Origin of the sequence: Variovorax sp. CCNWLW186, assembly GCF_037203865.1 — a bacterium.
Lineage (GTDB): Bacteria > Pseudomonadota > Gammaproteobacteria > Burkholderiales > Burkholderiaceae_C > Variovorax.
Genome location: NZ_JBBCBO010000005.1, coordinates 57,672 through 114,637, shown reverse-complemented (window position 1 = coordinate 114,637; position 56,966 = coordinate 57,672). Strand labels below are relative to the sequence as shown.

Genomic DNA, 56,966 nt, shown 5'->3' with positions numbered 1-56,966 from the left:
ATCATCGCGCTGCCCTGCGCGAAGTTGACGGTGCCCGAGACGGCATAGGTCACGTGGAAGCCGAGCGCGATCAGCCCGTACATGCTGCCGAGCCCCAGCCCGCTGATCCATGCGGACAGCAGCATCATTTCGCCGCGGCCATGCCCACCGGCAGGATGCGGTTGTCGATGAACTGCGCCCATACGTAGTCGCTCGCGGTCACCGCGTCGTGCACGCCAGGCGAAAAGGGCTTGTCGTAGGTCTTGATGAGCCCTTCGTACTTGCCGATCTTGTAGAAGCCCTGGCGCACCGCGTCGCCGTCGGTCGAGCCGGCGGCCGCAATGGCCAGCGCGGCGAGCTGCATGCCGTCGTAGGCATTGGCCACGCCCACGGCGGGCGTGATGTCGTCCGGGCCCTTGATGGCCGGGTACTTTGCCTTGAGCGCCGCAATCACCCTCTCGCCGACCGGCGACTGCTTGCCGAAGAAGCTGTAGGTCTGCACGAAGTGCACGTTCTTGCCGTTCGGTCCGGCCAGCTCGGTGAAGCGCCCGCCCGCCGGACCCCAGTGCGAGACGATCGGCACCTGCCAGCCCATGCGGTCGAGCGACTTCACCACCTGCGCCGAGGGACCGACGTTGCCCACCATGAAGAGCGTGTCGGCGCCCGCGGCCTTCAGGCGCGTGAGCTGCGGCACCACGTCGACGTCGTTGCCGTCGAACTTCTCCACGCCCACGGCCTTCAGGCCCTTGGCCGCCAGCGCGGCGTGCAGGCCCTTCTCGTTCGATTCGCCCCAGGGGTTGTTCACCAGGATCATCCCGAACTTGCTCGACTTGAAGGTCTTCTGTGCGTAATCGAGCATGCCCACGTTGACGATTTCGTCGACCGCCGAAACGCGGAAGGCGAAGTTGGGGTTGGCGCCGTTCTTGGTGATGGGAGTGCCCGCGGCCCAGGGGCCCATGAACGGCGTCTTCTCCTGATTGGCAATCGGCACGATGGCCATCGACACGGGCGTGTCGAGCCCGCCGAAGAGCACCGCCACTTTCTCCTTGAAGATCAGCTCGCGCGCGGAGACCACGCCCTTGGCGGGATTGGCTTCATCGTCGCGGCGCACCAGTTCGAGCTTGCGCCCGCCAAGCAGGCCGCCCTTGGCGTTGATCTCGTCGATGGCGACGGTGAGGCCGCGCGTGATGGCTTCGCCGGCCAGCGCCGACTGGCCCGAGAGCGCGGTGACGAGGCCGATCTTGATCGGGTCGGCAGCGAAGGCCGTGCCCGCCGTGAGACAGGTTGCGGCCGCGGCGGCGGCCAGGCAAAGCGAGCGGCGGCTCAGGCGGGGAAGGCGGATGGTGCGGGTCATGGCGAGCTCCTGGATCGAAGGGGGACAACAACGGGCGGCACCCAACAAGGTGCATCGGCATCCGCCTAAGCGGTTGGCTCGTCCCGGATGCAAGCGCCATGCCAAGTCAACAATCCATCACTCATATTGTCGACAATTTATGCTTTTGCAAGTCGACAATTCGGCACGAGAATTGCTGCAAAGACCTTCAAGCCTTTCGCCATGCACCGCCATGGCCCATCAATGGAGAACCCCATGGACACATCCGCTGCGCCCACGCTCACCGACCCTGCCGCCGTGATCGACGAATTCCTTCGGCTGGTGATGATTCCCGACCCGGAGTCGGCCTCGCGCTACACCGCGCCCGGCATTCGCATCCGCTTCACGGGCAACCGCCCGATGCAGGCACCCGGCGACACCTCGGCCTTCAATGCCAAGCGCTATGCGTGGGTCAAGAAGAAGATCGAACGCACCGAGGTGGTGGCCGGCGGCACGCCTGAAGAAACCGTGGTCTACAGCCTGGGCACGCTCTATGGCGCATGGCCGGACGGCACGGCCTTCGAGGGCAACCGCTACGTCGACCGCTACGTGGTGAGCCACGGGCTCATCGTGCAGATGGACGTGTGGAACGACAGCGCCGAGTGGTTGCTGGTGCGCGCCGGGCTTGCAGTGCTGTGAGGCAAGGCGCATGACGACGCGCTGGCCCGAGCTGCTGCCCTCGCACGGGCGCTTCGACTACCGGCCGATCACGCGCCGGCCCGACTACGCGTGGCCCAACGGCGCGCGGCTTGCGGTGTACCTGGGTTTCAACATTGAACACTTCGCGTTCGGCGACGGGCTCGGCGCCTGCATCGGCCCGGCCTCGCCGCAGCCCGACGTGCTGAACCACGGCTGGCGTGAGTACGGCAACCGCGTGGGCGCCTGGCGCTGCCTCGAGCTCTTCGATGCGCTCGGGCTGCCCACGGGCGCCCTGGTGAACACCGCGCTGTACGACCATTGCCCGGAACTGGTGCGGGCCCTGGTGGCGCGCGGCGACGAGCTTATCGGCCATGGCCACAGCAACGCCGAGCGCCAGGGCGCGCTGGACGAAGCCCATGAACGCGCATTGCTCGTGCGCTGCCGCGAGCGCATGCTGCGCGAGAGCGGGCAGGCGCCCGCGGGATGGCTGTCGCCGTGGATCTCCGAAAGCGCGCGCACGCCCGACCTGCTGGCGGAGACCGGCTACGGCTACACCCTCAACTGGTGCCACGACGACCAGCCCGTGCGCATGCGCACGCGCGGAGGCGGCGCCATCTGGTCGGTGCCTTATCCGCAGGAGCTCAACGACATTCCGATGATCGTCGGCCGGCTGATGGACGCGAAGGACTTCAGCGCGATGGTGGTCGACAACTTCGACGAGATGCGCGAGCAGGCGCGCGCGCAGCCGCTGGTGATGGGCCTCGCGCTGCATCCGTACATCGTGGGCCAGCCTTACCGGCTGCGGCACCTGCGCACGGCGCTCGCGCACCTTGCACGCGCGCGCGACCGAGGCGAGATCTGGTTCACCACACCGGGTGCGATTGCGGCGCACGTCGCGCAGCTCGCCGTCGAGCGGCCTGGGGAGTTCGACTGAGGCGGGCTCGATAATCGCGCGTCGTCCTGCTCATCCTGCCCATGGCCCGCTCTCCTTCTTCGCTGAAAACCACCGCTGCAAGGCAGCCCGTCGCGGACGCCCCGCCTGACGACGGCGACATCGAGGAGCGCATCTACCGCTCGGTGTTCGAAGGCGTGACCCACCAGCGCCTGGCGCCCGGCACCAAGCTGCCCGAGGCGTCGCTGTGCGAGCTGTTCGGCGTGAGCCGCGCGATGGTGCGCAAGGTGCTGCAGCGGCTTGCGCACGACCACATCGTCGAGCTGCGGCCGAACCGCGGCGCCATCGTGGCCATGCCCTCGCCCGAGGAAACGCGGCAGATCTTCGAGGCCCGCCGTGCGCTCGAAGCCGCGCTGGTGCGCATGGCGGTGCGCAACGCCACCCGCGCCGAGATTGCCGAGCTGCGCCGGCACCTGAAGGAAGAGCATGCGGCCATGCACCGCTACACGCAGCCCGAATGGGCGCGGCTCGCGAGCTCGTTCCACCTGCGCGTTGCGCGGCTCGCACGCAACCCGATCCTCGAACGCTACCTGACGGAGCTGATGTCGCGCTGCTCGCTGATCGTGGCGCTTTACGAGCCGCCCGGCAATGCCGCTTGCGAGCACGACGAGCATGCGGAAGTGGTCGACGCGATTGCGCGAGGCGATGCCGACACCGCGGTGCGCCTCATGGAAGAGCACCTGCTGGTGCTCGAGCGCAACATCGCACTCGACCGCCCGGCCTCGCAGCGCAGCCTGGGGCAGATGCTGGGTTTGGGCTAAGGCGCAATCGGGCAGCCGCACGCAGGCGGCCTGCGCCTCAGATCTCGATTTTCGAGCCCAGCTCCACCACCGCGTTGTTCGGAAGCCCCAGGAAGGCCGCGGCGCCGCTAGCGTTGTGGTGCATCTGCGCAAACAGCTTCTCGCGCCACGGCGCCATGCCGCTGCCGAGCGTGGGAATGACGACGTCGCGCGAGAGGAAGTAGCTCGTCGCCATGGGCTCGAGCTGGCAGCCGCGCAGACGCGCATGCTCCAGCGCGCGCGGCAGGTCGATATCGTTCTTGAACCCGTAGTGCACGATGATCTGCCAGCAATGGTGGCCGAGCGCCTCGATCTCGATGCGCTTGTCCATCGGGATCCAGGGCACCTCGTGGTTGCGCACGGTCACGAACATGTTCTGCTCGTGCAGCACCTTGTTGTGCTTCAGGTTGTGCAGCAGCGCGTTGGGCACCACACCGGGCTCCGCGGTAAGGAACACCGCCGTGCCTTCCACGCGCGCGGGCGGGCTTTCGAACACGGAGTCGAGAAAGGCTTTCAGCTCGATCGCATCGGCGCGCTGCACCTCGCCCATCAGGCGGCGGCCTTCCTTCCAGGTGATCATCAAGGTGAACACGAAGCCGCCGATCACCAGCGGGAACCAGCCGCCTTCGAACAGCTTGAGCAGGTTGGACGCGAAGAACAGGAAGTCGACCACGAAGAAGACGGCCGTGGACGCAATGCACAGCGCCAGCGGCAGCTTCCACGCATAGCGGATCACGAAGAAGGTCAGCACCGTGGTGATGAGCATGTCGGTGGTCACCGCAATGCCGTAGGCCGCGGCCAGACTGCTCGAGGTGCGGAACATCACCACCGCCAGCACGATGGCCACGAACAGCCCCCAGTTGACCAGCGGAATATAGATCTGCCCGGCCGTGCGCACGCTCGTGTGCTCGATGTTCAGGCGCGGCAGGTAGCCCAGCTGAATGACCTGGCGCGTGACGCTGAACGCACCGGTGATGAGAGCCTGCGATGCGATCACCGTCGACATCGTGGCCAGCAGCACCAGCGGAATGAGGGCCCATTCGGGCGCCATCATGAAGAAGGGGTTCTTCACGGCATCCGGGTTCTCGAGCAGCAGCGCGCCCTGGCCGAAGTAGTTGAGCGTCAGCGCCGGCATCACGACCGAGAACCAGGCCACGCGGATCGGCCGCTTGCCGAAGTGGCCCAGGTCGGCATACAGCGCTTCGGCGCCGGTCACGCACAGCACCAAGGCCCCGAGCAGAATGAAGCTGGTGCCCGGGTTGTCCCACATGAACTTCAGCGCGAACCAGGGGTTCAGCGCCTTGAGGATTTCAGGATGGTGAATGATCTGCGACACGCCAAGCACCGCAATGGCCGCGAACCACGCCAGCGTGATCGGCCCAAAGAACTTGCCGATGCCCGCCGTGCCGCGCTTCTGCACCGCGAACAGGCAGAACAGCACCACCAGGGTGATCGGGATCACGTAATGCTTGAAGTGCGGCGACACCACTTCGAGGCCTTCGACAGCGGAAAGCACCGAAATGGCCGGCGTGATGACGCCGTCGCCATAGAACAACGAGGTGCCGAAAATGCCCACCAGCAGCAGCACATGGCGCAGCTTGGGCTTGTCGGCTACCGCTCGAGAGGCCAGCGCCAGCATGGCGACCAGCCCGCCCTCGCCTTCGTTGTCGGCCCGCAGCACCAGCACCACGTACTTGATCGACACGATGACGGTGAGCGTCCAGAAGAACATCGACAGGATGCCGTAGACGTTCTCGACGGTGAAAGGCACGTGGCCGTGGCCGAACACTTCCTTGACTGCATACAGCACGCTGGTGCCGATGTCGCCATAGACGACGCCGACGGCGCCGATGATCAAGGCGACGGAGGAAGAGGATTTGGGAGATGACACGAAGTCGATGGGAAAAAGAGCGAATTGCAAGCGCGTAACCAGGCGTTACGCGCACCGGAGTGCTGCCGCGATGGAATTTCCAGCCGCTGCGCGCACCCTTCGCCCTTTTCTTTCCTTTGCTGTGGGGCCGCTATTTTGCCGCCGACCGCACGCGCCGCAAGCCGCCCCGCGAAATCATTCGTAGATTTCGGCGTCCGGATCGGTGGCTTCCATCTCGTAACTGGCCGCCACCATGGCCAGGCGGCCCACCACGCCATACATGTAGAAGCGGTTCGGCGCGCTCGCGCCGGGCTTGGCGCCGGGCTGCGGCAGATGCGCGCTTTCCGAAAAAGCCAGCGGCACAAAGCTCGCGCCCGGGGACTTGAGGTTTTCGTCCGGGGCGCGCTCGGCATGCACGCGGTAGAAACCGCCCACCACGTAGCGGTCCATCATGTAGACCACCGGCTCGGCCACGCCGTTGTGCACCCGCTCGTTGGTCAGCACGCCTTCCTGCACGATCACCTCGCCGGGCCCGCGCAGTTCCCTGGCCGCGGCGGCCTTGGTGCTCGACGATGCGGCGCGCGGCTTTCCGACCAGCCCTTCGACCTCTTTCGCGTCATGCACCGTGATCACGCCCGGGCCGTCGCTGCCGGTATGGCCCTTGACGATCACGAAGGGCTTCTCGTTGATGCCGTATTCCTTGTATTTGCGGCGCACCTTGGTCAGCACCGCGTCCACATGGCTGGTCAGCACGTCGATGCCGCGGCCTTCGGCAAAGTCGACGCCCTCGGCGCGCGCATAGATGGGATTGATGAGCCACGGGTCGATGCCCAGCAGCTTGCCGAAGCGCTTGGAGAGCTCTTCGTAGCTGTGCAGGTGGTTGCTCTTGCGCCGCACCGACCAGCCGGCGTGCAGCGGCGGCAGCAGGTACTGCTCGTGCAGGTCTTCCAGGATGCCCGGCGTACCGGCCGAAAGCTCGTTGTTGAGCAGGATGGTGCAGGGGTCGAAATTCTTGAGCCCCAGGCGCCGCTTGCTGCGCACCACGGGCTCCAGGCACACCGTTTCGCCGTTGGGCAGCTCGATCTTCTTGGGCGACTTGATCGCCGGATCGATCGACCCCACCCGCACGTTGAGCCCCGCCATGTGGAAGATGCGCACCAGCTGCGCAATGTTGGCGAGGTAGAAGGTGTTCTTCGAGTGGTTCTCGGGAATGACGAGCAGGTTGCGCGCCTCCGGACAGATCTTCTCGATGGCGGCCTGTGCGGCCTGCACTGCCAGCGGCAGCATTTCCTTGGTGAGATTGTTCCAGCCGCCCGGAAACAGATTGGTGTCGACCGGTGCGAGCTTGAAGCCGGCATTGCGGATGTCGACGGCGCTGTAGAACGGCGGCGTGTGCTCCATCCATTCGAGCCGGAACCAGCGCTCGATGGCGGGCGTCGAGTCGAGTACCCGCTGCTCCAGTTCGTTGATCGGGCCGGTCAGGGCGGTGACGAGATGCGGAACCATGCGGCGGCCTTGTTGGTTTTGTACTTGAAGGTAGAGCGGAATTGTAGGATTTGGGGGTGGCCGCCCCAATGACAAGACTACGTACGGCAGTCTTGGTTCAATCCGCCCGCCTTCGGTGCATCAACTCCGGACTTCGCCCTGCCCAAGCACCACATACTTGAGCGAGGTCAGCCCTTCGATGCCGACCGGCCCGCGTGCATGGAACTTGTCGGTGCTGATGCCGATTTCGGCCCCCAGGCCAAACTCGAAACCGTCTGCGAAGCGTGTACTCGCATTGACCATGACGCTCGCCGAATCGACCTCTCGCAAAAAGCGCTGTGCATGCACATGGTCGCGCGTGACGATGGCGTCGGTGTGGTGGCTCGAGTAGCGGTTGATGTGCGCAATGGCCTCGTCCACGCCCTCGACCACCTTGATGCTGATCACCGCGGCAAGGTATTCCTCGGACCAGTCGGACTCGACCGCATCGACGATTTTTCCGCTTGAGTTGACGGCATCGTCCGCGCGCAGGATGCGGGCCGCAACCGGGTCGCAGCGCATTTCCACGCCCTTGGCCGCAAAGATGGCACCGATGCGGGGCAGGAAATCTTCGGCCACCGCCGCCGACACCAGCAGGCCCTCGGCCGCGTTGCAGGGGCTGTATTTCTGGGTCTTGGCGTTGTCGACGATGCGCAGCGCCATTTCAAACTCTGCCGTGTCGTCCACGTAGACATGGCAGTTGCCGTCCAGGTGCTTGATGACCGGCACCTTGGCGTCGCGGCTGATGCGCTCGATCAGGCCCTTGCCGCCGCGCGGAATGATCACGTCCACGAACTCGGGCATGGCGATGAGCTGGCCCACGGCCTCGCGGTCGGTGGTCTGCACCAGTTGCACCGCTTCGACCGGCAGCCCGGCCTCGGCCAGCGCCTCGGACACCAGCAACGCCAGCGCCTTGTTCGATTCGATGGCCTCCGAGCCGCCGCGCAGGATGGCCGCGTTGCCGCTCTTGATGGCGAGGCTCGCGGCCTCGATGGTCACGTTGGGGCGGCTCTCGTAGATCATGCCGAACACGCCGATCGGCACGCGCATCTGGCCCACGCGGATGCCGCTGGGCTGCTGCTTCATGCCGATGATCTCGCCGATCACGTCCGCCATGCCCGCGAGCTGCTCGCAGCCCTGTGCCACGGTCTCGATGACCTTGGGCGTGAGCTTGAGGCGGTCGACCATCGGCGCCGACAGGCCCGCGGCCGTGGCGCGCTCCAGGTCCTTCTGGTTGGCCTCGGAAAGGCCGGGGCCGGCTTCGCGCAGGCGCTTGGCCAGGGCTTTCAATGCTCTGTTTTTGGTAGCTGCATCCGCACGGGCCATGAGGAATGCGGCGGATTTGGCTTGCAGGCCGAGGGCCTGCATGTGCTCGCTGACGTTGAACGCGTTCATGTCGGCATTTTCCTGCATTTGGATCAACCTCGGGCTTTGCACCCCTTGAGTGTTGTCCTTTCTCCCTCAGCGAGAGGGAGCCGGGCCGCTGCTGCAGGCGCGGCACAGCATCAGTGCCAGACGCTGCAGCGCCTGCCAGCCGCTGGCGGGCCAATCGGGCTGCTTGAGCCCCTTGCAGATGCCGTCCACCACATGCGCGGCGCGCAGCAGCCGGGCCAGCATGCGGTCGTCGAGCCTTGGCAGCACGCGCTCGAAAGCGCGCTCGCGCGGGCCCCAGATGCGGTTTTCGCGCAGCGCCATGGGCAGCGGCCGGCCCGAGGCCATGGCGTCCTTCACGCGTTTCAACGCGCGGATGTCCTCGGCAATCGTGTAGTGCACCAGCACCTCGGCCTCGCCTTCGGCCTGCAGCCCGTCGAGCATGCGTGCCACGCGCTGCGGATTGCCGGCCAGCACGGCTTCCGACAGCTTGAACACGTCGTAGCGCGCCACGTTGTTGACCGCGGCCTCGACCTGCTCCCAGCTCAGTTCGCCCGCCGAATGCAGCAAGGCGAGCTTCTGGATTTCCTGATGTGCCGCGAGCAGGTTGCCCTCGACGCGGTCGGCAAAGAACTGCAGCGTGCGCTGGCCTTCGTCGCCCGGCATCACGCGCTGGCCCTGCACCCCCAGGCGCTGCGCGATCCACTGCGGCAGCGCGGCGCGCTCGATGGGGTCGACCTGGATGCTGACACCGTTGTTCTCGAGCGCCGAAAACCAGGCGCCGGTGCGCGTGGCCTTGTCGAGCCGCGGCAGCATCACCAGCGTGAGCGTGCTGTCGTTGCCCTGCGCCGCTTCGGCCAGCTGCTGCAGCGCCGTGCTGCCGTCCTTGCCTGGCTTGCCCGAGGGAATGCGGATCTCGACGATCTGCTTGTCCGCGAACAGCGAGAGCGAACCGCCCGCCGCAAGCACCGCGCTCCAGTCGAAGTGCGCGCCGGCCACGGTGTACGAGCTGCGCTCGGTGTAGCCCTGCGTGCGCGCCGCGGCGCGAATGGCATCCGCGGCCTCTTGCGCGAGCAACGGCTCGTCGCCGTGGATCGTGTAGAGGGACTTCAGCCCCTTTTGCAGGTGGGGCCCGAGCTGGGCGCTGGCAAGTTGCATCGGATCGCGGCAGGCGCAGGCTTGCGCCTAGAGTTCCTTGACCGCAGCCAGGCGGCGCATCAGCTGCTGCGCGATGTCGGCCTGCATGTCGCGGTACAGTAGCTCGGCTTCGCCGTCTTTGGCGAGCGCATTGGTTTCGTTGAAGCTCAGGTCGCGCGTCTGCGACACCTCGGTGGGCGGCAGCAGCGTCTTGCCGCCGGGCGTGCGCAGCGAGAAGCGCACGCGCAGCTGCAGTTGCAGCTCGCGAAGCGCGCCGGCCGAGTTGGTCGAGATCACGATGCGGTCCCGGTTCTCGCCAAGAATCTCGAGGATTGCGTCGGCGGTCTGCGCCTCGGTGGGCGGCACCAGCGTCACGGTGCCGGCGGCGCGCATTTCTCGGCGCAGCCGGTTGATGAGCTCCGAATTGCCCGACACGGCCAGCGTCTTGAACGCGAACACGGGCGCCTTGCGCAGCTCGAACCCGCAGCCGGCCAGCGCAAGGCTTGCGCCCGCGGCGGACAGGCCCAGTAGAAAGCTGCGGCGCGGCAGCGAGGCAATTCGATTGTTCATGCTTGTGTCGTTACTCAAATGACCACGTTGACCAGGCGGCCGGGCACCACGATGACGCGCTTGGCCGGTGCGCCTTCCGCGAACTTGACGAAGTCGTCGCACGAGAGCGCGAGCTGCTCGATCTCGGCCTTGGAAGCGCCGGCCGGCACGCGCAGCGCGCCGCGCAGCTTGCCGTTGACCTGGAGCATGAGCTCGATCTCGTCCTGCTCGAGCGCACTCACGTCCACCACGGGCCAGGGTGCGTCGAGCAGGCCGCCCAGTTCCTTGTCGTAGCCGAGCTGCTGCCAGAGCTGGAACGCGATGTGCGGCGTGGCGGGATACAAGCAACGCAGCAGGATGCCGAAGCCTTCGCGCAGCGCGGCTGCATCGGCGGGGCTGCCGTCGGGCTTGAAGCCTTCGAGCGCGTTGAGCAGCTTCATCGCGCCCGACACCACCGTGTTGTATTGCATGCGCTGGTAGTCGTAGTCGACCTGGCGCAGCACGGTGTGCACCTCGCGGCGCAGCGCCTGGGCGTTCTTGCCGAAAGACTGGCCGCCAACGGCTACCGGTTGCACGCCGGCCTGCGCCACGCCGAAGTTCCACACCCGGCGCAGGAACCGGTAGCTGCCTTCGACGGCTGCATCGTTCCACTCGAGCGTGGCTTCCGGCGGCGCGGTGAACATGGTGTACAGGCGCGCGGTGTCGGCACCGTACTTCTCGATGAGGTCCTGCGGGTCGACGCCGTTGCGCTCGGTTTTGCCCATCTTGCCGACACCGCCGTATTCCAGCTTCGTGCCGTCAGCCAGAGTGCCGCCAATGATGCGACCCTGCGCATCGACAACTGGAGTGACCTCAGCCGGAGGGAAGTAATTCTTCTCGCCCCTCTCGCCCCGGTTGTAGAAGATGTGATTCAGCACCATGCCCTGCGTGAGCAGCTTGCTGAAGGGCTCGTCGACTTTCACCAGGCCCAGGTCGCGCATCACCTTGGTCCAGAAGCGCGCATACAGCAGGTGAAGAATCGCGTGCTCGATGCCACCGATGTACTGGTCCATCGGCATCCAGTAGTCGGCACCCCCGGCCACCATCGCCTCGTCGTTCTTCGGGTCGCAGTAGCGCATGAAGTACCACGAGCTGTCGACGAAGGTGTCCATCGTGTCGGTCTCGCGCCGCGCGGCCTTGCCGCACACGGGGCAGACCACGCCGGCGTGAAAGCCTTCGTGCTTGGCCAGCGGGTTGCCCGAGCCGTCGGGCACGCAGTCGGTCGGCAGCACCACGGGCAGGTCCTTCTCGGGGACCGGCACCGCGCCGTGCTCTTCGCAATGGATGATCGGGATCGGCGTGCCCCAGTAGCGCTGGCGGCTCACGCCCCAGTCGCGCAGGCGCCAGGTGGTCTGCATTTCGCCCAGGCCCTTCTGGGCGAGCGCGTGCGCCACGGCGGCCACGGCCTCCTTGTGGGTCATGCCGCTGAAGTTGTCGGAGTTGATGGTCACGCCGCGCTGCTTGTCGCCGTACCAATCCTGCCACTTGTGATAGTCGAAGTGCGGCTCGTCGTCGACCAGCACCACCTGGATGATCTCGATGCCGTACTTGTTGGCAAAGGCGAAGTCGCGCTCGTCGTGCGCGGGCACGCCCATCACGGCGCCGTCGCCGTAGTTGATGAGCACGTAGTTGCCCACCCACACCGGCACCTGCTCGTCGGTGATCGGGTGCGTCACGGTCAGGCCCGTGGGCACGCCCTTCTTCTCCTGCGTGGCGAGCTCGGCCTCGGTGGTGCCGCCGGCCTTGCATTCCTCGATGAAGGCCGCGACCTTGGGGTCGAGCGTGGCGGCGTGTGCGGCCAGCGGATGCTCCGGCGCCACGGCGCAGAAGGTCACGCCCATGATGGTGTCGGCGCGCGTGGTGAACACGTACATGCGGCCGTCCTGGATCAACTGGCCGCTCGCGTCCTTGATGTCGTGCGTGAAGGCGAAGCGCACGCCCTCGCTCTTGCCGATCCAGTTCTCCTGCATCAGCTTGACCCGTTCGGGCCAGCCCGGCAGCTTGTGCTGGGTGTGCTCGAGCAGCTCTTCGGCGTAGTCGCTGATCTTCAGGTAGTAGCCCGGGATCTCGCGGCGCTCGACCGTGGCGCCGGTGCGCCAGCCCTTGCCGTCGATCACCTGCTCGTTGGCCAGCACGGTCTGGTCGACCGGGTCCCAGTTGACGACCTGGGTCTTGCGGTAGGCAATGCCCTTTTCGAGCATCTTCAGGAACAGCCACTGGTTCCACTTGTAGTAGCTCGGGTCGCAGGTGGCGATCTCGCGGCTCCAGTCGATGGCCAAGCCCATGGCCTGGAGCTGGCCGCGCATGTAGTCGATGTTCTCGTACGTCCACTTGGCCGGCGGCACGCCGTTCTTCAGCGCCGCGTTCTCGGCCGGCAGGCCGAAGGCGTCCCAGCCCATGGGCATGAGCACGTTGTAGCCGCTCATGCGCAGGTAGCGCGTGAGCATGTCGTTGATGGTGTAGTTGCGCACATGGCCCATGTGCAGCTTGCCGCTGGGGTACGGCAGCATCGAGCAGGCGTAATACTTTTTGCGGCTCGCGTCCTCGGTGACGCGGTAGGCATCGGCGGCGCTCCATTGCGCCTGGGCAGCGGACTCGACGTCGCTGGGTTTGTAGCTGGGGTTCATGACGGTACGGCAGGAGCCCGGCTCGGAGCGGCCGGGGAAGGCGGATTATCGCGCCGACTAGACTCGCCCCCAGTCTTCGCGTACTTCGTGTCGCTTCGCCAACCCCCTACCGGGGCAACACCAGCGGCCCGGCAAAGCCGGTTCCGCGGTGTTTCACGAAAAATGCGGGACTTCCTGCCACCTGACGCGGATCGGAAAAAGCCATGAAACTGCTTTGGAAACACCTGGCACTGGGGCTTGCGGCCTGCCTTGCCACTGCCACGCCGCTGTGGGCGCAGCCGGCCAACAACGACAAGCCGCTGCGCATCGTCGTGCCCTTCGCCCCCGGCGGCGCGCAGGATGTGATTGCCCGCTACCTGGGCGCCAAGCTCACCGAAAAGCTGGGCGGCAGCGTCATCGTCGAGAACAAGGCGGGCGCGGGCGGCATCCTGGCGGCCGATGCGGTGGCCAAGTCGACCGACGGCGCCACCGTGCTGCTGGCCACCGGCGGCGCCATCACCATCGCGCCCCACCTGCAGGCCAAGCTGCCGTACGACCCGGTGCACGACCTCGCGCCCGTGGCGCTGGTCGGAGATACGCCGATGACCTTGGCCGTGCGCACCGAAAGCCCCTACAAGACCGTGGCCGACGTGCTGCGCGATGCCAAGGCCAAGCCCGGCCAGGTCACCTACGCATCGACCGGCAACGGCACGGTGTCGCACCTCACGGGCGCCCTGCTCGCACAGGCGGGCGGCGTGAACCTGCTGCATGTGCCGTACCGCGGCGCGGCGCCGGCGCTCACCGACCTGCTGGGCGGCCAGGTGGCGCTGATCGTGACCAGCGCCGCTTCCATCGAGCCGATGGTCGCGAGCGGCAAGGCCCGCGTGCTCGGCACCTTCTCGCGCGCGGCGCTGCCCAGCCTCGGCACGCCTCCGACGGTGGCCGAGGCAGCAGGCCTTGCCGGCATGGAGGTGCCGGTCTGGGTCGGCGTGATGGCCCCCGCGCGCATGCCCGCGGCCAGCCTCGAAAAGCTTTCCGCAGCGCTGGTCGAGGTATGCAACCTGCCCGAAACGAAACAGCGTTTCGCGCAACTGGGCGCGGTGAACACCTGCGGCGGCGGCGCGGCACTGGGCAAGGTCATTTCGGAAGACAGCCAGCGCTGGGCGAAGGTGATCAAGCAGGGCGGAATCAAGATTGACTGAGCTTGCGGGAAAGCGCTACCGGGTCGGCATTGCCGGCGCCGGCGCGATTGCGCTCGCCAGCGCGGCGTGGCTGCGGCAGGTGGGGCACGACGCCATGCTCTGGTCGCCGAGCGGCCAGGGCGCCGAGGCCTTGCGCACGCAACCGCTCGAAGCCAGCGGCGTGCAGCCGTGCAGCGTCTCGGTCGAAGTGGCGGACGATGCGGCCCAGCTTTGCCTTGCATCGGACCTGCTGCTGATCGCACTGCCGGTGAATGGGCACAAGCGCGTGATGGATGCGCTGCTGCCCTTCCTGCGCGACGGGCAGACGGTGATCGTCAGCTCGATGGCCTCGCTGTCTTCGCTCTATCTGTACGAAAGCGCCCTTCGCGCGGGCCTGCGGATCACCGTTGCGAGCTTCGGCACCACGGTGCTGACCGCGCGCCGCGAGTCGGGCACGCAGGTCAGGGTGATGACCCGGCGCAAGGCGGTCGGCGTGTCCGCCCTGCCGAGTGCCAACCTCGAGGAGGCCGTTGCGCTGTGCACCGCCCTGTTCGGCGACGGCTTCTTCCCGCAGAAAAACACGCTCGCCAGTGCGCTTGCGAACGTCAACCCACAGTCCCACGGCCCGCTGGCCGTCTTCAACTGGAGCCGCATCGAGCGCGCGGAAAACTGGCCGCAGTACCACTGCATGACCCCCGGCGTGGCCCGCGCAATCGAGGCGCTGGACCTGGAACGGCGAGCGGTGGCCAAGGCCTTCGGTATCGAGCTCGGCCCCATCGAGGAACACTTCGCGCGATCTTTCGGCACGGAATCGGCACGGCTCGAAGACATTGCGGCCGAGCTGCATGCCAAGCGCGGCGGCCCGCCGGGGCCCGTGCGCACCGACACCCGCTTCGTGACCGAGGACATGCCCTACGGGCTGGCTTTCATCGAGGCGCTGGGGCAGATTGCCGGCGTGCCCACGCCGGCGACGCGCACCATCGTGGACGCCGCCTCGCTGGTGAGCGGCACCGAATATCGGCAGCAGAATGACCTGCTGGCGCCGCTCAAGCTGGCCGGCGAAACCGTGGCCGGGCTGCTCGCCCGCCTATGAAGTTGCCGTTGCCTCGGGAAAGACCGGCTCGCCCAGGTTGAGCATCAGCCGGTTGGCCCAGGCAAAAAGCGCCACCGAGTGGATCAGGTCGAGGATCTCGAGTTCGGTCAGTCCCACCTCTTTCAGCGCCCGGACGTCCTCGGCCGATACCTTGTCGGGCTCGGCGCCCAGGCGTATCGAAAATTCGACGATGGCTTTTTCGCGCGCCGTGGTGCCCGCCCCAGCAGGCTCCTCGAACACCTGCGAAATCACGTCGTTGCGCTTGGCCAGCTGCTCGAAGCGCTGCGCATGCACCGAGGCGCAATACACGCAGCCGTTGACACGCGATTCCACCGTGGCACCCAGCTCGCGCTCGGCCCGCGGCATGCCGCCCGGCGCAAACATGATCGCGTTGAAGGCAATGGAGCGCTGCAGCAGCATTTCGGGCTGATGCGCCAGCATCAGAAAGTAAGGCGAGGTGCGCGCCTGCGGGCTCATCTCGTCGAGCGCGGCCAGTTGGGCCGGCGTGGCGGCGGCTGCATCGACCGGGTCGAGCCAGGGCTTCCAGCTCAGCACCTCGTTGGTAAAACCTTTGATGCGAATCGGAGTGGTCATTGCGACACCTCCAAAGCTGCGAGCGCCTGCAGGCCCGCGACCATGCGTATCTGGTAGGACAAGAAGGCGATCAGCTGGCCCAGCGCGACGATCGCAGGGGTCGAAAGGCCCGCCTGGGCCAGCGCCTCGACCGAGGCCTTGTCGCCTTCGATGGGGCGCTCGATCAGGCTGGCGGTGAACGCCAGCACCGTGCGCAGGCGCGCATCCGCCACCGCTGCGCCGCTCCCTACGGCGGCAACCAGCTCGCGGTCCGCGCCCTCGGCCAGCAAGCGCTCGCGGTAGTGCGCGGCAAGCGTCGCGGCTTTCGACACGCTGCAGGCGTGCAGCGCCACCAGCAGCCGCTCGGCCACCGAAAGGCCTTCGACCGTGGGCGAGAACATGGCGTCGTAGCTGCCCTGCGTGGCCGCCACGACCTTGTCGCGCTGCAGCCGCAGCATGCGGGTGGGCTGGGTTGGTGCCAGCGGCACCGAGGCGTCGACCACGTCGAGCGGTGTGGATGCGTCGTAGGAGGTTGTTGTCATGCGTTTCAGTTCAATTCAATCCGTTGAATGGGTCTGCAGGTTCAGCCGCGTTCGGCCGGTGGCGGCGCGGGCACCCACTCGTCGCCGAACAGCTCGGGCTCGCTGTAGGCCTCGATGTTGGCAAAGTGGTGCTCGAAATCTTCACGATAGAACAGGCTGGCCATGCCGCTCGCAAGCCGCCTGGCGCCGTCGCTGATTGCGGGGATGTCGCCCGACACCGTGCCGTGCGACAAGGCCGCCGGGTAGCAAAAGCAATGGATGCGGTCGAGCCCCGGGCACTCGCCCCTCGCGCGCTCCTGGAATTCGAACACCGGGCCGAGATCGGGCGAATCGGCCAACTCCTGGTCTTCGTTGCGGGGCGCGGGCACGAAGCGGTCACCCCATGTGCGCACATGCGGCGCGATGGCGTCGAACTCCGGCCGATTGCCCCAGTCGACCTTGAAGCCGGTCGAGACAATGAGAAAGTCGAACACGAAATCGCCCTTCGGCGTTGCCACCCGCATCGACGCGCCCTGCGGCTCGATCGAAAGAACCGGGCAGCCGAAGTTGAAGAATGCGTTCGGAAACCGCGACACGCGCAGCGTGCTGCCGTGCGGCGGCGGCACGTTCGCCACGTTGATGTAGTGGCGGATGCGCCACTTGAGCTCATCGGGCAGGTCGTAGTGCCCCTGCGTCAGGCCCGGCACGCCGGCGCCCTTGCCTTTGTTGACGCGCGGCAGGTCGGGCCGTCGGATCAGCAGCTCCACGCTGTACGCGCCGCATTCCAGCGCGGTGGCCGCGCTGTCCATGGCCGAAGAGCCCGCGCCGATCACGCCCACGCGCAGGCCGGCCAGCTTGCCGTAGTCCATGGCGTCGGACGAATGCGCCCATTGCGAGCGCGGCAGTGCGTTGACGAAAGCGGGAACTGCCGGGCCGCCGAGCCCGTCGCGCCCCGTGGCAAGCACCACGCGGCGCGCCAGCACGCGCTGCGCTCCGGTGGGCGTGCGCAGTTCCAGCCGCACCAGCGGCGCATTGGGCAACGGCTTGATCCCTGTGACCGCGGTTTCGTTGCGCACATCGACGTTCATCACCCGGCGGTACCAGACCAGGTAGTCCATCCACTGCAGGCGCGGGATCTTGTCCAGCGCCGCCCAGGCTTCGGCGCCGAACTGCGCCTCGAACCACGCACGGAAGGTCAGCGCGGGCAGGCCGAGCGCGGGCCCGGTCAGCTCCTTGGGCGAGCGCAGGGTTTCCATGCGCGCGGTGGTGGCCCACGGGCCTTCGTTGCCTGCGGGCGACCGGTCGAACACCACGGCGCGGATGCCCTGCTGCGCAAGGGCTGCGGCGGCCGCCAGCCCGGCCTGCCCGCCGCCGATGATGGCCACGTCGAGCACCGGCTCACCCGCGTGCTCGCGAACGGGCATCCAGGCGCGCGCAGGCCAGCCCAGGCATTCAAGATCCTTTGCAAGCCGCCGCTCGAGCGCGGCAAGGCCTTCCGGCGAAGAAGAAAGTACGAGGGGAACGGAGTCGGTTGTCATCTTGCGAGCGGGAACGGGAGCGGGGTTCACATGAAACCCCTGCCCAGTGTAGAAAGCTTTTCAGGCGCGACCGGAGAGACCCATGCATGGACCGGGCCCGGATCTCGCATGCCACAATGATTTTCAGACCACAGGGGCAGCATGCGCAGCAATCAAAGCAGCAACAGCGAATGGTGGCGCGGCGCGGTGATCTACCAGATCTATCCGCGCAGCTTCATGGACAGCAACGGCGATGGCATTGGCGACCTGCCTGGCATCACCTCCAGGCTCGAGCACGTGGCCGGCTTGGGGGTCGATGCGATCTGGGTGTCGCCCTTCTTCCGCTCGCCGATGAAGGACTTCGGCTACGACGTGTCCGACTACCGCGACGTCGACCCGATCTTCGGCACCCTGTCCGATTTCGACGAGATGCTGGCCCGCGCGCATTCGCTGGGCCTGAAGATCATCATCGATCAGGTGCTTTCGCATACGTCCGACCAGCACGCCTGGTTTGCCGAAAGCCGCTCGAGCCGCGATAACCCCAAGGCCGACTGGTACGTGTGGGCCGACCCACGGCCCGACGGCACGCCGCCGACCAACTGGCTCTCGGTGTTCGGCGGCTCGGCCTGGCAGTGGGACTCGCGCCGCCGGCAGTACTACCTGCACAGCTTTCTGAAGGAGCAGCCGGATCTCAACTTTCACTGCGCCGAGGTGCAGGAGGCCTTGCTCGGCGAAGTGCGCTTCTGGTGCGAGCGCGGCGTGGACGGCTTCCGCTTCGATGCCTGCAACCACCAGTTTCACGATGCGCAGCTGCGCGACAACCCGCCGGCCAGCACGGCCGCGCTGGACGAGGTGAGCACCGTGCGCGCGGACAACCCCTATGCGATGCAGCAGCACCTCTACGACAAGAGCCAGATGGAGAACCTGCTCTTTCTCGAGAACCTGCGCAAGCTGCTCGATGGCTACGGCGCCGTCGCGCTCGGCGAGGTGGGCGACGAGAACGCGCCGCCCGTGATGGCGCAGTACACCGAACTCGGCCGGCGCCTGCACCTGGCCTACAGCTTCAGCCTGCTGACGGCCGACCACAGCGTGCAGCACCTGCGCCACCAGGTCGAAACGCTCGACCAGGCACTCGCACCCACGGGTGGTTGGGGCTGCTGGGCTGTCTCCAACCACGACGTGCCCCGCGTGGCCACGCGCTGGAGCAACGGCAAACCCGAAGACACCCGGCGCGACCGGCTCTGGCTCACGCTGCTGCTCACCCTGCGCGGCAGCGCCAGCATCTACCAGGGCGAGGAACTCGGCCTGCCCGAGGCCGAGGTGCCGTTCGAATTGCTGCAAGACCCCTACGGCCGCGCGTTCTGGCCCGAGTTCAAGGGCCGCGACGGCTGCCGCACGCCCATGCCCTGGAAGGCCGACGAGCTTCATGCCGGGTTCACCACCGGCGGGCCCTGGCTGCCGGTCCATGGCCGCCACCTGCCGCTGGCGGTCGATCGCCAATCGACCGATCCCGATTCGATGCTCGCATTCAGCCGCGCGCTGCTGCACTGGCGCCGCACGCAGCCGCTGCTGCGCACGGGCAGCATCGCTTTCTTCGATGCGCCCGAGCCGGTGCTGTGGTTCGAGCGGCGCGAGGGCAATCAGTCGCTGCAGGCGCTCTTCAACCTGGGAGACGAATCCGTTTCGGTCGCGCTGCGCGAGGCGCTCGTGCCGTTGCCGGGGCATCCGCATTCGCCGCAGGCCGGGGCCCGCGTGCAAGCACGCGGCGACAGCAGCATGCTGACGCTGCCACCCTATGGTGTCTTTTTCGGCCGCCCCGCCAGCGAAGAGCAAATGTGAAGAACATGCCACCGATGCTGCTGCCCGAACGCGAAGCGCGCGCACTGATGCGCGCCGAACACGGCGACCCGTTCGCGGTGCTCGGGCCGCACGAGACACGGGACGGCCTGCAGGTGCGTGCGCTCTTGCCCGGCGCGCACAGCGTGGCGGTGATGCACACGCGCACGGGCTGGCCGCTGGCCATGCTCGCCCGGCAAGACGGCACCGACATCTTTTCGGGCCTGGTGCCGGCAGCGGAGGCGCTGTTGGGCTATTCGTTCCAGGTCGACTGGGGCACGCACACCTCGCGGCTCGAAGACCCTTACCGCTTTCCATTCGTGCTCGGCGAAACCGATGTGTGGCTGCTGGCCGAGGGCACGCACCTGCGGCCCTGGGAACGTCTGGGCGCCCACCTGCGCGAGATGGACGGCGTGAAGGGCGTGGCCTTCGCGGTGTGGGCGCCCAACGCGCGGCGCGTGTCGGTGGTGGGCGACTTCAACAACTGGGACGGCCGGCGCCACATGATGCGGTTGCGTCGCGAGTGCGGCGTGTGGGAAATCTTTGCGCCGCACGTGGCCACCGGCGACAGCTACGAGTTCGAGATTCTTTCGTCCGAAGGCGAGGTGCTGCGCAAGGCCGACCCGTTCGCCTTTTCTTCGCGCCTGCGGCCTGAAACCGCCTGCGTGGTGGCACCGCTGCCCGCGCCGGTGGCCATGCCGCCCGAGCGGGCGGCGGCCAACAGCCGCCATGTGCCGATCAGCATCTACGAAGTGCACCTGGGCTCATGGCGCCGCAAGAACGGGCACGAATGGCTGGACTACCGCGAGCTGGCCGACACGCTGGTGCCTTATGCGCGCGACATGGGCTTCACGCACATCGAGCTGCTGCCGGTGAGCGAGCATCCGTTCGACGGCTCGTGGGGCTACCAACCCATCGGCCTGTATGCACCCACCTCGCGCTTCGGCACGCCGGGCGACTTTCGCCACTTTGTCGAAACAGCGCATGCGGCGGGGCTTGGCGTGATCCTCGATTGGGTGCCCGCGCACTTCCCCACCGATGCACACGGCCTCGGCCGCTTCGACGGCACCGCGCTCTACGAATATGCCGACCCGCGCGAAGGCTTTCACAACGACTGGAAGACGCTCATCTTCAACTACGCGCGCACGGAGGTGCGCAACTACCTGGTCGGCAATGCGCTGTACTGGCTCGAACGCTACGGCGTGGACGGCCTGCGCGTCGATGCGGTCGCCTCCATGCTCTACCGCGACTACAGCCGCAAGCCCGGCGAGTGGGTGCCCAACGCCTACGGCGGACGCGAGAACCTCGAGGCCATCGGCTTCCTGCGGCGCATGAACCACGTGGTGGGCGTGGAGCGGCCGGGCGCCATCACGCTGGCCGAGGAGTCGACGAGTTTTCCGGGCGTGACGCGGCCGCCCGAGGACGGCGGCCTGGGCTTTCACTACAAGTGGAACATGGGCTGGATGAACGACACGCTCGCCTATGCGGGCACCGACCCGGTCCACCGCAAGCACCATCACCAGCAGATCACCTTCGGGCTGATGTACGCGCACAGCGAGAACTTCGTGCTGCCGCTGTCGCACGACGAGGTGGTGCACGGCAAGGGCTCGATGTTCGGGCGCATGCCCGGCGACGAATGGCAGAAGTTCGCGGGGCTGCGCAATCTCTACGGCTACCTCTGGGCTTATCCGGGAAAGAAGCTGCTCTTCATGGGGAGCGAATTCGCGCAGGTGGCCGAATGGAACGCCGACCGCAGCCTGGACTGGCACCTGCTGGAGCACCCGATGCACCAGGGGGTGCGCCGTCTGGTGCGCGATCTCAACAACGTGTACCGGCACTTCCCTGCCCTGTACGAGCTCGACACCGAAAGACCCGGCTTCGAGTGGATCGTGCACGACGATGCCGACCAGTCGGTGTTCGCCTTCGTGCGCCGGGCGCGCGACGGCTCGTTCGTGGTGGCGGTGTGCAACTTCACGCCGCTGCCTCGGCACGGCTATCGGCTGGGGGTGCCCGCGGCGGGCGCATACCGCGAGGCCATCAACACCGATGCCGCGGTGTACGGCGGCAGCGGCGTGGGCAATGGCGTGGTCGAGAGTTCATCGACCCGCTGGCACGGCAAGGACCATGCGATCGAAATCAGCGTGCCGCCCTTGGCCACCGTGATGTGGGTATTGGCTTGAAACGATGCTGAATACGGGCTCCCCTTTCCCCCTTGGTGCAACGCTTTCGCCGAACGGCGTGAACTTTGCGCTCGTGGCGCCGAACGCCGAGGCTGTCGAGCTTTGCCTGTTCGACGCGACGGGCCGCAACGAGCAGCAGCGCATCCGGCTGCCCGCCTTCACCGACGGTGTCTGGCACGGCCTGCTGCCGAGCGGTCGCGCCGGGCTGGTCTACGGCTTTCGCGTGCACGGCCCCTGGGCGCCGCACGAGGGGCAGCGATTCAATGCCGCCAAGGTGCTGCTCGATCCGTATGCGCGCGAGATCGTCGGCGCATACGACGGCAGCGACCTGTTCCTGGGGCATGACCCTGCGAGCCCGGACCAAAGGAATACGCGGGACAACGCCGCCGTGGCGCTCAAGGCCCGCGTGGCGGCGGCCGGCAGCACGGCGGCCGCCCCAGGCCATGCTCGCATTCCGGCCGGCGAGCGCGTGCTCTACGAATTGCATGTGCGGGGACAGACCCGGCTGCACCCCGCCGTGCCCGCCGCATTGCGCGGCACCTATGCCGGCCTGGCCGAGCCCGCGGTGCTCGACCATCTGCAGGGCCTCGGCGTCACCACGCTGAGCCTGATGCCCGTGCAGCACCGCGCCGACGAGCAGCGGCTGCTCGCCATGGGCCTCAGCAACTACTGGGGCTACAACACCATCGGCTGGTTTGCGCCCGAGGCGCGCTACTGGAGCGGCCGCCCGGGCACCACGCCGGCCAGCGAGTTCCGCGCCATGGCCGACGCGGTGCACGCGCGCGGCATGGAGCTGGTGATCGACGTGGTCTACAACCACAGCGCCGAGACCGACGAGTTCGGCCCCACGCTCTCGCTGCGCGGCATCGACAACGCGCTGTACTACCACCTGCGTTCGGACGACCGCGCGCTGTATGCCAACTGGACCGGCTGCGGCAACTGCCTGAACCTGGCCGAGCCGCGCGTGCTGCAGTTGGTGATGGACAGCCTGCGCCATTGGGTTTGCGAGCTCGGCGTCGATGGCTTCCGCTTCGACCTGGCATCGGTGCTGGGGCGCGGTGCCGATGGCAACTTCGACCCGCGCGCGCCCTTCTTTGCGGCCGTTGCGCAAGACCCGGTGCTCTCGCGCACGCTGCTGATCGCGGAGCCCTGGGACATCGGCGCGGGCGGCTACCGCTTGGGCGAATTTCCGCCGGGCTGGCTCGAGTGGAACGACCGCTATCGCGACACGCAGCGCGGCTTCTGGCTGCGGCAAGGGCGCGGGGGCGCAGCGGGCCTCGGCGATTTTGCGCATCGCTTCACCGCCTCGAGCGCGCAGTTCGCCCACCACGGCCGCGCACCGACCACCAGCGTCAACTTCATCACGGCGCACGACGGCTTCACGCTGCGCGACCTGCTGAGCTACGAGGAGCGGCACAACCTGGCCAACGGCGAGAACAACCGCGACGGCCATGCCCACAACCTGGGCAACAACTTCGGGGTCGAAGGACCGAGCGACGACCCCGCGGTGCTGGCCGAACGCGGCCGGCTGCAGCGGGCGCTGCTCGCCACGCTGCTGCTCTCGCAAGGCACGCCCATGCTGCTGGCCGGCGACGAGCTCGGTCACACCCAGCAAGGCAACAACAACGCCTATTGCCAGGACAACGAAACCACATGGCTCGCGTGGATCGGCACGCACGAACCCGCAAGCGACGCCGCCCGACTGAGCGCCTTCGTTGCGCGGCTCATCGCCCTGCGCCGCGAAGCGCCCGCGCTGCGCAGCACGCGGTGGTGGCCGGCGCGGCCGGCACCGGGAACACCGGGCATCCGCTGGCTGCGGCCCGACGGATCGCCCATGCAGGAAGCCGATTGGAACCACGGCACGGCGCTTGCAATCCTTTTCGAGGCCGCGGCAACGGATGGGCCGGACTGGCTGGTACTGGTGAATGCGGGGCCGCAAGCTGTTTCATTCGCGCTGCCTTCCGGTGCGTGGCGCTGCCGGCTCGCGACCGACCCCGAGGCGGACGCCGGTAGCAACCCAGACCGGACCCGTGCGGACACAGTGGAAGTGCCTCATTCGAGCCTGTGGATTGCAAGAACGTAGGAGCCAGCCGTGCGGCACGGTGCTAGGCTGATTGCGGAAACCCTGATGACGACGAGACGACCCGACAACGAACGGAGACCCAAATGGACAACAACAGCACGCCGCAAGCGCCCCTGCAGGCGCATCAACTGGTTCGCCGCACCATCGCGCTGGTATTGGCCGGCGGGCGCGGCTCGCGCCTGAAGCAGCTGACCGACCGGCGCGCCAAGCCGGCGGTCTACTTCGGCGGCAAATTCCGCATCATCGACTTCGCGCTGTCGAATTGCCTCAACTCCGGCATCCGGCGCATGGCGGTGGTCACGCAGTACAAGTCGCACTCGCTCATGCGCCACCTGCAGCGCGGCTGGAGCTTTCTGCGCGCCGAGCTGAACGAAATGGTCGACGTGCTGCCCGCGCAGCAGCGCACGGGCGACGAGCACTGGTACCGCGGCACGGCCGATGCGGTGTTCCAGAACCTGGACATCATCCAGACCCGCTCGACCAAGCATGACTACGTGGTGGTGCTGGCCGGCGACCACATCTACAAGATGGACTACTCGATCATGGTCAAGGACCATGCCGAGCGCGGCCTGGGCTGCACGGTCGGCTGCATCGAGGTGCCGCGCATGGAAGCCACGGCCTTCGGCGTGATGGCCATCGACGACGGCCGGCAGATCACCGCCTTTCTCGAAAAGCCCGCCGATCCGCCCGCGATGCCGGGCCACCCCGACCTGGCACTGGCCAGCATGGGCATCTACGTGTTCGACTCCGAATACCTCTACCAGCTGCTCGAGGAAGACGCCGCCAACCCCGATTCGAGCCACGATTTCGGCAAGGACATCATCCCGCGCGCCGTGGCGCAGGGCCGTGCGCTGGCGCATCCGTTCGGCATGTCGTGCGTCACCCGCGCCTCGCGCGGGCCCGACGCCAAGGCCTACTGGCGCGACGTGGGCACGATTGATGCATTCTGGGCAGCCAACCTCGATCTGGCCTCGATCACCCCCGAGCTCGACATCTATGACACAGACTGGCCCATCTGGACCTACCAGCGGCAACTGCCGCCGGCCAAGTTCGTGCTCGACCGGGACGGCAAGCACGGCATGACCGTCAACACCATCGTCTCGGGCGGCTGCATCGTCTCGGGCTCCAAGGTCAGCAGCTCGGTGCTGTTCTCGGGCGTGCGCATCCATTCGTTCTGCGAAATCAACGAGGCGGTGCTGCTGCCCGATGTCGAGGTGGGCCGCGGCGCCCGGCTCAGCAAGGTTGTGATCGACCGCGGCTGCGTGATTCCCGACGACATGGTGATCGGCGAGGATGCCGCCGCCGATGCCGCCCGCTTCGAGCGCACCGAAACTGGCGTGGTGCTGGTCACGCGCGAAATGCTCAAGCGACTGGCTGCCTGAGGCCGCACCGCTCCACGATGCGAATACTCCAGGTCAGCGCCGAACTCTTTCCCCTGCTCAAGACCGGCGGCCTTGCCGACGTGGCGGGCGCGTTGCCGATCGCCCTCATGGCCGCGGGGCAGGACGCGCGGGTGCTGCTGCCCGGCTTTCCGGCCATTGTGGCCGGCGTGCGCGACCTGGCTCTGGTGGGGGAGCTTGCCGCGCCGTGGGGCGAACGCTTCGCCCTGCTAGCGGGGCGCATTGCCATCGACGGCAACCCGCCGATTCCCGCCTACGTGATCGATGCGCCGGCGCTGTACGACCGGCCCGGCAACCCCTACGAAGACGCCACGCGCCAGCCCTACGGCGACAACCATCGCCGATTCGCATTGCTGGGCTGGGCGGCGGCGCAGCTGGCACAGGGGCTCGACCCCACGTGGCAGCCCGAGGTCGTGCATGCGCACGACTGGCATGCGGGCCTGGCACCGGCCTACCTGCACTTTGCGCGGCAAGCCGGTGCGCCCCGCGTGGGCAGCGTGTTCACGGTGCACAACTTGGCCTACCAGGGCATTTCGGCGCCATGGAACTTTGCCGACCTGGGCCTGCCGGGGCCGGCATTCCACATGAACGGGCTCGAATACCACGGCCAGGTGTCGTTCATGAAAGGCGGCCTCTACTTTGCCGACCGCCTGACCACCGTGAGCCCGACCTACGCCCGCGAGATCCAGACGCCCGAGCAGGGCTTCGGGCTCGACGGCCTGCTGCGCCTGCGCGGCAATGTGCTCACCGGCATCCTCAACGCGGTGGACGACAAGGTCTGGAACCCGGCCATCGACACGGCGCTGGTGCAGGGCTATCACACGCCCGAAGGCCGCCACATGGCGGGCAAGGCGCGCTGCAAGGCGGTGCTGCAGCATCAGTTGGGGCTGGCCGTGCGCGCCGATGTGCCGCTCTTCATCCTCGTGAGCCGGCTCACCGAACAGAAAGGCCTGCACCTGGTGCTCGGCGGACTCGACGCCCTGCTGGCCGAAGGCGGGCAGCTTGCGTTGCTGGGCAGCGGCGAAGCCTGGCTCGAAGAAGCCTTTCGCCAGCGCGCGGCAGCGGCGCCGCAGTCGATCAGCGTCACCATCGGCTACAACGAATCGCTGGCGCACCAGCTCTTCGGCGGCGGCGACGTGACGCTGGTGCCTTCGCTTTTCGAGCCCTGCGGCCTCACGCAGATGTACGGCCTGAAATACGGTAGCCTGCCGCTGGTGCGCCGCGTCGGCGGCCTGGCCGATACAGTGGTCGACTGCACGCTCGAAGACCTGGCCAGCGGCGACGCCACCGGCTTCGTGTTCGACCGCTTCGACGCCGCCGACTACAACCGCGCGCTGCGGCGCGCCTTCGCTCTTTACCAGCGCGCGCCGGACTGGCGGCGGGTGCGCGGCAACGCCATGCGGCGCCCTGCAGACTGGGCCACCGCAGCCGCCCAATACATCGAGGTGTACCGGCAGGCGCTCGAGCCCGCGGCCACCTGATTGCGCCACGGCGCACAACCCACAACCATTGACCGAAGCCCATGACCATCAAAGACTTCGCCTATGACCATCCCGACCGCGACGTGGCCGCCTTCAAGCGCGCAGTCGCCAACAAGCTGATCTACGCCGTCGGCAAAGACCCCGTGGCGGCTAGCCAGGACGACTGGCTGATTGCCACCTCGATGGCGGTGCGCGACCAATTGGTCGAGCGCTGGATGGCGACCACGCGCGCCAACTACGCGCAAGACCTGAAGCGCGTTTACTACCTCTCGATGGAGTTCCTGATCGGGCGCACCTTCACCAATGCGCTGCTGGCGGTCGACCTGTACGACACGGTGCGCGATGCGCTCGCCGACTTCGGCGTCGACATGGCGGCGTTGTCCGAGCGCGAGCCCGACGCGGCGCTGGGCAACGGCGGCCTCGGCCGGCTCGCGGCCTGCTTTCTCGACTCGATGGCCACGCTCGGCGTGCCGGGCATGGGCTACGGCATCCGCTATGAATACGGCATGTTCCGCCAGCGCATCGTCGACGGCCAGCAGGTGGAAACGCCCGACTACTGGCTCACGCGCGGCAACCCGTGGGAGTTTCAGCGGCCCGAGGTGAACTACCGCGTGCGCTTCGGCGGCCACGTGCAAAGGCGCGAAGGCACCAACGCTCCCTACGGCGCGGCCGACTGGGTCGACACGCACGACGTGCTGGCCGTGGCCTACGACACCATCATTCCCGGCTACGGCACGCAGGCCACCAACACGCTGCGGCTGTGGTCGGCGCGCGCCACCGAGGAGATCGACCTCTCGGCCTTCAACCGCGGCAACTACATGGCGGCGGTGGAAAGCAAGAACCACTCGGAAAACGTGTCGCGCGTGCTCTACCCCGACGACTCCACGCCCTCGGGCCGCGAGCTGCGGCTGCACCAGGAATACTTTTTCTGCAGCGCCAGCGTGCAAGACCTGCTGCGGCGGTACCTGCGCAACCACAAGACCTTCGACCAGCTGGCCGACAAGGTGAGCATTCACCTGAACGACACGCACCCGGTGCTCGCGGTGCCCGAGCTCATGCGCCTGTTGCTCGACGAGCATGGGCTGGCGTGGGACGTGGCCTGGGCCCACACGCAGAAGGTGTTCAGCTACACCAACCACACGCTCATGCACGAGGCGCTGGAGACATGGCCGGTCGAGATGCTGGGCCGCATCCTGCCGCGGCACCTGCAGATCATCTACGACATGAACGCGAAGTTTCTCGCGGCCGTGACGCAGAAGGCCGGCAACGATGTGGAGCTGCTGCGCCGGCTCTCGCTGGTCGACGAGGCGGGCGAGCGCCGCGTGCGCATGGCGTACGTGGCGGTGCTTGCCAGCCATTCGATCAACGGCGTGTCGGGCCTGCATTCGGAGCTCATGAAGCAATCGATCTTTGCCGACTTCGCGAAGATCTTTCCGGAGCGCTTCAACAACAAGACCAATGGCGTGACGCCGCGGCGCTGGCTTGCGCAGGCCAACCCGCCGCTCGCGAGCCTGCTCGACCAGCGCCTGGGCAAAGGCTGGCGGCGCGACCTTTCGCAGCTGGAGGCGCTGCGGCCGATGGCGGTGCAGCCGCCCTTTGCGCGCGCCTTTCGCCATGCCAAGCGCGAGAACAAGCTGCGCTTGGCCAACTGGGTCGAACAGCACATGGGCCTGGTGCTCGACACCGACGCGATGTTCGACGTGCAGGTGAAGCGCATCCACGAATACAAGCGGCAGCTGCTCAACGTGCTGCACGTGATCACGCGCTACCACCGCATCCTCGATGCGCAGGCCGCGGGCGGAACCGTCGACATCGTGCCGCGCGTGGTGGTGTTCGCCGGCAAGGCGGCATCGGCCTACCAGATGGCCAAGCTCGTGATCCGGCTGATCAACGACGTGGCGAGCACCATCAACAACGACAGCCGCGTCGGCAAGCTGCTGAAGGTGGTGTTCCTGCCGAACTACAGCGTGAGCCTGGCCGAGGTGATCATGCCCGCGGCCGATCTGTCGGAGCAGATCTCGACGGCGGGCACCGAGGCCTCGGGCACCGGCAATATGAAGTTCGCGCTCAACGGGGCGCTCACCATCGGCACGCTGGACGGCGCCAACGTGGAGATGCGCGACAACGTGGGCGCGGAGAACATCTTCATCTTCGGCAACACCACGCCCGAAGTGGCCGACATTCGCGCGCACGGCTACCAGCCGCGCGACATCTACGAGGCCAACCCCGAGCTCAAGCGCGTGCTCGATGCGATTCGCGACGGCGCCTTCTCGCACGGAGAGACGGCGCGCTACCAGGGCATCTTCGATGCGCTGGTGAACTGGGGCGACCACTACCTGCTGCTGGCCGACTACGCGAGCTACGTCGCAAAGCAGGCCGAGGTCGATGCGCTCTACCGCGACTCGGACGCATGGACGCGCATGGCGATCCTGAACGTGGCGGGCATGGGCGCGTTTTCATCGGACCGCACCATTGCGCAGTACGCGCATGAAATCTGGCGTACCAAGCCGGTGGTGCTGGGCTGAGTCTTCGTCTTTCTCCCTCCCCCGCTGGGGGAGGGCCGGGGTCGGGGCACGACGGCGCTCAATGAACCACTGCCGTGAATCGGAAGCCGCTGTGCCCCCATCCCAACCTTCCCCCAAAGGGGGAAGGAGCAAAGCCACTCAGCGCGGTTTTGCCGGCGCCGCCTCGGCCTCGGTCACAAACCCGATGCGGCTCAAGCCCGCCTTGTTCGCAATGCCCATCAGCGCCACGACCTTGCCGTAGGGTACGGTCTGGTCGGCGCGCAGCTGCACCTCGGTGTCCTTGCTGTCGGCAGTGGCTTTCTGCAGCCGGGCGGCCAGCTCTTCATCGGTAACCGCCTGGTCGTTGAAGAAGACCTTGCCCGATGAATCGACCGACACGCTCACGAACTTGGGCGTGTCGTTGGGCTGGCCGGCATTGGTCTGGGGCAGGTCGAGCTTGATCGAGCTCGCCATGAGCGGCGCGGTGATGATGAAGATCACCAGCAGCACCAGCATCACGTCGACCAGCGGCGTGACGTTGATGTCGGACAGCGGCCGCTGTCCGCCGGCGCCTGTCGCGCGCCCACCGCCAGCGGCACTGCTGCCGAGCGAGGTGCGACCGAAGGCCATGGTGTGCCGAGTCCCGTTCGATCAGGCCGAAACCGGCATCGGCCTTGCGGGCGGCGGTGCGGCCGGTGCCGGCGCGCTGCCGAAGCTGCCGAGCAGGTCGTGCGCAAAGCCCTCGAGCTCGGCCTCGACCCGGCCGATGACGCGGCCGAACACGTTGTAGGCGAGCACGGCCGGAATGGCTACGGCCAAGCCGAAAGCCGTCATCACCAGCGCCTCGCCCACCGGGCCCGCGACCTTGTCGATGGTGAAGCCGCCCGATTGGCCCGCAATGCCCGAGAGCGCGCCGTAGATGCCCCACACCGTGCCGAGCAGGCCGACGAACGGGGCGGTGGCGCCGACCGTGGCCAGCAGGATCTGGCCGGACTGCAGGCGGCGCAGCGCACCATGCAGTGCCTCGCGCAGGGCCCGCGTGAGGCGCTGGTTGCGGTCGCCGGTGGCGCCGAGGGTTGCGCTGTTCACGTCGGCGGCTGCATTCTTGATGGCGCTCACCGCGGGCAGCACCAGCGTGGCGCGGTCGAAGGCCTTGAGCCGCTGCTCCGCATCGGCCAGCGTGGTCGATTGCCAGAACGCCGCAATGCTGCGCAGCACGTCGCGCGTGCCGCCGCGCAGCAACCAGGCTTTCCAGAGAATGACGACCCAGCTCGAGATCGACATGGCGAGCAGCAGCGCGGCCACCGAGCGGCTGACGCCGTCGCCCTGGGTCAGCAGTTCGAGCACGCTCATCGTGTTTTTCAGCGGAGACCGAGCACGTCGAACATGTCGAACAGGCCCGACTTCTGGCCGGCCAGGAAGCGCACGGCGCGCAGCGCGCCCTGTGCGTAGGTCACGCGGCTGGCGGACTTATGGGTGATTTCGATGCGCTCGCCGGTGCCGGCGAACAGCACGGTGTGGTCACCGACGATGTCGCCGCCGCGGATGGCCGAGAAGCCGATGGTGGAGGGGTCGCGCTCACCGGTGATGCCTTCGCGCGCGTAGACGGCGCATTCCTTCAGGTCGCGGCCCAGCGCATCGGCAATGACTTCGCCCATCTTGAGCGCGGTGCCCGAGGGCGCATCGACCTTGTGGCGGTGGTGCGCCTCGATGATCTCGATGTCGTAGCCGGTCGACATGGCCTTGGCCGCCATTTCGAGCAGCTTGAAGGTGACGTTGACGCCCACGCTCATGTTGGGCGAAACCATGATCGCGATGTCTTTCGAGATCTCGGCAATTTCGGCCTTTTGCGCATCGCTGAAGCCGGTGGTGCCGATCACGGCCTGCACGCCGAGTTCACGGCAGATGGCCAGGTGCGCGAGCGTGCCTTCAGGGCGCGTGAAGTCGATGAGCACCTGCGCGTCCTGCAGGCCGGTTCGCAGGTCGGAGACGATCGGCACGCCGCTCGTGAAGCCGAGGAAAGCGGCCGCGTCGGCGCCGATGGCGTCGCTGCCCGCCATGTCGAGAGCGCCGGCAAGGCGGCAATCCTGCGCCTCGCGCACCGCCTCGACCAGCATGCGGCCCATGCGGCCCGAGGCCCCGGCAATCGCAACGCGCCGGAGGGCGGGCGTGGAAGACTCGGAAATGGGAGAAGAAATGGATTCAGTCACGCAGGTTCAGCCTTCGAAATAGGGCATGGAGACCGGCACGCGCCCGCCTGACTCGGCGGGTGCGCCCGCCCTCGCTGGTTGGCGCGTGCTCAGCGCGCCGCTTCGAGCGGGGGATACGCCGCCGGCAGCGGCGGCAGGTTGGGGGCAGCAGCGGTCGCCTCGGCCTTCTTGCTGCTGTCTTCCTTGGGCGCGAATTTCTTCAGCTCTTCTTCCGACGCCTCGAGCGGCGGAACCTTGCCGCTCTTCTTGCGGGTGTCGAGCGTGGCAACGAATTCTTCTTCGCTCGGCATGGGGTCGCCCTCGAAGCGGTCGAGCAGCTCGCCCTTGAAGAAGACCGTGAGGCGGCGTTCCTGCGGGTCGACGCCCTGGCGCTTGATGGTGAAGACGTAGTCCCAGCGGTCCTTGTGGAAGACGTCGGTCAGGAGGGAAGTGCCGAGGATTTCACGCACTTGCTGGCGCGACATGCCGGGCTTGAGCGCCTCGACCTGTTCCTTGGACACGAAATTGCCTTGGACCACTTCGACCTTGTAGGGCGTGATGGCCGCAAGCGCACCCCGCGTGCGATCGCTGAAACCGCTGCAGGCGCTGAGGCAGAACGTCGCTGCGACGGCCGCGGCCAGCAGCCAGGGACGGCGTTGGAGAATGGCAGGCATGGGAGAAAAGAGGGGTAGCGATATGATCGGCCATTGTAGCGGCTGGCCCCTTGGGGGCCTGTCCGCAGACCGGGCGCAGGAACCATCATGGCCAATATCGACGAACTCAAGAATACCGGCCTCAAGGCCACATTGCCACGCCTGAAGATCCTGGAGATCTTCCAGACCGGCAGCCAGCGCCACATGACGGCCGAAGACGTGTTTCGCGTGCTTTTGAACGAGCACTCCGACATCGGCCTGGCCACCGTCTACCGCGTGCTGACGCAGTTCGAACAGGCCGGCATCCTCGAGCGCAGCCACTTCGAAAGCGGCAAGGCGGTGTACGAACTCAACGAGGGCACGCACCACGACCACCTGATCTGCACGTCATGCGGCAAGGTGGAAGAGTTCTACGACGCCGAGATCGAGCGCCGCCAGCAGATGATTGCCAAGGACAAGGGCTGGATCCTGCAGGACCACGCCATGTCGCTGTACGGCCTCTGCGCCGATTGCGTCAGCAAGCGTTAGCCCCCCGGCTTTTCACTTCGCTTCGCTGCGTGTAACTCCACCCCCCGAGGGGAGGCGCGGACCGCCTTGGGGCGGCCCGGCGGCGGCCGCATCGCTCGGTCAGTCCCCGTCGCGGCCGCTTTCCATGGCCTTGTGGTGGCGCGCCACGAAGTCGGCATAGGTGTCGATGCCGCGCAGCTGCAGGATCGAATTGCGCACCGCAGCCTCCACCAGCACGGCGATGTTCCGCCCGGCCACCACTTGGATGATGACCTTGCGCACCGGAATGCCCAGCACGTCCTGCGTGAGCGGCGCGGAAGGCATGCGCTCGTAGTCGCGCTCGAAGCTGTCGCGCCGCACCAGGTGCACGATGAGCTTGAGCCGCATCTTCCGGCGCACCGCCGTCTCGCCGAAGATCGCGCGGATGTCCAGCAGGCCGATGCCGCGCACCTCCAGCAGGTTGAGCAGCAGGTCGGGGCAGCGCCCCTCGATGGTGTTCTGGTTGATACGGTAAAGATCGACCGCGTCGTCGGCGACCAGGCCGTTGCCGCGCGAAATCAGCTCCAGCCCGAGTTCGCTTTTGCCTAGCCCCGATTCGCCGGTGATCATCACGCCCATGCCCAGGATGTCCATGAACACGCCGTGCATCGAGGTGCGTTCGGCGAAATGCTTGGACAGGTAGGCCCGCAGCAGGTCGATCACGAAGGCCGACGATTCGCGGGTGGCGAACAGCGGCAGCTGGGCGCGCTCGCAAATCGATAGCAGTTCGTCCGGTGCGGCCTGGCCGTCGGCCAATACCAGCATCGGCGGCTCCAGCGTGACGATGCGGGCAATGCGCCGGGCGCAGTCTTCCTGGCTGCCGCGCGTCAGGTAGGCCACCTCGCGGGCGCCCAGGATCTGCACGCGGTACGGGTGGATGTAGTTGAGGTAACCGACCAGGTCGGCCGCCGACTGGGCGCGGCTGATGACTTCGGGGTCGAATTGGCGTTCGGAGGCGCCGAGCCCTGCGAGCCACTCCCAGCGGAGCGAGCCGCGGAATTCCTCGAACATGGCATCGGCGCTGATGACGGTCGGCTTCATGCGTGCGGGAGATGGCGCTCAGCGCCTAGTGTTGGAGCAGGCCAGAATAACCCGGAACCGGCGCTGCGGGGCCGCTGCTGCGGCCTCTGAAGGGTGCGGGAAGCACCTCTACGCGACTTGCGTGGACTGCCAGCCGGCAATGAGCCCGTGCAGCGCGGCGGCGTCGGTGCTCGACTTGATCTGTTCGCGCAGGCCGGCGTCGCTCAGCAGCTCGGCAATTTCGGAGAGGATTTCAAGGTGCTTCTGGGTGGCCGCTTCGGGCACCAGCAGAAAGATGAGGAGGCCGACGGGTTGCTCGTCCGGCGCGTCGAACCCGATCGGGTTTGCCAGCTGAAAGACGGCGGCCATGGGAGCCTTGAGGCCCTTGATCCGGCCATGCGGAATGGCAACCCCGTGGCCGAGCCCGGTGGAGCCCAGGCGCTCGCGCGCAAACAGGCTGTCGGTGATCAGGGCACGGCCCAGGCCGTGAAGGCTCTCGAACAACAAGCCTGCTTCTTCGAAAGCACGCTTCTTGCTCGTAGCGTCAACGCTCACGAGGACTTGAGCGGGCGGCAGGATGGACGCGAGGCGATTCATGGTGGGTGCGGGGCGGGGGCGATTATGCACCTGCTTGGTAAAAACCCCCAGTCCGGTTACTTACTTTTTATCTACATGTTGCCCAGGAGCCCGTGGATCAAGGGCCGAAAAGACGTAATAAAACGCAAAAGCCGCCCGAAGGCGGCTTGCGCAGGCCGGCCAGAGGCCGGAACCCTGCCTTTACATCACGCGCTTGGGCGCCGCGTGATGGTGGTCTTGCAGGCGGTCCTTGTGGCGAACCACTTGCCGGTCGAGCTTGTCGACCAGCTCATCGACCGCGGCGTAGAGATCAGCGTGGCTCGATTCCGCGAACATGTCATTGCCCTTGACGTGAATGTTGCATTCCGCCTTTTGCCGGCGTTCCTTTTCCTTCTGCTTTTCCACCGTAAGGATCACCTTGACATCGACCACCTGGTCGAAATGCCGGGTGATCCGGTCCAGCTTGCTCGTGACGTAAGTGCGCAAGGCAGGTGTGACGTCGAGGTGATGACCGCTGATCGTCAAATTCATGAAAGACCTCCTGGAATTGACGGTTGGGGAAATGACCAGCACTCCGGAATGAAGCGTGGCCGGCGACATACAGATGAAATGGGTGCGGGGGAGAGAAAGAGAAGAAAGAGGAGAAGGTCGATTCACTATGCCCAAGCTGTCACGGTATTGCAATACCTGAGTTGCCCAGGGGGTCGCGCTGCGTCCCCGCCCGGTTACAGGCGGGCCGGGCCTTGTTTCAGTTCCAGGCGGCGCGCATGCGGTTGCGCAGATCGATGACCGCGGCGGGCGGCGGCACGGCGGGTGGCCGCTCCGGCGGGGGCGGCCAGGTCTGCTGCTCGAAGCCCGCAAGATCGCGCTCGGAGATGAAGCGCGTGCGGTTGGCATAGAGGTGCCGGTCGCCGCGCACTGCCTGCTGCGTGACGTAAAACCGCTGCGGCACCAGCAAATGCAGGTGGTCGCGCGCGCGGGTCATCGCCACGTAGAGCAGGCGCCGTTCCTCTTCGAGCTCGTGCGCGCTCTGCGCCACGTCGGCCGGCAGGCAGCCGTCGACCACGTTGAGCACATGCACCGAGTTCCACTCCTGCCCCTTGGCCGAATGGATGGTCGAGAGGATCAGGTAGTCCTCGTCGAGCAGCGGCGGCCCGGGCCTGTCACTCGTGGCTTCGGGTGGATCGAGCGTGAGCTCGGTCAGGAAGCGTTCGCGCGAGCCGTAGCCCGCCGCAAGCCGCGCGAGCTGTTCGATGTCGCCGCGCCGCACGCCCGAGGGGTCGTCATACAGCCGCTCCAGGTGCGGCAAGTACCAGCGAACCGCCAAGTCGACATCGGCGGGCCAGGGCAGCGAGGGCGCTCGCAGCGCGGCATAGGCCTCGGCGAACACCGCCCATTCGGCGCGCGCCGCGGCGGGCGGCACGAAGTCGCGCACGGCCGCGGCCGGATCGGCCGCCTGGTCCATGGCTTCGAGCAGTCGGGCACCCGTGGCGGGCCCGATGCCCGGAATGAGCTGCGTCACGCGAAAACCCGCCATGCGCCCGCGCGGGTTTTCTGCGAAGCGCAGCACCGCGAGCAGGTCTTTGACATGCGAGGCCTCGAGGAACTTGAGGCCGCCGTATTTCACGAACGGAATGTTGCGGCGCGCCAATTCGAGCTCCAGCGGCGCGCTGTGCGTGGAGGTGCGAAAAAGCACCGCTTGCGACTTGAGCGCAAGGCCGCCTTCGCGGTGCTCCAGCACCTTGTCGGCCACCCACACCGCCTGCTGCGCCTCGTCCGGCACCAGCACCAGTTGCGGCCGGCCCGCGGAAGGCTTGTCGGTCCAGAGCGTCTTGGCATGCCGCTCGGCGGCTTGGGCAATGACCCGGTTCGAGACGTCGAGGATCGGCTGCGTCGAGCGGTAGTTGCGCTCCAGCGTGACGACGCGCGCAGCCTGCGAAAACTGTGAGGGAAAGTCGAGAATGTTACGGACCGTTGCGCCTCTGAAAGAGTAGATCGACTGCGCATCGTCGCCCACCACCGTCACGCCTCGACCATCGGGCTTGAGCGCGAGAAGGATCGAGGCCTGGAGCAGGTTGGTGTCCTGGTATTCATCGACCAATACATGGTCGAAGCGCGCGCCGATCAGGTCGGCCAGCGCGGGCTCGGCCACCATGCCGGCCCAGTAGAGCAGCAGATCGTCGTAGTCGAGCACGTTCTGCTGCTGCTTGGCTTCCACGTAGGCGCCAAAGAGGCGCTTGAGTTCCGCCTCCCACTCGGCGCACCACGGAAAGGCTTCGGACAGCACCTGGGCCAGCGGCGCGCGCGTGTTGACGCAGCGCGAGTAGATCGAAAGGCACGTGCCCTTGCGCGGAAAGCGGTTCACGCTCGTCGACAGGCCGAGCTCGTGGCGCACCAAGCCCATCAGGTCTTCGGCGTCGCCTCGGTCGTGAATGGTGAAGTTGTCGTTCAAGCCGATGTGCGCGGCGTATTCGCGCAGCAGGCGCGCGCCGATGCCGTGGAAAGTGCCGGCCCACGGCAGCGCCGGCGGCTTTTCGGACTTGAGCCCCAGCACGCGCGCCAGCACCTGGCCCGCGCGGCGCTCCATTTCCTGCGCGGCGCGGCGCGAGAAGGTCAGGAGCAGCAGGCGCTGCGGATCGACGCCGCCGGCAATCAGGTGCGCCACGCGGTGCGCCAGCGTGCTGGTCTTGCCGGAGCCCGCCCCGGCAATCACCAGCAGCGGACGCTCGTCGCGGCCGACCAGGGTGCCGACGCCGTGCTCGACCGCGGCGCGCTGCTCGTCGTTGAGCGCGCCGAGCGCGGCGGCCAGGCGGTCGGCCTGCGTGGCACCGGCAGCGGAAAAAACGGGGAGCGCAGCAGTCTGCATGGCCGTGACTTTACTGTATGTCCATCCAGATCGGCGAGGCTGCCGTCATATGGCCGATGACATAATCGCGCCTCGCTGCAACTGGAGACCGCACCATGGAAACCGCCCCGTCTCGGCAGCTTTCAACTCCCCTCTGACGCCTGCTTGCCGGGCCTGGGATTTGAAAGCGCCCCTCCCTCGCCCCATCGCCTCAGTCATTTCACGGGAGTGAGCCATGCTCAATATATTTACGCTCGCCAACGGTCGCCTCGTCCAGGAAGAGATCGAATCGCTGGAGGAGCTTTCCAAGTTCCAGCCGATCTGGGTCGACCTCGAATCGCCCACGCTCGAGGAAAAGCGCTGGATCAAGCAGTACTACGGCCTCTCGATTCCCGAAGACGCGATGGACGAGGACATCGAGGAATCGGCGCGCTTCTATGAAGAAGACAACGGCGAACTGCACATCCGCTCCGACTTTCTCATCGACGACGACGAAGACCCGCGCTCGGTGCGCGTTGCGTTCATCCTGAACCAGCACAACACCGAGCTTCGCAGCCGCGGCGTGCTGTTCTCGATTCACGACGAAGACGTGCCGGTGTTCCGCCTGCTGCGCATGCGTGCGCGCCGCGCGCCGGGGCTGATCGAAGACGCGAAGGAAGTGCTGCTCAAGCTGTTCGACGCCGACGCCGAATACTCGGCCGACACGCTCGAGAACATCTACGACGAGCTCGAGATCGCCGGGAAGAAGGTGCTCGAAGGCAACGTGAGCGACGAACTGGCCGGCGAGGTGCTGGGTGCCATCGCACGGCAGGAAGACTTGAACGGCCGCATCCGCCGCAACGTGATGGACACGCGCCGCGCGGTGAGCTTCATGATGCGCAGCCGCATGCTCAATGCCGAGCAGTTCGAAGAGGCGCGGCAGATCCTGCGCGACATCGAATCGCTGGACAACCACACGGCCTTCCTGTTCGACAAGATCAACTTCCTGATGGATGCGACCGTCGGTTTCATCAACATCAACCAGAACAAGACCATCAAGATCTTCTCGGTGGCCAGCGTGGCGCTGCTGCCGCCCACGCTGATCGCGAGCATCTACGGCATGAACTTCAAGTTCATGCCCGAGCTCGACTGGTCGCTGGGCTATCCGTATGCGCTGGCGCTGATGGCGGCGAGCGCGCTGGTGCCCATGTGGTACTTCCGCCGGCGCGGCTGGCTCAAGTAGCAGCGGGCGTTTCGCCGGACGACGAAAAAGGCAGCGCGGCCAGCCACGCACCGACCAGCGCAAGGCTGTAGCGGCTCGCCACTTCGACAACGAAGCGCGCGAAGTCGCCATGCGCCGCATCGTCGGCGCGGTCCGAGATGGTGCGCATGGCCGCGAACGGCACGCCGTAGTCGCGGCACACCTGCGCCATCGCGGCACCTTCCATTTCCACCGCCAGCGCATCGGGCAGGTCACGCCGGAGCGCTTCGCTTTCGGCGCTGGTCGAAACGAATCGGTCGCCGCTCACCAGCAGGCCGCGGTGCACCTTGGGCGCTTCAATGCCGAACTCGTCGAGCGCCTGCTGGCCGATCAATGCGACCGGGTCGCGCAGCACCTGCGCTGCCACGACCGAAAGCGCATCGGCGATGACAGCATCGGCCGGGAAGCGGGCCATGCCCATGAGCGGCACTTCGTATTTCGGAAAGATCGGCGAGGCATCGAGGTCGTGCTGCAGCAGTTCCGACGCGACCACCACGTCGCCCACGTTCACGCCGGGCGCAAGCCCGCCGGCAACGCCCGTGAACACGATGGCCCGCACGCCGAAGCGTTCGAGCAGCACCGTGGCCGTGACCGCCGCGGCCACCTTGCCGATGCGCGACAGCACGGCCACCACCGGCTGGCCGTGCAGGTGGCCGACCCAGAAGTCGCGCCCCGCCGCGCGCACGCGCTGCTCGTCGGGCATCTGCGCAAGGAGCGCGCTCAGCTCCTCATGCATGGCCGCGACGATGGCAACGGGTGCGCTCATCGGCTACTTGATGTCCACGCCGTAGAAGGTATGGCGTCCGAACGGGCTGAGCTTGAAGTCGACGACTTCCTTGCGCACCGGCTTCAGCTGCACCGCATGTGCAATGGTGAACCATGGTGCCTGCTCCTTGAAGATGACTTGCGCCTTCTTGTAGAGCGCGTCGCGGTCGGCCTGCTTGGTTGCTGTCTTGGCCTTCAGCACGAGGTCTTCGTACGGCTGGTAGCAGAACTTGGAGATGTTGCTGCCGCTCGCCGATTGCGCCGAGGCGCAACCCAGCAGGGTGTAGAGGAAGTTGTCGGGGTCGCCGTTGTCGCCGGTCCAGCCCAGCATACCCATCTGGTGCTCGCCGGCCTGCAGGCGCTTGCGGTACTCGCCCCATTCGAAGCTCTTGATCTCGGCCTTGACGCCGATCTTGGCGAGGTCGGCCTGCATCAGCTCGGCGATGCGCTTGGCATTCGGGTTGTAGGGCCGCTGCACCGGCATGGCCCAGAGGTCGGTGCTGAAGCCGTCGGCCAGGCCGGCCTGCGCCAGCAGTTTCTTGGCGGCTTCAGGGTCGTACCCGTCGTCCTTGGTCGCGTCGTTGTAGGACCACATGGTGGGCGGAATGGGGTTCTTCGCGGCCACGCCCGTCGACAGGTACACGCCGTCGATGATGGCCTTCTTGTTAATCGCCATGTTGATGGCCTTGCGCACGCGCACGTCGTCGAAAGGCTTCTTCGTGGTGTTGTACGAGAGGTAGCCCACGTTGAGGCCCGGCTGCTCGAGCAGCTGCACGTTCGGGTCCTTGCGGATAGCGTCCAGGTCGGCCGGGTTCGGGTACGGCATCACGTGGCACTCGCCCTTCTGCAGCTTGGCCCAGCGCACCGAGGCGTCGGGCGTGATCGCGAACACCAGGTCGTCGATCTTGGCCTTGCCGCCCCAATACTGCGGAAAGGCCTTGAAGCGGATGACCGCATCCTTCTGGTACTGCACCAGGTAGAACGGGCCGGTGCCGATCGGGTCCTGGTCGACCTTCTCGGGCGTGCCCGCTTTCAGCATGGCAATGGCGTATTCCTTCGACTGGATGCCCGCGTACTGCATTGCAAGGTTGGCGAGGAACGGCGCCTCGGCCTTGTTGAGCACGATCTTGACCGTGTACTCGTCGATGCGGTCGACCGACTTCAGCAGCTTGGGCATGCCCATGTCGTTGAAGTAGGAGTGGTTCTGGCTCGTGACCTTGAAGAACGGATCGCTCTCCTTCCACTGCCGCTCGAGCATGAAGATGAAGTCGTCGGCGTTGAAGTCGCGCGTCGGCTTGAAGCTCTTGCTGGTGGTGTGCCACTTCACGCCCTTGCGCAGATGGAAGGTGTACACGGTGCCGTCGGCCGAGATGTCCCATTTTTCTGCCAGGCCGGGCATGACCTTGGTGCCGCCGCGCTCGAATTCGACAATGGTGTTGTAGACCTGCGTGGTCACGTCGAACGAGGTGCCGGTGGTGTTCACGCCCGGATAGAAGTTCTCGGGGCTGCCCTCCGAACAATAGACGAGCGTCTTGGCGGACACGGCTCCGCTGGCCAGGGTGAGCACGGCGAGTGCCGTCGGCGCGAGCAAGGCGGCGAGCTTTCGCGAATGGCGCGAAACGAATGGCTGGGTCTTCATGGGAACTCCTTCAGGCACGGTGGAAGAGAACTAGAGATTCGTCGCCACGGGCGCGGCGAACGGCGGAGACAACGGCACATCGGCGCGAACCGGGGGCGAGCCGTCGAGAAACTTCTCGGCGTAGTGGCAGGCCACCAGCCGCTCGTCGAGCGCGCGCAGCAAGGGCCGCTCGTCGCGGCAGCGCTGCGTCACATGCGGGCAGCGCGTACTGAAGACGCAGCCCGTGGGCGGGTTGAGCGGTGAAGGCAGCTCGCCCTTGAGCACGATGCGCTGGCTGCTCAAGCCCGGCGTGGAAGCAAGCAGCGCCTGCGTGTAAGGGTGCAGCGGCCGCGCAAAGATGCGCGCCTTGGGACCCTGCTCCACCGCATGGCCGAGGTACATCACCAGCACATCGTGCGCAATGTGCCGCACCACGCCGAGGTCGTGCGAGATAAAGAGATAGGCCAGGCCGAGCTCGGCCTGCAGGTCGCCCAGCAGGTTCAGCACCTGCGCCTGGATCGACACGTCGAGCGCCGACACCGGCTCGTCGGCCACCAAGAGGCGCGGCTCCAGCATGAGCGCGCGTGCAATGGCAATGCGCTGGCGCTGGCCGCCGGAGAACATGTGGGGATAGCGGTTCGCGTACTCGGGCCGCAGGCCCACGCGCGCCAGCATGTCGCGCGCCTTGGCGGCGCGCTCGGGCTTGCCAAGGCTCGTGTTGATGGCGAGCGGGTCCTCCAGCACGGTCGATATCTTCTTGCGCGGATTGAGCGACCCATAGGGGTTCTGGAACACCAGCTGCACGGCCTGCCGCAGTTCGCGCCGCTGGTCAGGCTGGGGGCTCACCGCGTCATGACCGACCAGCGTGAGCTGCCCAGCCGTCGGCTTTTCGATCAGCGCGACCATGCGCGCGAGCGTGGACTTGCCGCAGCCCGATTCGCCGACCACCGCCAGCGTGCGGCCGCGCTCGATGCGAAAGGAAATATCGCCGACGGCGCGCAACTGCGCCGGCGGGCGGAACAGGCCGCGACGCACGTCATAGGTGCGCTGCAGGTTGCGCGCCTCCACGACGACGTCGCCCGGCAGCGCGCTCACGACAATGCCTCCACTACCTTGGGCCGGTCCGCCTCGATGGCCGCCATGCGCCCCGGGTCGCCGAGCGGAAAGTGGCAGCGCACCTGGGCGCCTGGCTGCGATGGCGCCGCACGCAGCGCCGGCCGCACGTTGCAGGCCTTGGTTGTCACGTAGCTGCAGCGCGGCGCAAAGAGGCAGCCCTCAGGACGGTCGTGCACGCCCGGCACCACGCCTGCGATGGTGGCCAGCCGTCCCTCGGGCGCGGCGCGTTCGGGCAGCGCGGCCAGCAGGGCCTCGGTGTAGGGGTGCTGCGGATTTGCGAAGAGGCGATCCACGCGCTGCTGCTCCATGACCTGGCCCGCATACATCACCGCAATGCGCTGCGCCATTTCGCTGACCACGCCCATGTTGTGCGTGATGAGCACCAGCGCCATGCCGCGCTCTTTCTGCAGCTCGCGCAGCAGGTCCAGGATCTGCGCCTGGATGGTCACGTCGAGCGCGGTGGTCGGCTCGTCGGCAATCAGCAGGCGCGGGTTGCAGGCAATGGCCATCGCAATCATCACGCGCTGGTTCATGCCGCCCGAAAGCTGGTGCGGATAGCTGCCCAGGCGCGACGAGGCGGCGGGTATTCCGACCTGCTCGAGCAGCTCGGTTGCGCGCTTCCTTGCGGTGCGCTTGTCCAGATGCAGGTGCAGCCGCAGCGTTTCCATGAGCTGGAAGCCGATGGTGAAGCAGGGGTTGAGACTGGTGGTCGGCTCCTGGAAGATCATCGCGACTTCCTTGCCGACCAGCGTGCGGCGCGCCTTGTCGGAAATGCCGAGCAACTCCTTGCCCGCAAAGCGCATGTGGTCCGCGCGCACGCGGCCCGGAAAGCCGACGAGCCCCATCAGCGCCATCATCGTCACGCTCTTGCCCGAGCCCGATTCGCCGACGATGCCGAGCACCTCGCCTTCCTCGAGCGAAAGGCTCACGCCGTCGACCGCGTGCAGCACGCCGCCCTGGGTGGGAAATTCGACGTGCAGGTCCTTGATGTCCAGGAGCATGTTCATCTCTTGAGCTTCGGGTCGAGCGCGTCGCGCAGGCCGTCGCCGAGCAGGTTGAAGGCCAGCACGGCCGCAAGGATTGCCAGGCCCGGAAAGGTGACGACCCACCAGGCGCGCAGCACGAACTCGCGCGCGTCGGCCAGCATCGTTCCCCATTCGGGCGAAGGCGGCTGCGCGCCGAGGCCGATGAAGCCCAGCGCTGCCGCGTCGAGGATAGCGGTGGAGATGCCGAGCGAAGCCTGCACGATCAGCGGCGCCGCGCAGTTGGGCAGCACTTCGCGGAACATCAGCCGCAGCGTGCCGGCGCCGCTCACGCGCGCGGCGGTCACGTAGTCGCGCGAGATCTCGGCAATGACCGCCGCGCGCGTGATGCGCACGTAATGCGGCAGCACGACGATGGCCACCGCGACCATGGCATTGATCAGCCCCGGCCCGAGAATCGCAACGATCACGATGGCCATCAGCAGGCTGGGCATCGTGAGCACGATGTCCATCATCCGCATGATCGCGATCTCCAGCACGCCGCGAAAGAAGCCCGCGACCAGCCCGAGCACCACGCCGACGACCACCGACAGCGCCACCACGGCGACGCCAATGGACAGCGAGAGGCGTGCGCCGTACATCAGCCGCGAAAGAATGTCGCGCCCGATGGCGTCGGTGCCCAGCAGATAGCTCACGGAGCCGCCCTGCTGCCATGCCGGCGGCAGCAGGAAGACGGCGCTGTTGGTCTCGTTGGGCGCATGCGGCGCGATCCACGGCGCAAACAGCGCGACGAACAACAGCAGGACGATGGTGGCAAGGCCGATCACCGCGCCGCGGTTGGCCGAGAAGGCCGTCCAGAACTCGCGCCAGGGGCCGGGGGGTGCCGAGCCCCCTGCACTGCTTGAAACTGCGTGTGTCGTTGCCATTGGAATCAGTCAGTGCCGGATGCGTGGATTGATGACGCCGTAGGTCACGTCGACCAGCAGGTTGATCAGCATCACGATGCCGCCGAGCAGCAGCATGCCGCCCTGCAGCACCGGATAGTCGCGCCGGCCGATGGCCTCGATGAGCCACTTGCCGACGCCGGGCCAGGAGAAGATGGTCTCGGTCAGAATCGCACCGGTAAAGAGCACGCCCACCTGCAGGCCGACGACCGTGACCACCGGAATCAGCGCGTTGCGCAGCGCGTGCAGCCCGACCACCCGAAACGGCGAAAGACCCTTGGCGCGCGCGGTGCGAATGTAGTCTTCGCCAAGCACCTCGAGCATGGCCGAGCGCGTCATGCGCGCAATGACCGCGAGCGGCACGGTGCCGAGCACGATCGCCGGAAGAATCAGGTGATGCAGCGCGGACCAGAAGGCGTCGGTCTCGCCGGCACGCAGCGCATCGATCAGAAGAAAGCCGGTCTGCGGCTCGACGAAATACTGCACCGAGATGCGGCCTGAAACGGGCGTCCACCCCAACTGCACCGAGAAGAACAGGATCAGGAGCAACCCCCACCAGAAGATCGGCATCGAATAGCCGGTGAGCGACGTGGCCATCACCCCGTGGTCGAAGATGGAGTTGCGCCGCACCGCCGCAAGAATGCCGGCCGGAAGCCCCAACAGCAGCGCAAAGGCAATTGCGCACACGCCCAGCTCCATCGTGGCCGGAAACAGCGCCAGGAACTCGCTCATCACCGAGTCCTGCGTAATGAGCGATTTTCCGAGATCGCCCTGCAGCACACGGCCGATGTAGATGCCGTATTGCACGATCACCGGCTCGTCGAAGCCGTAGGCCGTGCGCAGCTGGGCGTGGCGCGCGGGGTCGATGCCGCGCTCGCCAGCCATGGTTTCAATGGGGTCGCCCGGCACCAGCCGGATGAGAAAGAAGGCAAGCAGCGTCATGCCGATGAAGGTCGGCACCAGCAAGCTCACGCGCGTGAGTAGGAAGCGAAGCATCGACCCGCAATATGCAAGATCGATGCCGCCGCCCTACCCGGGCCGAACCCTTACTTTTTGGCGTCGCGCAACTCGCGCCGCAGGATCTTTCCTACAGGCGTCTTCGGCATGTCGGTGCGGAACTCCACGATCCTCGGCTGCTTGTAACCCGTTAGATTTGCTTTGCAGTATTCGCGAACCTGCGCTTCGGTCAGCGAAGGGTCCTTCTTGACGATCACGAGCTTGACGGCCTCGCCGGTCTTCTCGTCGACGATGCCGACCGCGGCGCATTCGAGCACGCCCGGAATCTGCGCCACCACGTCTTCGACCTCGTTCGGGTACACGTTGAAGCCCGACACCAGGATCATGTCCTTCTTGCGGTCGACCACCTTGAAGTAGCCGCGCTCGTCGACCATGCCGATGTCGCCGGTCTTGAAGTAGCCGTCGGCCGTCATGACCTTGGCGGTTTCGTCGGGGCGCTGCCAGTAGCCTGCCATGACCTGCGGGCCCTTGATCGCGATTTCGCCGGGCTGGCCCGGCGGCACTTCGCGGCCTTCGTCATCGAGCAGCTTGAGCCAGGTGCTCGGCAGCGGCAGGCCGATGGTGCCGGTGTAGGCCTTGCTGTCGGTCGGATTGCAGGTGGCCGAGGGCGAGGTTTCTGAAAGGCCATAACCTTCGCAAATGGGGCAGCCGGTTTTCTCGAGCCAGAGCTTCGCCACGGCGGCCTGAACGGCCATGCCGCCGCCCACCGAGACCTTGAGGTTCTTCCAGTTGACGCTGTTGAAGTCAGGATGGTTGGCCAGTCCGTTGAACAGCGTGTTGACCGCCGGGAAGGTGTGGATCGTGTGCTTTGAGAGTTCCTTGAGCACGCCCGCCAGGTCGCGCGGGTTGGGAATGAGGATGAGCTTGCCGCCCGTTCGCATGCTCAGCATCATGCCCACCGTAAAGGCGAAGATGTGATACAGCGGCAGCGCGCAAACGCCCGTGGGCTGCTCGCCGGCCGGCACCTGCGCCATGGCGGGCTCGTTCCAGGCTTCGGACTGCAGCACGTTCGCGATCACGTTGCGGTGCAGCAGCACCGCGCCCTTCGACACGCCCGTGGTGCCGCCGGTGTACTGCAGCACGGCCACGTCGTCCGGGCCGATGACCGGCACTTGGAGCGTGCGGCTCGCGCCCTGGTCGAGCGCATCGTTGAAGCGCACTGCGCCCGGCAGGCTGAACTGGGGCACCAGCTTCTTGACGTTGCGCACCACGTAGTTGACCAGCGCGCCCTTCAGAAAACCGAGCCGGTCGCCCATGGCCGCCAGCACGATGTGCTTGATGGGCGTGGCCGCGATGCACTGCTGCAGCGTGGTGCCGAAGTTTTCCATGATGACGATCGCCTTCGCGCCCGAATCCTTGAGCTGGTGCTCGAGTTCGCGCGGCGTGTACAGCGGGTTCACGTTCACCAGGATGAGGCCGGCGCGCAGAATGGCCGCCACCGCAATCGGATACTGCGGGCAGTTGGGCATCATGACCGCAACGCGGTCGCCCTTGGCCAGTGCCAGGCCTTGCAGGTAAGCCGCGAAGGCCCTGCTGAGCTTGTCGGTCTCCCCGTAGCTCACGTCCTTGCCCATGAAGCTGTAGGCCGTGCGGTCGGCGTACTTGGTAAAGCTCTCTTCCATGAGCGCCACCAGCGACGGGTACTGGGAAGGATCGATATCGGCAGGCACGCCTTGCGGGTAGCTGCCGAGCCAGGGACGATCGGTCATGGATGTGTCTCCTCCAAAAATCGAGTATTTGAAAAACGAAAACGGCGCACTTGATGGCGCCGCGATGATCGGGCCCGCGCTGCGCGGGCGCGGAACCTTTGGCCTATTCGATGGCCTTGCCCATATCTTCCACTACTTTTTTCGCATCGCCAAAGACCATCATCGTTTTGTCCATGTAGAAGAGCTCGTTGTCCAGGCCGGCATAGCCCGCCGCCATCGAGCGCTTGTTCACGATCACGGTCTTGGCCTTGTAGGCCTCCAGGATAGGCATGCCGTAGATCGGGCTGCCCTTGGTGTGCGCGGCGGGGTTCACCACATCGTTGGCGCCCAGGATGATGGCCACGTCGGCCTGGCCGAATTCGCCGTTGATGTCTTCCATCTCGAACACCTGGTCGTAAGGCACTTCGGCCTCGGCCAGCAGCACGTTCATGTGGCCTGGCATGCGGCCCGCCACCGGGTGAATGGCGTACTTCACGGTAATGCCCTTGTCGGTGAGCTTTTGCGCCAGTTCCTTCACTGCATGCTGCGCACGTGCCACCGCCAGGCCGTAGCCCGGCACGATGACCACCGTCTCGGCATTGCCGAGCACAAAGGCCGCGTCGTCGGCGCTGCCGCTCTTGACCGGCCGCTGCTCCTTCGCGCCGCCCGTGGCCGCAGCCGTGTCGCCGCCGAAGCCGCCCAGGATCACGTTGAAGAACGAGCGGTTCATGGCCTTGCACATGATGTAGCTCAGGATCGCGCCCGAAGAGCCCACCAGCGAACCGGCCACGATCAGCATCGCGTTGTTCAGGCTGAAGCCGATGCCCGCCGCCGCCCAGCCGGAGTAGCTGTTGAGCATCGACACCACCACCGGCATGTCGGCGCCGCCGATCGGGATGATGATGAGCACGCCCATCACGAAGGCCAGCGCCAGCATCGCGAAAAACGCGGGCCAGCTCTCGGTGAACATGAACACCAGGCCCAGGCCGATGGTGGCCACGCCGAGCACCAGGTTCAGCATGTGCTGGCCGGCAAACTGCACCGGCGCGCCCTGGAACAGGCGGAACTTGTACTTGCCCGACAGCTTGCCGAAGGCGATGACCGAGCCGCTGAAGGTGATGGCGCCGATGGCCGCGCCCAGGAACAGCTCGAGCCGGTTGCCCGCAGGAATCATCTCGCCCTTGGGCGTGATGTTGAAGGCGTAGGGCTCGGCCACGGCCGCCACCGCGATGAACACCGCGGCCAGGCCGATCATGCTGTGCATGAAGGCGACCAGCTCGGGCATCTTGGTCATCTCGACCTTGTTGGCCATGTAGGCACCCAGGCCGCCGCCCAGCACCAGCGCAACCAGCACGTAGCCCAGGCCGGTGAGATTGCCGCCCGCCAGCTTGTAGATGAGCGCACCGGTCGTCAGCACGGCAATGGCCATGCCGGTCATGCCGAAGATGTTGCCGCGGATCGAGGTGGTGGGATGGGAGAGGCCCTTCAGGGCCTGGATGAAGCAGATGCTGGCAACGAGGTACAGCAGCGTGACGAGATTCATGCTCACTTGGCGACTCCCTCTTCAGCCTTGGGTGCGGCCTTCTTTTCTTTCTTCTTGAACATCTCGAGCATGCGCCGCGTGACGAGGAAGCCGCCGAAGACGTTCACCGCGGCAAGCGCCACCGCCAGCACGCCCATGGTCTTGCCCAGGCCGGTTTCGGTGAGCGCCGCCGCGAGCATGGCGCCCACGATCACGATGGCCGAGATCGCGTTGGTCACCGCCATGAGCGGCGTGTGCAGCGCGGGCGTCACCGTCCACACCACGTGGTAGCCCACGTAGATGGCCAGCACGAAGATGATCAGGTTGATGACTGTGTGGGAAACGATGTCCATGGGTTCTTCTCCTCGTTCGAACGCTGGGGGGCCGCTTACTTCTTCGTGACCTGGCCGTCGTGCGCAACGCGGCAGGCGGCGACGATGTCGTCCTCGAGGTCGATCTTGAGCGCGCCCTCCTTGGTGACGATGAGCTTGAGGAAGTCCAGCACGTTGCGCGCATAGAGCGCCGACGCATCGGCCGCCACCAGCGCAGGAAGATTGGTTTCGCCCACGATGGTCACGCCGTGCTTCACCACCGTGCGGTCGGCCTCCGACAGCGGGCAGTTGCCGCCCACGCCGTCCGGACCCTTGCCGGCGGCGATGTCGACGATCACCGAGCCCGGCTTCATGGACTTGACCATGTCCTCGGTGATGAGCGTGGGTGCCGCGCGCCCGGGAATGAGCGCGGTGCTGATGACGATGTCTGCCAACGCCACGCGCTTGGCCACCTCGACCTGCTGGCGCGCGAGCCAGCTCGCGGGCATGGGCTTGGCATAGCCGCCGACGCCCACTGCGGCTTCCTTCTCTTCGTCGGTGTCGTAGGACACCTCGATGAACTTGCCGCCGAGCGATTCGATCTGCTCCTTCACGCTCGGGCGCACGTCGGAAGCCTCGATGACCGCGCCCAGGCGCTTGGCGGTGGCAATCGCCTGCAGGCCGGCCACGCCCACGCCCAGGATGACCACGCGCGCCGCCTTCACGGTGCCGGCGGCGGTCATCAGCATGGGGAAGAAGCGCTGGTATTTGTCGGCCGCCATGATCACGGCCTTGTAGCCCGCAATGTTGGCCTGCGAGCTGAGCACGTCCATGCTCTGGGCCCGGGTGGTGCGCGGCGCGGCTTCGAGCGCAAAGGCGGTGAGCCCGGCCGTGGCCAGCCGCTGGAGGCCCGCGGCGTCGAACGGGTTCAGCATGCCGATGACGACGGTGCCCGGCTTCATCAGCGCGGCTTCGGCGTCGTTCGGCGAGCGCACCTTGAGCACCATGTCGGCCCCGAAGGCGCCCGCCACGTCGGTGATTTCAGCGCCGGCCGCAATGTAGGCGGCATCGGTGACGCTGGCTGCAACGCCGGCTCCGGACTGCACGCGAATGGTGTGCCCCGCAGTGACAAGTTTCTTCACCGTCTCGGGTGTAACGGCCACACGGGTTTCGCCGGCCGTCGTTTCGGCAGGCACGCCTATCAGCATAGAGATCTCCTCAGGGCAAGGGCAACACGGAACGCGGGCAGAGCTTACAGCAAGATTACGGCCATCACTGTCGCCTGAATCGCAGTATCTATTGGCTCTTGATGACCGTGATCATTGCGTTTGTAGCTACATAAATGCTAGCGGCGCCGCGCTCTGGAAACCTCGCCGCCCGTTTGCGCCGCTCGTCGGCGTGACGGCACTGCTGTTTTTTGGGCAGGTCTCGCGCCTGCCGAATCGCCTGCGGCCCGCACGGCAAAGCGAAAGGCGCGGCCAGCCACTCAAAGCCCCGATATGTTTTCAATTGTTCTCAACTGCTCCCAGTTTGCTGGGAAAGAGTCCAATAACGTGCATTAATTGGACGCAACCTTTATTACCCCAGACGCAGATAGATACACTTCTTTCTCGACAGCACTCAGAGGCTGGCATGGTCGGCAGAAGGGGATGGAATGCGTATTGCAGTACTTGATCACGAGCCTGATCAGCTTCAACTGATCAACCAGGCAATGGCGGGGTTCGGGCACGAATGCCACCCCTACACCGAAGGACGAACACTGCTGCAGGCCCTGCGCCGGCAAACCTTCGATCTGCTGATCCTCGATTGGGGGCTGCCCGACATCCGGGGCATCGACGTGGTGAAGGCCGTGCGCAACGAGCTCAAGAGCCGCCTGCCTATTCTTTTCGTCAATGCCCAACGCGACGACCCCGACGTGGTCGAAGGGCTCAATGCCGGCGCCGACGACTTCATGGCCAACCCCGACCGCGCCAGGGAACTCGAAGCCCGCGTCAACGCCCTGCTGCGCCGCTCGTACCCCGCCCAGCACGAAGCCGAACTGGTGTTCGGCGACTATCACTTCTATCCGCCCTCGCGCATCCTCAAGGTCAAGGGCGTGCAGGTCGACCTGAAGAACCGCGAGTACGAACTGGCCCTGTTCCTGTTCCAGAACCTGGGCCGCCTGCTGTCGCGCGAATACCTGCATGAGGCGGTGTGGGGACTTGGCGTGGAAGCGCTCTCGCGTTCGCTAGACACCCATATCTCGCGCCTGCGAACCAAGCTGGCCTTGCGCCCGTCGAGCGGATTCCTGCTGCTGGCCATCTACGGCATGGGCTATCGGCTGGAAACCGTCGAGCCGAACACCCGTTCCAGCAGTCTCGCCCGGTAGGCCGCCAACGGTTTGCCGTGCCGTATCGGCGGTGCGGGTAGCGTCGGATCTAACCGGCGGGGAATCTCCGCGGGGATACTGTCTCCAACCGCTTCATTCCACCGCCGCACCAGAAATGAAGCCAATGCACCCCACAACCCGGCTGCTGCTGACCGCTGCAGTGCTTTGGAGCCTTCTCGTCGGTGCCGCGGCTGCGCAGGACGTGGAGGCCAGCGACATGGTGCAGGGCGGCATGCAGGCCATCCAGATGATCGACCAGGGCAAGGCCGAGGAACTCTGGTCCGGCGCCACCCAGGCCACCCGAAAACGCGTGACCCGCACCGACTTTCTGGCCAAGCTTTCCAAGAGCCGTTCGCCGCTCGGTGCGCCTTTGCAGCGAACCTGGGTCGCAGTCAACCGACAGGCCGTGGCCGACCCGGACACCGACACGGCCGGCCAATATGTCAGCATCGAGTACGAGACCCGTTTCAGCAACAAGCCGGATGGCACCGTGCGCGAACTCGTGAGCTTTCACCTGGATCGCGATCGCATCTGGCGCTTCAGCAGCTACGTGCTGCGCTAGAAAAACCATTGCAATGACGACTCCGCGCTGGAAACCCAATGTCACCGTGGCCGCGGTGATCGAGCAGAACGGCCGCTTTCTGCTGGTCGAGGAACAGACGGCCCAAGGCCTCCGGCTCAACACGCCGGCCGGGCACCTCGACCCCGGCGAGTCGCCCGTCGAAGGCTGCGCCCGCGAAACGCTGGAAGAAACCGCTCACGCCTTCACGCCCACCGCGCTGATCGGCATCTACATGGCGCGCTCGAGCCACCGCACCGGCAGCAAGGAAGACGTGACCTACATGCGCTTTGCCTTTGCCGGGACGCTCGGTGCGGAAGAAGCCGGCCGGCCGCTGGACGAAGGCATTGTCCGCACCGTGTGGATGAGCGCCGATGAAATCCGCGCCAGCGTGCCGCGCCACCGCAGCCCGCTGCTCTTGCAGTGCGTCGAAGACTATCTGGCCGGCAAGCGGTATCCGCTCGATCTGATCCACGTGGACGAATCGGTGCGCTGACAAACGGCGCTGCGCACTGCGGCAGGCGAATCAGACGATGACGCCGCCCCCGAGGCAGCGCTCGCCATCGTAGAGCACCGCCGATTGGCCGGGCGTGACGGCCCACTGCGGTTCGCCGAAGCGCAGGCTGAAGACCGCTTCGGTACCGGCATCTTCCGTTCCGCTCAGTTCGCAGGCTGCATCGGCCTGGCGGTAGCGCGCCTTGGAGCCGTAGCTGCCCGGCGCGGGCGCCTCGCCGGAAACCCAGCTCGCATCGCCCGCCGTGAGCGCGGAAGACAGCAGCCAGGGATGGTCATGGCCCTGCACCACCCAGAGCGTGTTCTTCTCGACGTCCTTGCGCGCCACGAACCACGGCGAGTGGTCGCCCGATCCGCGCTGCGCGCCCTTGTCCTTGACGCCGCCGATGCCCAGCCCCTGCCGCTGGCCCAGCGTGTAGAAGCTCAGGCCCTGGTGCTCTCCGAGCTTGCGTCCGCGGTCGTCCTTGATCGGCCCCGGCTCCTTGGAGATGTAGCGGTTCAGGAACTCGCGGAACGGCCGCTCGCCGATGAAGCAGATGCCGGTCGAATCCTTCTTTTTCGCGTTGGGCAGGCCGATCTCTTCCGCAATGCGGCGCACTTCGGTCTTGTGCAGTTCGCCCACCGGGAACAGCGTTTTCGACAGCTGCGCCTGATTGAGCCGGTGCAAAAAGTAGCTCTGGTCCTTGGACGGGTCGAGCCCCTTGAGCAGTTCGTGCTTGCCCGTGGCCTCGTTCAGGCGCACGCGCGCGTAGTGGCCGGTGGCGATCTTCTCGGCGCCCAGGCGCATCGCATGGTCGAGAAAGGCCTTGAACTTGATTTCGGCATTGCACAGCACGTCGGGGTTGGGCGTGCGGCCGGCCTTGTATTCGCGCAGGAACTCGGCGAAGACGCGGTCCTTGTAGTCGGCAGCGAAATTGACGTGCTCGATCTCGATGCCCAGCACGTCGGCCACGCTGGCGGCGTCCACGAAGTCGATGTTCGACGAGCAGTATTCGCTGTCGTCGTCGTCTTCCCAGTTCTTCATGAAGATGCCGACCACCTCGTGCCCCTGCTTCTTGAGCAGGTGCGCCGTCACGGCGGAATCGACTCCGCCGCTCAGTCCCACCACGATCCGTTGCTTTTCCATAAGCCCGCCATTGTCCCAGCCCCGCGCCCGGGGCGGCGGCGTGGGGGAAATCAGCCCTGGCTGCGCAAGCCGGCCAGCAACTCGTACGAGCGCAGCCGCGCCACGTGGTCGAACACCTGCGAGGTGATCATCAGCTCGTCGGCGCCGGTGCGCTCGATGAAGGCCTGTACGCCTTCGCGCACCATGGCGGGCGACCCCACGGCCGAGCACGACAGCACCGAATCGAGCAGCGCGTTCTCCGCCGGGCCCACCTTCTGCCGGTAGTTCTCGACAGGCGGCGGCAGGCGCCCCGGCCGGCCGCTGCGCAGGTTCACGAAGGCCTGCTGCCATGAGGTGGCGCGGAACTCGGCCTCTTCGTCGGTGTCGGCCACGAACACGTTGAAGCCCAGCATCACGTACGGCTTCTGCAACTGGGCCGAGGGCTTGAAGGTCTCGCGGTAGATCTGGATTGCCTGCATGAGCTGCTGCGGGGCGAAGTGCGAGGCAAACGCATAGGGCAGGCCCAGGTGCGCGGCCAGCTGGGCGCCGAAGGTGCTCGAGCCCAGAATCCACACCGGCACCTCGAGCCCCGCGCCGGGCACCGCGCGCACCGGCTGCTGCGGTTCCTTGGACATGAAATCCATCAGCTCGACCACGTCCTGCGGAAACCGGTCGGCGTCGGACTCGAGATTGCGGCGCAGCGCACGCGCGGTGCGCTGGTCGGAGCCGGGCGCGCGGCCCAGGCCAAGATCGATGCGCCCCGGGTACAGCGACTCCAGCGTGCCGAACTGCTCGGCAATCACCAGCGGCGAATGGTTGGGCAGCATCACGCCGCCGGCGCCGATGCGGATGGTCGAGGTGCCCGCGCCGATGTACGACAGCAGCACCGCGGTCGCGGCGCTCGCAATACCCGGCATGCCGTGGTGCTCCGCCAGCCAGTAGCGCGTGTAGCCCAGCTTTTCGCCGTGCTGCGCGAGCGAGAGCGAGTTGCGGAACGACTGCGCGGCGTCGCTGCCCTCGGTGATCGGGGAGAGGTCGAGGATCGAGAACGGAATCATGGGCGCCATCATGGCGCGAACCGCTCAACGCCGCCGCGGCGGGGCTATTCGGTTTGGTATAGCGTCGAAACGCTCGCAAAATCCCGCCCGTTCTGCTCCACGTCCACCTGGAACGGCACGCTCTCGCCCGGCGCAATGGCCGGCAGGTTCTGCACCTGCCTGAAGCCGGTGAGCTGCCCGTTGCGGTCGCGCAGACTCACCCACAGGCGCACCTTGCCGACCACGTTGTTGCCCGGGTTCTTCACCGTGCCCGTGACCTCCACGCTCTTGTAAGTGAAGCGCTGGCTGAAGTTGAGCAGCACGCTGCCCGTCTCGGCCTTGGTGCCCGTGACCTGCACCTCCAGCGGTGCGCGCGGGCCCGGCAGCGCGGCGCGGCGCATCGGCTTCCACTCGACACGGGTCTGGGTGATGCGCTCCACGGCGTTCGGCTCCAGCAATATGGGAAACCGCTCGCCCGGGTACAGGTAGGCCAGCCCCGCAATGGCGGTGGTGCCGTCGGCCTTGCTGCCGCCAAAGCGCGAGATCACGCCGCCCGGCGCCACCACCACCGCGTCGGCGCTTCGGTTCACCAGCTCGGTCAGGAACAGCGGCCGCTGGATGTTGCTGCGCCCCGCCACCAGCGGCAGCAGTTCCAGCTGATTCGCATCGAAGCGCTCGCTGTCCTCGGCCAGCAGGTCTTCGGTGCTCAGGCGCAGGTCGGGATTGAAGCTTTCCGGCGCTCCCGCGGCGCGCACCAGCCGCTCGGCGTTGAGTACTGCGGTGCGCGAGCCGCCGGCATCGACGGTGTTGTAGCCGATGCGGTAGTCCCAGGCCGCAATGGCCGCCGCACGGCCGAAGCGGGCAATGCTCAGGTCCACCGAGGTCTGCGCGCCGGGCTTGAGCTCGTTGGCTTGCGCATAGCCGTGGCCGAAGCCGATCACCTGCCCCGCGTCGTCGTACAGCGTGGCCAGCACGTCGATGCCGGAGAGCATGGCCGCATCCTTGCGCGCGTTGACGATGCGCCCCACCAGCCGCACCCGCTCGGCCTGCTGCACCAGCCGAACGCGCGCAAAGGTCATGCGCTCTCCTTGCACAGCCTTGTAGGGTTCGGCCAGCTTCTGCACGGTCAGTTCCTGGCGCGTGACGTTCTTGCCGCTCGGCATGTCGATCAGCGCCGGCACGCTCTCGCCCGGCTCGAGCACGGAAACCGGCAACGTCTCGGTGCGCTCTTCAACGCGGTTGTCGCCGTCGTAGTACACGGCCTTGATGCCGGCGCGTGCGAGCGGCTTGCCCGTGTCGTTGCGCGCCACCACCAGCAGCTTGGGCACGGCCGAGCTGCCGCCGCCCACCAGCACCTGGCGCGGCTCGCCGAGCTTCAGGCCGTCCGTCGGAATGGTTCTATCAACCGGCGGCGCAACCGCGGGCCGTGCCGCGGAGGCATATGTCGATGGCCGCGGGCCGGACAGCATTCCGATCACCGCGCTCACCAGCAATACAACCGCCACAACGGCCATGCCGATGCCGGCATTGCGCAGCATGGCCTTGCGCCGCTGCGCCTCGTCGGCCGCGAGCCGGCGCCCGGCCTCGTTCTTGACCTGTTCGAGCACACGGTCGAGCCGGTCGGAAACGTTGTCCTCCACCAGTGTCACCGAGCCGCAGTGCTGGCAGGCGTACTGGTTCAGGCCGGTGCGCTTGAGCGCGCTGCTGCCGCATTCGCCGCACTTGAGCGTCTGGAGATCGATGGTCATGACGCGCTTTCGATGTTGATGTTGTTCTTCTTGTGCTCCGAGGCGGCCAGCCACGCGGCAAGCCCGTCGCGGCGGATGCACTCGGCCAGCGCGAGCTGCAGCTGCGCACCTTCGTGCAGGTCTTGTTCGGTGGTTTCATAGTGCATCTGGTAGAGCGCATCGCCCTCTGCTTCGCCCATGCCGTGCAGCGCGGCAACGCGGCCGGCCAGGTCGGAGGTCTCCTGCGGCTTGAGGCGCGTGAAGGCCTGCCGCAGATCGGGCAGATGCGCCACAAAGGCTTCGGCGTCCCAGCCCTGCACCAGGCCGTCGAGGCCTTCGAGCAGCGCGGGCAGGCGCAGCAGCAGTTCAGGCGCCGCGGCCATCACCCCGTTGAGAAAACGCACCGCTTCGCGCGGCTCTGCGCCCGCGCCGAAGCGCTGGCGCACCACGGTGTCGAGCGCGTTCTCGTCCCAGTGCCCGTCGAGGTAAAGCAGGGCCGAAGCGGCGCCGGCCACGGCGGGCGCGGCCGAGGCACCGGTCGCGAAGCGTTCGAGCTGCATTCGCAGCAGATCGAGGTCGATGGCACCGTCGCCGGCTTCCCCCAGTTCGGCTTGCAGCGAGGCCAGCAGGCGCCCAAGCTCGCGCAGTGAAAGCAGTTGCTTCACCGCGCCCGCCTCACCCTCTTCGGGGCAACCGCCCACATCGGGCAGCAGGAACAGCGCCGCGGGCCACACCCGCTCCAGCAGGCTGCGCAGCTGCGGATGCTGTTGCACGCCTAGCGGCTCCCGCGCACGCCAGAGCGTGACGAGCCGGTGCCCGCACTCGACCACCGAGCCGAGCGAGGCATCTTCGTCGAGGTGCGTGGACAGCATCGACAGCAGCTGGGGAAGGCGCGACTGCAGACCGACCAGGCAGGCGCGCATCAACAGCGCCACGGCCGCGCTCGCGCTGCGGCCGCGGCCCTGGTCGGAAAGCGCGGCTTCTTCCTTGCGCAGCTTGGCCATGCAGACGGCCTCCACGCTTGCGCCTTCGGCCGCCAACTCGATGAGCCGGGCCTCCACCAGCGGCGACCAGGCGGCGCGCCACTCTTCGAACAGCAGGTGCAAGCGGCTGTTGCCAAGAAAATCCGGCCCCGCGAGCCAGGTGCCGAGCCCCGCGTCGAGGTACGCCATGGCATGGAAGAAGCGGCTGCGCTCGCGGTGCGAAGGCTTGCGATAAAGGTCCAGCCGCGCCACGCGCGCGGTGCTGTCGTCCAGCCGCACGCCGGCCTGGCGGGCGAGCCTGCGCGCATCCTCGATCAGCGGAGGCGAGCCTGCCGAAGGCGGCACGTCGCCGATGCGCGTGCCGCTCAGAAAGGCGCGCAGGTCGGCGGTAAAGCCGCGCGTGCCTTCGTCGACGGCGCCCTTGATGAAGCAGGAGCGGATCGCATCGAGCAGGT

At 66.7% G+C, this 56,966-nt stretch carries 49 protein-coding genes (2 of these 49 cut by a window edge); 16 read left to right on the top strand and 33 right to left on the bottom strand.

All coding sequences use genetic code 11. The features are described from left to right. Together V9K97_RS08270 and V9K97_RS08265 are read right to left on the bottom strand one after the other, a co-directional pair. A protein-coding gene (locus tag V9K97_RS08270) for a branched-chain amino acid ABC transporter permease (RefSeq protein ID WP_337296482.1) crosses the window boundary here: on the bottom strand, positions 1–128 show its start. It extends 751 nt beyond the left edge of the window; 128 of the gene's 879 nt are visible here — the first part of the coding sequence; it begins with the start codon at positions 126–128; its stop codon lies off the left edge, out of view. Further along, positions 125–1,333 (bottom strand): ABC transporter substrate-binding protein, encoded by a 1,209-nt coding sequence (locus tag V9K97_RS08265; protein ID WP_337317470.1) that lies wholly within the window; start codon positions 1,331–1,333, stop codon positions 125–127. Before V9K97_RS08265 ends, V9K97_RS08270 begins: the two co-directional genes overlap by 4 nt. Positions 1,334–1,567: 234 nt before the next feature. On the opposite strand from V9K97_RS08265, the gene V9K97_RS08260 reads away from it, so the two are divergent. The 3 genes from V9K97_RS08260 to V9K97_RS08250 are packed head-to-tail and all read left to right on the top strand — an operon-like array spanning position 1,568 to position 3,703. Then, positions 1,568–1,990 (top strand): nuclear transport factor 2 family protein, encoded by a 423-nt coding sequence (locus V9K97_RS08260; RefSeq protein WP_337317468.1) that lies wholly within the window; start codon positions 1,568–1,570, stop codon positions 1,988–1,990. A 10-nt stretch (positions 1,991–2,000) separates the two neighbouring features. Continuing rightward, complete coding sequence (locus V9K97_RS08255) at positions 2,001–2,924, top strand: polysaccharide deacetylase family protein (protein WP_337317466.1); 924 nt, start codon at positions 2,001–2,003, stop codon at positions 2,922–2,924. A 41-nt stretch (positions 2,925–2,965) separates the two neighbouring features. Further along, positions 2,966–3,703 carry a GntR family transcriptional regulator gene (locus tag V9K97_RS08250; protein WP_337317464.1) on the top strand — a complete coding sequence of 246 codons (738 nt, stop codon included), beginning with the start codon at positions 2,966–2,968 and terminating at the stop codon, positions 3,701–3,703. A 37-nt stretch (positions 3,704–3,740) separates the two neighbouring features. Here V9K97_RS08250 and V9K97_RS08245 read toward each other — a convergent pair whose 3' ends face one another. The 6 genes from V9K97_RS08245 to leuS all read right to left on the bottom strand — a co-directional run bounded on the left by V9K97_RS08245 (position 3,741) and on the right by leuS (position 12,838). After that, positions 3,741–5,612 (bottom strand): potassium transporter Kup, encoded by a 1,872-nt coding sequence (locus V9K97_RS08245; RefSeq protein ID WP_337317462.1) that lies wholly within the window; start codon positions 5,610–5,612, stop codon positions 3,741–3,743. Positions 5,613–5,786: 174 nt separating this feature from the next. Next, positions 5,787–7,097 (bottom strand): glutamate--cysteine ligase, encoded by a 1,311-nt coding sequence (gene gshA, locus V9K97_RS08240; protein ID WP_337296486.1) that lies wholly within the window; start codon positions 7,095–7,097, stop codon positions 5,787–5,789. Between the two features lie 120 nt (positions 7,098–7,217). Continuing rightward, positions 7,218–8,510, bottom strand: coding sequence for a glutamate-5-semialdehyde dehydrogenase (locus tag V9K97_RS08235; RefSeq protein WP_337317460.1), 1,293 nt, complete (start codon positions 8,508–8,510; stop codon positions 7,218–7,220). A 66-nt stretch (positions 8,511–8,576) separates the two neighbouring features. Then, entirely contained in the window at positions 8,577–9,644 is a 1,068-nt protein-coding gene (gene holA / locus V9K97_RS08230; RefSeq protein WP_337317459.1) for a DNA polymerase III subunit delta, read from the bottom strand. A gap of 27 nt (positions 9,645–9,671) precedes the next feature. Beyond that, the gene (locus V9K97_RS08225; RefSeq protein ID WP_337310335.1) at positions 9,672–10,193 is read right to left on the bottom strand and encodes an LPS-assembly lipoprotein LptE; all 522 of its coding nucleotides are present in this window, start codon (positions 10,191–10,193) and stop codon (positions 9,672–9,674) included. Positions 10,194–10,207: 14 nt separating this feature from the next. Next, complete coding sequence (gene leuS / locus V9K97_RS08220; protein ID WP_337317457.1) at positions 10,208–12,838, bottom strand: leucine--tRNA ligase; 2,631 nt, start codon at positions 12,836–12,838, stop codon at positions 10,208–10,210. A 203-nt stretch (positions 12,839–13,041) separates the two neighbouring features. On the opposite strand from leuS, the gene V9K97_RS08215 reads away from it, so the two are divergent. Both V9K97_RS08215 and V9K97_RS08210 read left to right on the top strand, forming a co-directional pair. Next, positions 13,042–14,019, top strand: a complete 978-nt coding sequence (locus V9K97_RS08215; protein ID WP_337317455.1) for a Bug family tripartite tricarboxylate transporter substrate binding protein — start codon at positions 13,042–13,044, stop codon at positions 14,017–14,019. Beyond that, complete coding sequence (locus V9K97_RS08210) at positions 14,012–15,091, top strand: NAD/NADP octopine/nopaline dehydrogenase family protein (RefSeq protein ID WP_337317453.1); 1,080 nt, start codon at positions 14,012–14,014, stop codon at positions 15,089–15,091. The genes V9K97_RS08215 and V9K97_RS08210 overlap by 8 nt, the downstream gene beginning before the upstream one ends. Here the strand turns inward: V9K97_RS08210 and V9K97_RS08205 are convergent. The 3 genes from V9K97_RS08205 to V9K97_RS08195 are packed head-to-tail and all read right to left on the bottom strand — an operon-like array spanning position 15,086 to position 17,723. Next, positions 15,086–15,685, bottom strand: a complete 600-nt coding sequence (locus tag V9K97_RS08205; RefSeq protein ID WP_337317451.1) for a peroxidase-related enzyme — start codon at positions 15,683–15,685, stop codon at positions 15,086–15,088. The genes V9K97_RS08210 and V9K97_RS08205 overlap by 6 nt on opposite strands. Continuing rightward, positions 15,682–16,206, bottom strand: a complete 525-nt coding sequence (locus V9K97_RS08200) for a CMD domain-containing protein (protein ID WP_337317449.1) — start codon at positions 16,204–16,206, stop codon at positions 15,682–15,684. The genes V9K97_RS08205 and V9K97_RS08200 overlap by 4 nt, the downstream gene beginning before the upstream one ends. 41 nt (positions 16,207–16,247) lie before the next feature. Then, on the bottom strand, positions 16,248–17,723 hold the full coding sequence (locus V9K97_RS08195; RefSeq protein ID WP_337317448.1) for an NAD(P)/FAD-dependent oxidoreductase: 1,476 nt from the start codon (positions 17,721–17,723) through the stop codon (positions 16,248–16,250). A 141-nt stretch (positions 17,724–17,864) separates the two neighbouring features. On the opposite strand from V9K97_RS08195, the gene V9K97_RS08190 reads away from it, so the two are divergent. The 6 genes from V9K97_RS08190 to V9K97_RS08165 all read left to right on the top strand — a co-directional run bounded on the left by V9K97_RS08190 (position 17,865) and on the right by V9K97_RS08165 (position 29,207). Further along, complete coding sequence (locus tag V9K97_RS08190; RefSeq protein ID WP_337317446.1) at positions 17,865–19,541, top strand: alpha-glucosidase; 1,677 nt, start codon at positions 17,865–17,867, stop codon at positions 19,539–19,541. A gap of 5 nt (positions 19,542–19,546) precedes the next feature. Further along, a complete protein-coding gene (gene glgB, locus V9K97_RS08185) occupies positions 19,547–21,718 on the top strand; it encodes a 1,4-alpha-glucan branching protein GlgB (protein ID WP_337317596.1) in 2,172 nt (723 codons plus the stop codon). 4 nt (positions 21,719–21,722) lie between these two features. Then, positions 21,723–23,801: a glycogen debranching protein GlgX gene (gene glgX / locus V9K97_RS08180; RefSeq protein WP_337317444.1), complete on the top strand. Its 2,079-nt coding sequence runs from the start codon at positions 21,723–21,725 to the stop codon at positions 23,799–23,801. Between the two features lie 83 nt (positions 23,802–23,884). Further along, positions 23,885–25,183 (top strand): glucose-1-phosphate adenylyltransferase, encoded by a 1,299-nt coding sequence (gene glgC / locus V9K97_RS08175; protein ID WP_337317442.1) that lies wholly within the window; start codon positions 23,885–23,887, stop codon positions 25,181–25,183. A 17-nt stretch (positions 25,184–25,200) separates the two neighbouring features. Next, the gene (gene glgA / locus V9K97_RS08170; RefSeq protein ID WP_337317441.1) at positions 25,201–26,682 is read left to right on the top strand and encodes a glycogen synthase GlgA; all 1,482 of its coding nucleotides are present in this window, start codon (positions 25,201–25,203) and stop codon (positions 26,680–26,682) included. A 41-nt stretch (positions 26,683–26,723) separates the two neighbouring features. Next, a complete protein-coding gene (locus V9K97_RS08165) occupies positions 26,724–29,207 on the top strand; it encodes a glycogen/starch/alpha-glucan phosphorylase (protein ID WP_337317438.1) in 2,484 nt (827 codons plus the stop codon). A 138-nt stretch (positions 29,208–29,345) separates the two neighbouring features. Here V9K97_RS08165 and V9K97_RS08160 read toward each other — a convergent pair whose 3' ends face one another. The 4 genes from V9K97_RS08160 to V9K97_RS08145 all read right to left on the bottom strand — a co-directional run bounded on the left by V9K97_RS08160 (position 29,346) and on the right by V9K97_RS08145 (position 32,049). Further along, positions 29,346–29,816 (bottom strand): ExbD/TolR family protein, encoded by a 471-nt coding sequence (locus V9K97_RS08160; protein WP_337317436.1) that lies wholly within the window; start codon positions 29,814–29,816, stop codon positions 29,346–29,348. Positions 29,817–29,837: 21 nt separating this feature from the next. Then, a complete protein-coding gene (locus V9K97_RS08155) occupies positions 29,838–30,539 on the bottom strand; it encodes a MotA/TolQ/ExbB proton channel family protein (RefSeq protein WP_126748811.1) in 702 nt (233 codons plus the stop codon). Between the two features lie 8 nt (positions 30,540–30,547). Further along, a complete protein-coding gene (gene dapB, locus V9K97_RS08150; protein ID WP_337310308.1) occupies positions 30,548–31,396 on the bottom strand; it encodes a 4-hydroxy-tetrahydrodipicolinate reductase in 849 nt (282 codons plus the stop codon). 89 nt (positions 31,397–31,485) lie between these two features. Then, positions 31,486–32,049, bottom strand: coding sequence for an outer membrane protein assembly factor BamE (locus V9K97_RS08145; protein WP_337317434.1), 564 nt, complete (start codon positions 32,047–32,049; stop codon positions 31,486–31,488). 87 nt (positions 32,050–32,136) lie between these two features. Between V9K97_RS08145 and fur the strand changes: the two genes are divergently transcribed. Beyond that, the gene (fur, locus tag V9K97_RS08140; protein WP_126748814.1) at positions 32,137–32,556 is read left to right on the top strand and encodes a ferric iron uptake transcriptional regulator; all 420 of its coding nucleotides are present in this window, start codon (positions 32,137–32,139) and stop codon (positions 32,554–32,556) included. Positions 32,557–32,655: 99 nt separating this feature from the next. On the opposite strand, the gene hprK is transcribed toward fur, so the two are convergent. The 4 genes from hprK to V9K97_RS08120 all read right to left on the bottom strand — a co-directional run bounded on the left by hprK (position 32,656) and on the right by V9K97_RS08120 (position 37,036). Next, a complete protein-coding gene (gene hprK, locus V9K97_RS08135) occupies positions 32,656–33,615 on the bottom strand; it encodes an HPr(Ser) kinase/phosphatase (protein WP_258503639.1) in 960 nt (319 codons plus the stop codon). 108 nt (positions 33,616–33,723) lie between these two features. Continuing rightward, a complete protein-coding gene (locus V9K97_RS08130) occupies positions 33,724–34,191 on the bottom strand; it encodes a PTS sugar transporter subunit IIA (protein WP_126748816.1) in 468 nt (155 codons plus the stop codon). Between the two features lie 180 nt (positions 34,192–34,371). Further along, positions 34,372–34,701, bottom strand: coding sequence for a ribosome hibernation-promoting factor, HPF/YfiA family (gene hpf, locus V9K97_RS08125; RefSeq protein WP_126748817.1), 330 nt, complete (start codon positions 34,699–34,701; stop codon positions 34,372–34,374). A gap of 217 nt (positions 34,702–34,918) precedes the next feature. After that, positions 34,919–37,036, bottom strand: coding sequence for an ATP-dependent helicase (locus V9K97_RS08120; RefSeq protein WP_337317432.1), 2,118 nt, complete (start codon positions 37,034–37,036; stop codon positions 34,919–34,921). Positions 37,037–37,250: 214 nt separating this feature from the next. On the opposite strand from V9K97_RS08120, the gene corA reads away from it, so the two are divergent. Continuing rightward, entirely contained in the window at positions 37,251–38,237 is a 987-nt protein-coding gene (gene corA / locus V9K97_RS08115) for a magnesium/cobalt transporter CorA (protein WP_258503637.1), read from the top strand. Here the strand turns inward: corA and V9K97_RS08110 are convergent. The 10 genes from V9K97_RS08110 to V9K97_RS08065 all read right to left on the bottom strand — a co-directional run bounded on the left by V9K97_RS08110 (position 38,230) and on the right by V9K97_RS08065 (position 49,427). After that, a complete protein-coding gene (locus V9K97_RS08110) occupies positions 38,230–39,021 on the bottom strand; it encodes a 5'-methylthioadenosine/adenosylhomocysteine nucleosidase (protein ID WP_337317430.1) in 792 nt (263 codons plus the stop codon). The genes corA and V9K97_RS08110 overlap by 8 nt on opposite strands. 3 nt (positions 39,022–39,024) lie before the next feature. Next, positions 39,025–40,659, bottom strand: coding sequence for an ABC transporter substrate-binding protein (locus V9K97_RS08105; RefSeq protein WP_337317429.1), 1,635 nt, complete (start codon positions 40,657–40,659; stop codon positions 39,025–39,027). Positions 40,660–40,689: 30 nt separating this feature from the next. Further along, positions 40,690–41,733, bottom strand: a complete 1,044-nt coding sequence (locus tag V9K97_RS08100; RefSeq protein WP_337317428.1) for a peptide ABC transporter ATP-binding protein — start codon at positions 41,731–41,733, stop codon at positions 40,690–40,692. Further along, positions 41,730–42,761, bottom strand: a complete 1,032-nt coding sequence (locus tag V9K97_RS08095) for an ABC transporter ATP-binding protein (RefSeq protein ID WP_337317426.1) — start codon at positions 42,759–42,761, stop codon at positions 41,730–41,732. The genes V9K97_RS08100 and V9K97_RS08095 overlap by 4 nt, the downstream gene beginning before the upstream one ends. Next, positions 42,758–43,663 carry an ABC transporter permease subunit gene (locus V9K97_RS08090; RefSeq protein WP_258503631.1) on the bottom strand — a complete coding sequence of 302 codons (906 nt, stop codon included), beginning with the start codon at positions 43,661–43,663 and terminating at the stop codon, positions 42,758–42,760. The genes V9K97_RS08095 and V9K97_RS08090 overlap by 4 nt, the downstream gene beginning before the upstream one ends. Positions 43,664–43,672: 9 nt before the next feature. Continuing rightward, positions 43,673–44,677, bottom strand: a complete 1,005-nt coding sequence (locus tag V9K97_RS08085; RefSeq protein ID WP_337317425.1) for an ABC transporter permease subunit — start codon at positions 44,675–44,677, stop codon at positions 43,673–43,675. 50 nt (positions 44,678–44,727) lie between these two features. Continuing rightward, positions 44,728–46,407, bottom strand: coding sequence for a long-chain-fatty-acid--CoA ligase (locus tag V9K97_RS08080; protein ID WP_337317423.1), 1,680 nt, complete (start codon positions 46,405–46,407; stop codon positions 44,728–44,730). 103 nt (positions 46,408–46,510) lie between these two features. Further along, the gene (locus V9K97_RS08075; RefSeq protein WP_337317422.1) at positions 46,511–47,935 is read right to left on the bottom strand and encodes an NAD(P)(+) transhydrogenase (Re/Si-specific) subunit beta; all 1,425 of its coding nucleotides are present in this window, start codon (positions 47,933–47,935) and stop codon (positions 46,511–46,513) included. Beyond that, positions 47,932–48,261, bottom strand: a complete 330-nt coding sequence (locus V9K97_RS08070) for an NAD(P) transhydrogenase subunit alpha (RefSeq protein WP_126748827.1) — start codon at positions 48,259–48,261, stop codon at positions 47,932–47,934. The genes V9K97_RS08075 and V9K97_RS08070 overlap by 4 nt, the downstream gene beginning before the upstream one ends. Before the next feature lie 35 nt (positions 48,262–48,296). Next, entirely contained in the window at positions 48,297–49,427 is a 1,131-nt protein-coding gene (locus tag V9K97_RS08065; protein ID WP_337317420.1) for a Re/Si-specific NAD(P)(+) transhydrogenase subunit alpha, read from the bottom strand. Between the two features lie 446 nt (positions 49,428–49,873). Here V9K97_RS08065 and V9K97_RS08060 point away from each other — a divergent pair, with 446 nt between their 5' ends. The 3 genes from V9K97_RS08060 to V9K97_RS08050 all read left to right on the top strand — a co-directional run bounded on the left by V9K97_RS08060 (position 49,874) and on the right by V9K97_RS08050 (position 51,642). Then, a complete protein-coding gene (locus tag V9K97_RS08060; RefSeq protein WP_258503624.1) occupies positions 49,874–50,587 on the top strand; it encodes a response regulator transcription factor in 714 nt (237 codons plus the stop codon). Positions 50,588–50,711: 124 nt separating this feature from the next. Further along, a complete protein-coding gene (locus tag V9K97_RS08055) occupies positions 50,712–51,149 on the top strand; it encodes a DUF4019 domain-containing protein (protein WP_337317419.1) in 438 nt (145 codons plus the stop codon). 13 nt (positions 51,150–51,162) lie between these two features. Continuing rightward, positions 51,163–51,642, top strand: coding sequence for an NUDIX hydrolase (locus tag V9K97_RS08050; RefSeq protein ID WP_337296509.1), 480 nt, complete (start codon positions 51,163–51,165; stop codon positions 51,640–51,642). Positions 51,643–51,672: 30 nt separating this feature from the next. On the opposite strand, the gene mnmA is transcribed toward V9K97_RS08050, so the two are convergent. The 4 genes in view from mnmA to V9K97_RS08030 are tightly spaced (at most 50 nt apart) and all read right to left on the bottom strand, a layout consistent with a single transcriptional unit that may run on beyond the window. Then, positions 51,673–52,785: a tRNA 2-thiouridine(34) synthase MnmA gene (gene mnmA / locus V9K97_RS08045; protein WP_337317417.1), complete on the bottom strand. Its 1,113-nt coding sequence runs from the start codon at positions 52,783–52,785 to the stop codon at positions 51,673–51,675. A 50-nt stretch (positions 52,786–52,835) separates the two neighbouring features. Next, positions 52,836–53,822: an LLM class flavin-dependent oxidoreductase gene (locus V9K97_RS08040; protein WP_337317595.1), complete on the bottom strand. Its 987-nt coding sequence runs from the start codon at positions 53,820–53,822 to the stop codon at positions 52,836–52,838. Positions 53,823–53,866: 44 nt separating this feature from the next. Then, a complete protein-coding gene (locus V9K97_RS08035) occupies positions 53,867–55,549 on the bottom strand; it encodes an FxLYD domain-containing protein (RefSeq protein ID WP_337317416.1) in 1,683 nt (560 codons plus the stop codon). Beyond that, positions 55,546–56,966 carry the 3' portion of a DUF5682 family protein gene (locus tag V9K97_RS08030; protein WP_337317414.1) on the bottom strand. The gene runs 1,162 nt beyond the window's last position, so the window shows 1,421 of its 2,583 coding nt (coding positions 1,163–2,583); the start codon falls outside the window, past its right edge — the gene reads right to left on this strand; the stop codon is at positions 55,546–55,548. The genes V9K97_RS08035 and V9K97_RS08030 overlap by 4 nt, the downstream gene beginning before the upstream one ends.

Excerpts from the sequence above, each read along its gene's own strand:
- V9K97_RS08265 (WP_337317470.1), bottom strand. The coding sequence starts at position 1,333 with ATGACCCGCACCATCCGCCTTCCCCGCCTGAGCCGCCGCTCGCTTTGC.
- V9K97_RS08260 (WP_337317468.1), top strand. The coding sequence starts at position 1,568 with ATGGACACATCCGCTGCGCCCACGCTCACCGACCCTGCCGCCGTGATC.
- V9K97_RS08255 (WP_337317466.1), top strand. The coding sequence starts at position 2,001 with ATGACGACGCGCTGGCCCGAGCTGCTGCCCTCGCACGGGCGCTTCGAC.
- V9K97_RS08250 (WP_337317464.1), top strand. The coding sequence starts at position 2,966 with ATGGCCCGCTCTCCTTCTTCGCTGAAAACCACCGCTGCAAGGCAGCCC.
- gshA (WP_337296486.1), bottom strand. The coding sequence starts at position 7,097 with ATGGTTCCGCATCTCGTCACCGCCCTGACCGGCCCGATCAACGAACTG.
- V9K97_RS08235 (WP_337317460.1), bottom strand. The coding sequence starts at position 8,510 with ATGAACGCGTTCAACGTCAGCGAGCACATGCAGGCCCTCGGCCTGCAA.
- holA (WP_337317459.1), bottom strand. The coding sequence starts at position 9,644 with ATGCAACTTGCCAGCGCCCAGCTCGGGCCCCACCTGCAAAAGGGGCTG.
- V9K97_RS08225 (WP_337310335.1), bottom strand. The coding sequence starts at position 10,193 with ATGAACAATCGAATTGCCTCGCTGCCGCGCCGCAGCTTTCTACTGGGC.
- leuS (WP_337317457.1), bottom strand. The coding sequence starts at position 12,838 with ATGAACCCCAGCTACAAACCCAGCGACGTCGAGTCCGCTGCCCAGGCG.
- V9K97_RS08215 (WP_337317455.1), top strand. The coding sequence starts at position 13,042 with ATGAAACTGCTTTGGAAACACCTGGCACTGGGGCTTGCGGCCTGCCTT.
- V9K97_RS08205 (WP_337317451.1), bottom strand. The coding sequence starts at position 15,685 with ATGACCACTCCGATTCGCATCAAAGGTTTTACCAACGAGGTGCTGAGC.
- V9K97_RS08200 (WP_337317449.1), bottom strand. The coding sequence starts at position 16,206 with ATGACAACAACCTCCTACGACGCATCCACACCGCTCGACGTGGTCGAC.
- V9K97_RS08195 (WP_337317448.1), bottom strand. The coding sequence starts at position 17,723 with ATGACAACCGACTCCGTTCCCCTCGTACTTTCTTCTTCGCCGGAAGGC.
- V9K97_RS08190 (WP_337317446.1), top strand. The coding sequence starts at position 17,865 with ATGCGCAGCAATCAAAGCAGCAACAGCGAATGGTGGCGCGGCGCGGTG.
- glgB (WP_337317596.1), top strand. The coding sequence starts at position 19,547 with ATGCCACCGATGCTGCTGCCCGAACGCGAAGCGCGCGCACTGATGCGC.
- glgX (WP_337317444.1), top strand. The coding sequence starts at position 21,723 with ATGCTGAATACGGGCTCCCCTTTCCCCCTTGGTGCAACGCTTTCGCCG.
- glgC (WP_337317442.1), top strand. The coding sequence starts at position 23,885 with ATGGACAACAACAGCACGCCGCAAGCGCCCCTGCAGGCGCATCAACTG.
- glgA (WP_337317441.1), top strand. The coding sequence starts at position 25,201 with ATGCGAATACTCCAGGTCAGCGCCGAACTCTTTCCCCTGCTCAAGACC.
- V9K97_RS08165 (WP_337317438.1), top strand. The coding sequence starts at position 26,724 with ATGACCATCAAAGACTTCGCCTATGACCATCCCGACCGCGACGTGGCC.
- V9K97_RS08160 (WP_337317436.1), bottom strand. The coding sequence starts at position 29,816 with ATGGCCTTCGGTCGCACCTCGCTCGGCAGCAGTGCCGCTGGCGGTGGG.
- V9K97_RS08155 (WP_126748811.1), bottom strand. The coding sequence starts at position 30,539 with ATGAGCGTGCTCGAACTGCTGACCCAGGGCGACGGCGTCAGCCGCTCG.
- V9K97_RS08145 (WP_337317434.1), bottom strand. The coding sequence starts at position 32,049 with ATGCCTGCCATTCTCCAACGCCGTCCCTGGCTGCTGGCCGCGGCCGTC.
- fur (WP_126748814.1), top strand. The coding sequence starts at position 32,137 with ATGGCCAATATCGACGAACTCAAGAATACCGGCCTCAAGGCCACATTG.
- hprK (WP_258503639.1), bottom strand. The coding sequence starts at position 33,615 with ATGAAGCCGACCGTCATCAGCGCCGATGCCATGTTCGAGGAATTCCGC.
- V9K97_RS08130 (WP_126748816.1), bottom strand. The coding sequence starts at position 34,191 with ATGAATCGCCTCGCGTCCATCCTGCCGCCCGCTCAAGTCCTCGTGAGC.
- hpf (WP_126748817.1), bottom strand. The coding sequence starts at position 34,701 with ATGAATTTGACGATCAGCGGTCATCACCTCGACGTCACACCTGCCTTG.
- V9K97_RS08120 (WP_337317432.1), bottom strand. The coding sequence starts at position 37,036 with ATGCAGACTGCTGCGCTCCCCGTTTTTTCCGCTGCCGGTGCCACGCAG.
- corA (WP_258503637.1), top strand. The coding sequence starts at position 37,251 with ATGCTCAATATATTTACGCTCGCCAACGGTCGCCTCGTCCAGGAAGAG.
- V9K97_RS08110 (WP_337317430.1), bottom strand. The coding sequence starts at position 39,021 with ATGAGCGCACCCGTTGCCATCGTCGCGGCCATGCATGAGGAGCTGAGC.
- V9K97_RS08105 (WP_337317429.1), bottom strand. The coding sequence starts at position 40,659 with ATGAAGACCCAGCCATTCGTTTCGCGCCATTCGCGAAAGCTCGCCGCC.
- V9K97_RS08095 (WP_337317426.1), bottom strand. The coding sequence starts at position 42,761 with ATGAACATGCTCCTGGACATCAAGGACCTGCACGTCGAATTTCCCACC.
- V9K97_RS08090 (WP_258503631.1), bottom strand. The coding sequence starts at position 43,663 with ATGGCAACGACACACGCAGTTTCAAGCAGTGCAGGGGGCTCGGCACCC.
- V9K97_RS08085 (WP_337317425.1), bottom strand. The coding sequence starts at position 44,677 with ATGCTTCGCTTCCTACTCACGCGCGTGAGCTTGCTGGTGCCGACCTTC.
- V9K97_RS08080 (WP_337317423.1), bottom strand. The coding sequence starts at position 46,407 with ATGACCGATCGTCCCTGGCTCGGCAGCTACCCGCAAGGCGTGCCTGCC.
- V9K97_RS08070 (WP_126748827.1), bottom strand. The coding sequence starts at position 48,261 with ATGGACATCGTTTCCCACACAGTCATCAACCTGATCATCTTCGTGCTG.
- V9K97_RS08065 (WP_337317420.1), bottom strand. The coding sequence starts at position 49,427 with ATGCTGATAGGCGTGCCTGCCGAAACGACGGCCGGCGAAACCCGTGTG.
- V9K97_RS08060 (WP_258503624.1), top strand. The coding sequence starts at position 49,874 with ATGCGTATTGCAGTACTTGATCACGAGCCTGATCAGCTTCAACTGATC.
- V9K97_RS08055 (WP_337317419.1), top strand. The coding sequence starts at position 50,712 with ATGCACCCCACAACCCGGCTGCTGCTGACCGCTGCAGTGCTTTGGAGC.
- V9K97_RS08050 (WP_337296509.1), top strand. The coding sequence starts at position 51,163 with ATGACGACTCCGCGCTGGAAACCCAATGTCACCGTGGCCGCGGTGATC.
- mnmA (WP_337317417.1), bottom strand. The coding sequence starts at position 52,785 with ATGGAAAAGCAACGGATCGTGGTGGGACTGAGCGGCGGAGTCGATTCC.
- V9K97_RS08040 (WP_337317595.1), bottom strand. The coding sequence starts at position 53,822 with ATGATTCCGTTCTCGATCCTCGACCTCTCCCCGATCACCGAGGGCAGC.
- V9K97_RS08035 (WP_337317416.1), bottom strand. The coding sequence starts at position 55,549 with ATGACCATCGATCTCCAGACGCTCAAGTGCGGCGAATGCGGCAGCAGC.